The following is a 57671-nucleotide window of genomic DNA, read 5'->3' on the forward strand; positions in this document are numbered from 1 at the left end:
GCGCGCCGTACGCTGCCGACCAATGCGCGCCTGCTGGCCTATACGAAGCCGGGCGGCGACCCGGAACTCGAAGCGCAGTACTTCCAGTACGGCCGCTACCTGCTGGTTTCCAGTTCCAGAGGTTCGCTGCCGGCCAACCTGCAGGGCTTGTGGAACAATAGCTATGCGCCGCCGTGGAACTCGGACTACCACACCAACATCAACATCCAGATGAACTACTGGCCGGCCGAAGTCACGAACCTGAGCGAGCTGGCAACGCCGTTCTTCGACTTCGTGGGCGGCGTGGCGCCGGTGTGGCGGCGCGACACCGCGCTCGAATTCAAGCGCAAGGATGGCCAGCCGGTGCGCGGCTGGACCCTGCGCACCGAGTCGAATCCGTTCGGCGCCATGGGCTACCTGTGGAACAAGACCGGCAACGCCTGGTACGCCCAGCACTTCTGGGAACACTACGCCTTCACGCGCGACCAGGCCTTCCTGCGCGACGTCGCTTATCCGATGATGAAGGAGACCAGCGCGTTCTGGCAGGACTACCTGAAGCAGCTGCCCGATGGGCGCCTGGTGGCGCCGCAGGGCTGGTCGCCGGAGCACGGCCCGGTGGAAGACGGTGTCGCCTACGACCAGCAGATCGTGTGGGACCTGTTCAACAACACGGTGGAAGCGGCCGGCATCCTGAACGTCGATCCCGAACTGCGCGCCACCCTGACCGACATGCGCGACCGCCTGGCCGGCCCGCGCATCGGCAGCTGGGGCCAGCTGCTCGAGTGGCTGGAAGAGAAGAAGGATCCGGTGCTGGACACGCCGCAGGATACGCACCGTCACGTGTCGCACCTGTTCGCGCTGTTCCCGGGCCGCCAGATCGGTCCCGTGCAGACGCCGGAGCTGGCGCGCGCCGCACGGCGCACGCTGGAGGCGCGCGGCGACGCCGGCACCGGCTGGTCGATGGCCTGGAAGATGGCGTTCTGGGCACGGCTGCACGATGGCGACCGGGCGTATCGCATGCTGCGCGGCGTGCTGGCGGCGCCGGGCGCGCGCGCCTCCGAGCAGGCCGGCATCTTCTCGGAGCATAACAACGCCGGCGGCACCTACCCGAACATGCTCGATGCGCATCCGCCGTTCCAGATCGACGGCAACTTCGGCGCCACCGCGGCGATTGCGGAGATGCTGCTGCAGTCGCAGGCCGGCGAGATCCACCTTCTGCCGGCGCTGCCCACATCGTGGCCTAGCGGTTCCGTGAAGGGGCTGCGCGCACGCGGCGGCTACATCGTCGACATTGCATGGCGCGATGGGCGACTGGTGAACGCCACCGTGCGTCCATTGTCTGGCGGCGGTATCGCCAAAGTGCGCTATGGCGCCAAGGTGATCGACGCCGACCTGAAACAAGACCAGCACCGCAGCGTGACTGCCGCGCAGTTCAAATAAAAGACAACACAAGGAGACGACCCGCATGACCCTGAACCAGATCGCCCGCCGCCTCAAGTACGCCATCCCGCTGTACCTCGCCTTGAGCGCGGGCAGCGCGCTGGCCGCGCCCGAGCTGCCCAAGCTCGTCACCAAGGACGGCCGCCATGCCCTGATGGTCGACGGCGCGCCGTTCGTGATGCTGGCCGGCCAGGCCCACAACTCGAGCAACTATCCGGCGGCGCTGCCGAAAGTGTGGCAGGCGCTGAAGGACGCGCATGCCAACACGCTCGAGATGCCGATCGCGTGGGAACAGATCGAGCCGCAGGAAGGCAAGTTCGATTTCTCCTTCCTCGACACCCTGGTCAAGGAGGCGCGCGAGAACGACATCCGCCTGGTGATCGTCTGGTTCGGCACCTGGAAGAACACCGGTCCCGGGTACCTGCCGGAATGGGTCAAGTTCGACAACGGGCGCTTCCCGCGCATGAAGGACAAGGACGGCAAGAACGTCTACAGCCATTCGCCGTTCGGCGAGCAGACGCTGGCGGCCGACCGCAATGCCTTCGTCAAGATGATGGAGCACATCAAGCGCATCGACGCGAATCACCGCACCGTGATCCTGGTGCAGGTCGAGAACGAAGTCGGCACCTACGGCTTCGCACGTGACTACGGCGCGCGCGCTCAGGCTGCATTTAACGCGCCGGTGCCGGCTGCCGTGACCGCGCGCCAGAAACCGAAGAAAGCGTCGAGCGGCACCTGGACCCAGGTGTATGGCGACTACGCCGAGCAGTACTTCCATTCGTGGGCGATCGCCAGCTATATCGAATCGATCGCCAAGGCTGGCCGCGCCGTGTACGACCTGCCGATGTTCGTCAACAACGCGCTGCGCGAGCCATCGCTCGACGGCAAACCGGCCGAGCCATGGAAGGGCAACTTCGCCAGCGGCGGCCCTACCTACGACGTACTCGACATCTATAAGGCGGCAGCCCCGCACATCGACTTCGCCGCGCCGGACATTTATATGCCGGAGTCAAACAAGGTCACGGCGATCTTGAAGTCGTTCAAGCGCGCCGACAATCCGCTGATGATCCCCGAGATGGGCAATGCGCCGGGCTACGCGCGCTACGTGTACCAGGCCTTCGGCATGGGCGCGCTGGGCGTGGCGCCGTTCGGCCTCGATTACGCCGAGTACAGCAACTATCCGCTCGGCTCGAAGTTCACCGACAAGCGCATGGTGGAACCGTTCGCGAAAGTCTTCGGCGTGTTCGCGCCGATCGGGCGCCAGTGGGCGCAGTGGGCATTTGAGGGCCGTACCCACGGCGTGGCCGAGGGCGACGACCGCGCCGCGCAGACCGTCAACATGAACGGCTGGAAGGCGACCGTGACGTTCCGCGAATTCCAGTTCGGCGAGCGCCAGTACCTGAAGGACAAGAACGAGTACCAGTCCGGCACCGAGCAGCCGAGCGGCGGCGTGGCATTCGCCCAGATCGGCGCCAACGAATTCGTGATCGTCGGCCAGCAGGCACGCGTCAAACTGTCGGGCATTGGGGCCAACGACGGCAAGCCGTCGATGCTGGCACGGGTGGAAGAGGGCCGCTTCGACGCCAGCGGCAAATGGATCATGGAGCGCAACTGGAATGGCGACCAGACCGACTATGGCCTGAACCTGCCGGCGACGCCGACGGTGCTCAAGGTGAAGCTCGGGACGTACAAGGAATAAGCAGCAGGATTACAACAAGCAGGTAACGAAAAGTCCGCAGTCGCCAGCCGGCGTCGCGCGGGCATGACAACAGGAGATCGACAAATGCGAATTAAACTGGCACAGACCCAGGGAGCGAAACAGGTAGCAGCCGCCATGCTGTTCCTCGCCGCAGGCAATGCAGCTTATGCCGGCACCTTCCAACAGACCGGCACCGGCATCGAGGTCAAGCCCGACACGGGCGCGGCCAAGGTGGTGCGCCTGAACCTGATGAGCGATAACATCATCCAGGTGGTCAAGCTCAATGCCGAAGGCAAAAGCCTGACGCCGTCCCTGATGACGGTGGCCACGCCGTGCGCCGACAAGTGCACGTTCACCGTGACGCCGGGCGCCGACAGCGTGCAGCTCAAGGCCGGCAAGATCGCCGCCACCGTGTCGCTCAAGGACGGCCAGGTCGCCTTCTTCGATGCGGCCGGCAAGCGCTTCCTGCAGCAGGCATCCGAGTCGATGAAGCCGGTGACGGTCGGCGGCAAGCCGTTCTTCGCGATCAAGCAGGGCTTCAACCACGGCACCCGCGACGCTTATTACGGCCTGGGCCAGCACCAGAACAACCAGATGAACTACAACGGCGAAGACGTGCTGCTCCAGCAGCACAACATGATCGCCGCGGTGCCGTTCGTGGTCTCGGACAAGAACTACGGCGTCCTGTGGGACAACAACGCGATCTCGCGCTTCGGCGACGCCACCCCGTACGACCACATGTCGCGCGACCTCACCCTGCGCGGTGTCGACGGCAAGAGCGCCGGCCTGACCGCCAGGTACTACATCGACGGCAAGCTGGCGCTGACGCGCCAGGAAAAGGACATCGACTACCAATACCTGAAGGACGTCGACGAGAATTGGCCGAAAGAACTCAAGCCGGTCAAGGAACTCAAGGACGTGCGCGTGGTGTGGGAAGGCACCATGAGCAGCCCGCACGCCGGCGTGCACAAGATGCAGCTGTATTCGTCGGACTACGCCATGCTGACGGTGGACGGCAAGGAAGTGATGGATGTGTGGCGCATGGGCTGGAACCCGTGGTACCACAACTTCGAAGTGAAGTTCGCGGCCAACAAGCCGGTCAAGCTGCACCTGGAATGGAAGCCGTCGGGCGGCATGGTGGCGATCACCCACAACAACCCTTTGCCAAGCGCCGAGCGCCACTCGCTGACCATGTCGTCCGAGATCGCCGAAGCGATCAACTACTACGTGATCAGCGCCGACAGCATGGACAACGTCATCGGCGGCTACCGCCACCTGACCGGCGCCCAGCCGATGATGCCGAAGTGGGCCTACGGCTTCTGGCAGTCGCGCCAGCGTTACGTGGACCAGAACCAGCTGCTCGACACGGTCAAGGAATACCGCAAGCGCGGCTGGCCGCTGGATAACATCGTGCAGGACTGGTTCTACTGGCCGGAAGACGGCTGGGGTTCGCACGACTTCGACAAGACCCGCTTCCCGGATCCGAAGAGCATGGTCGACCAGGTCCACAAGATGAACGCGCGCATCATGCTGTCAGTGTGGGGCAAGTTCTACGCCAATACCGACAACTACAAGGAGTTCGAGAAGCACGGCTACATGTGGACCAAGAACGTCGAGAATGGCTCGCGCGACTGGGTCGGCAAGGGTTACCTGAACAGCCACTACGATCCGTACACCAAGGAAGCGCGCGACATCTATTATCGCCAGCTCAAGACCAAACTGGTCGACCTGGGCTTCGACGCCTGGTGGATGGACAACACCGAGCCTGACGTGCTGTCCAACAGCCGCCTGGAAGACTTCAAGGAACTGATCGGACCGACCGTCTACGGCGCCGGCGAGATCACCTTCAACCCATACAGCCTGGTGAGCACCGGCGCCATGTACGATGGCCTCAAGCGCGACCAGCCGGACACGCGCCAGTTCATCCTGTCGCGTTCGGGCTTCGCCGGCATCCAGAGGAACGCCGTGGCGGTGTGGAGCGGCGACACGGTCGGCCGCTGGAACAATCTGTACGACCAGATCGCGTCGGGCACCAATATGTCGATGTCGGGCATCCCGAACTGGACCCACGATATCGGCGGCTACGCCCAGGAAGTGCGCTTCCAGAGCGGCGACGTCGGCTCGGCCCAGGAAAACCGCAACGTCGGCAACGCCGCCGCCAAGCCGGAAGACATGGAAGAATGGCGTGAGCTGAACCACCGCTGGTGGCAGTTCGGCGCCTTCACGCCGCTGTTCCGTTCGCACGGCGAAGTCGTCAAGCGCGAGCTGTACAACATCTCGGCCGGCGACGACGCGATGCGCGACAACATGGTCTGGTACCTGAAGCTGCGCTACCGCCTGATGCCGTATATTTACACCATGGCGTCGGACACCCACTACCACAACGGCACCATGATGCGCGGCCTGGTGATGGACTTCCCGAACGACGAGAAGGCCAAGAACGTCAAGGACCAGTACATGTTCGGTCCGTCGTTCCTGGTGGCGCCGGTGCACGAGTACAAGGCCCGTTCGCGCCAGGTGTATCTGCCGGCCGGCGCCGACTGGTACGACTTCTACACCGGTGAGCGCCACAAGGGCGGCGCTACCCGCAAGATCGACGCGCCGCGCGATCGTATGCCGGTGTTCGTGAAAGCCGGTTCGGTCGTGACCACCGGCCCGGTGACGCAGTATGTGGACGAGAAGCCAGACGCGCCGATCACCGTCTTCGTCTACGCCGGCGCCAATGGCCTGGCCACGCTGTACGAGGATGACGGCGTCAGCAACGCCTACACCCGCGGCGAAGCGAGCCGCATCCCGATCGCCTACGACGACAAGAGCGGCACCGTGCAGATCGGCGCGCGCGCCGGCCAGTACAAGGGCATGGTCGAGAAGCGCCAGTTCAAGGTGCGCCTGATCAAGCCGGGCATGTCGACCGCCAACGACATGGACGCGTCGGACAAGTCGGTCACCTACGAAGGCAAGCCGGTGACGATCAAGCTGTAATCGCCGCTGTTGCCAGCTGCAAGCCGGGCGGCGTGTGCGTCCGGCTTTTTCCATTTGAGGGCTTCCATGAAAACATCATTCGCATTCGGCCTGGCGCTGGCCGGCCTGCTGCATCTGGCGCCGGCGCTGGCGGTCAACGCCATCGCGCCGGATCACAAGCACCTGCAGTACACCGGGCGCATCGACACCAGCGACACGCGCGGGCCTGTGCTGAGCTTCGCCGGCACCACGATCGACGGCCGCTTCACCGGCACCTCGCTGGCGATCGTGCTCGACGACGAGCGCGGGCAGAATTTCTACAACGTGTTCCTGGATGGCGAGACCGAGCGGCCGATCATCCTGCAGGCGGACAAGGGCAGCAAGACCTACGTGGTGGCCAATGGCCTGACGCCGGGCGAGCATACGTTCCGCATCTTCAAGCGCACCGAAGGCGCGGAAGGGCCGACCGTGTTCAAGGGCCTGGAGCTGGACGACAAGGCCGAACTGCTGCCGCCGCCGGCGCGGCCGTCCCGCCGGATCGAGTTCTTCGGCGACTCGATCACCAGCGGCATGGGCAACGAAGCGCCCGACGACGGCCGCGACGACCTGGCCAAGGACAAGAACAGCTATATGTCGTATGCGTCGATCACGGCGCGCGCCTTGAAGGCCGAGGCGCACATCACCTCGCAGAGCGGGATCGGTGTGATGATCAGCTGGTTCCCTTTCACCATGCCGGATTTTTACGACCAGTCGAACGCGGTTGGCGACAACGACAGCAAGTGGGATTTCAAGCGCTGGACACCGGACGTGGTGGTGATCAACCTGATGCAGAACGACTTCTGGCTGATCGGGCGCGATCACAAGCTGCAGCCGGAGCCGAACGAGGCGCAGCGGATCGCGGCGTACCAGGCGTTCGTGGCCAGGATCCGGGCGCTGTATCCGAAGGCGTACATCGTGTGCGCGCTGGGAAGCATGGAGGCGACGCGCGAAGGATCGGCGTGGCCGGGCTACATCCGGACGGCGGTGAACAACCTGGCGCAGAAAGGCGATAAACGGATCGACACGATCTTCTTCCCGTTCACCGGCTATGGGCAGCATCCGCGCGTCAAGCATCATCAGGCGAACGCGGAGAAGCTGACGGCCTTTATCCGCCACAAGATGGGGTGGTGATCATCAGCGTGTAGACCCGGCACGCTTGCTCCGACCACCTCCCCATGATCCGTCATTCCCGCGCAGGCGGGAACCCAAGTTGGTTGCGCAGCCGCTTGAACAAGAGTTAGTGGCTGTGCGAGCAAACTTGGGTCCCCGCCTGCGCGGGGATGACGGTCTTTAGGCCGACGTAGGTCACTGAAGCTATCTATTTCGCGGCGTTCAGCTGCAGCAGATAGACATCATTCTCCCGCATCGGCAGTGCAGTACTGAACTTGCCGTCGCTGCCGACCTGCACCGTCTTCTGCTGCGACGGCTTGCCGGTCGCCTGCGCCTTCAGCGTCGTCACCTGGGCCCGCGTCAGCTGCTTGGGCGACCCCATGCCGATATACGCCGTGAAGGCATCGTTCTGCTTGTACCCGACCTGTGACAGCGTCATCGTGTACGCCCCCGGTTTCAAGCCACGCAGCGTCACCTGGGCCGAGCCCTTGGACTTCGGCGGCAGGTCCTTGATGAAGAACTGCTGGTTGTTGGTCTTCTCCGGAAGCGTATGCGTGTAATCCCACAGCAGCACCTGGGCGCCGCCGCGATCGTCGAGCGTCGCATACGATTCCTTGTCGGCATTCTTCAGCTCCGTCGCGCCCAGCTGGTTCATGAACTGGTAAGCGAAGTAGCCCGGCTTCTTGATCCCCTGCGTGTTCATCAGGCCAAAGCCGCCATGGAAGGCTTCGAAGCGCGGACCCGGTTCCTCGAAGATGTCGGTGAACACCCAGTACGACATCGACTGTACCGCGCCGCTGCTTTGCTTGAGCTTCTTGAGGATGTAGGCGGCCTGGTGATAGCTGTCGTGGGTCGGGTCGGCCGGCGTGTACGACGAACTCCACTCGGTGTAGTGCAGCTCGAGCTTCGGCATGGCGGAGGCGCCGATCTCCTTGCGGTTCTTGAGCACGTCGCCGGCGACCGCCATGTCGTCCTTGTTCAGGACCGTGCCGTGGGTGCCGAATTCGTCCAGGAAGCCCTGGCCGACGCCGTACGAGTGGGTGCTGACGAAGTCGAGCGGCACCTTGTTCTTGTCGGCGAACGCGATCATTTCGGGGATCCAGGCCGCGCCGGCGGTGGCGGGGCCGCCGACACGGTAGGACGCATCGACGCCCTTGATGGCGCGCGCCGCGTGGGCGTACAGCTTGAAGTATTCGTCCTGGGTGCCGGCCCAGAAGCCGTCCAGATTCGGCTCGTTCCAGACTTCGAAATACCAGCTTGCGACTTCCTGCTTGCCGTAACGCTCGGTCCAGTGCCTGGTGAGCGCCGTGATCAGACGTCCCCACTGGTCATAGTCGCGCGGCGGAGTGACGTTCCCTTTCCACCAGAAGATGGTCTTGGTGCCGCTGGCCATGGCCGACGGCATGAAGCCCAGCTCCACGAAGGGCTTGATGCCGATGCTCAGCAAATAGTCGAACAGGGAATCGATGTACTGGAAGTTGTACTGTTCCTTGCCCTGGGCGTCGATCTTGAACACGCCCATGTCGTCGGTCAGGAGGCCGTGGAAGCGGATGTAGCGAAAGCCGGCGTCGCGCTTGATTTCGGCCAGCTGCTGCTGCCAGTCGGCGCGCAGGCCTTCGTTGGCGCGGCCGGCGCCGACCGACAGGTTGAACATGCGGTCAAGCTTGCCCTGGACTTGTTTAACGTCGACGTCGATGACGCGCTGCTGGGCGCTGGCAGCCATCGGCAGCGCGAGGATCGCGGCCAGTACGGCGGACTTGATCGCGGCGCCGGCGGCGCGTGGTGCTTGATTTGTCTCCTGGTTCATCTTCTTCTCTCGTGATGGAAAGCGAAGCGTCAGGATAGGATTACCACGCGCGCGCGGCTAGCAATCAAGGCTGCAACTGCTGCTCCATGCGGATAGTTGAAGTTTTCGTGACGCTGGTGCTAGCTGGTGCCACCTCGTCGGTGGCGCCGAGCGCGCCGCGAAACGCCTTCGGCGTGCACCCGTACTCCTCCTTGAACAGCTTGTTGAAGTAGGAAACGTTGTTGTAGCCGACCGAATAGGCGATCTCGGACACGGTGGCCGAACCCTTGTCGGCCAGCAGCCGCGCCGCCTCGGTCAATCGCAGCTTGTTCAGGTAACCACTGAAGGTGAAGCCCAGTTCGGCCTTGAGGATCTCGTTGACCTTGTTGCGGTTGACGCCCGTTTCGTTCACCACACTCTCGAGATCGAGTTCGGCGTCGGCATAGCGGGTGGCGATCACGCGCAGGATGGTCGCTTTCTCGCGGTCGCGGTGGGGTTGTAATGACAGCTGTTGATAGGCCACGATCGGCAAATCCTTTTGCAGGCGGTCCTGCACGTCACGTGTGAGTTCGGCCGCGTGGCGGCGGAAGAACCAGAATCCGAAGCCGGCCCAGGCCAGCAGCAGCACGCTGCCCGGGACAACAATCCAGCGCAGGTCGCGTCCGTGCAGCGCCAGGCCGCTGATGTCGACCAGCAGGTCGGTGTCGCGCGGACTCTGGAAACTGCTGCCGATCGCCAGCTTGGGCACCTGGTCCAGGCGGTATTCGCGCCATGCCAGGTCGAGCCCGAACATGGCGAACCACCACTGTGGCGTTTCCAGCCGCGTCAGGTCGAGATCGACCCGGGTGCCGTGCTCGCTGCAGGCGAAAAAGGCGGTCGGCGCGCGGTAGGTCAGCAGGTCGCCGCGGCGCGAGACCGTCGGCTCGAAGGTCGGCGCCACCAGCGACAGCGTATTGCCTGGCGCGCAGGTGGCGACGAACGACACCGAGGAATAGCGCGACAGGTCGGCATGCACCGGCTTGCCGGCGCGGTCCACGAAGAACAGGTTGGCTTCGGCGTAGGGAGTCGAGGCAGTACCGGCGACGTGCAGCTGCACGCGCAGGCGCCGCCCGTCGTCCAGCATGCGCGTCTCGGAACGCCCGCCGGGCGAGGCATCGGCGCCGGGCTGGATGCGCCACGGCGCCTGCTGATCCGGCGTCGGCACCAGCGCCGCTTCCAGGAAGCTGCGCCGGTAGCCGGCCGCGCCCAGCACCAGGCTGAGCGCAAGCAGGATCAGGAAGGCGATGAGCGCCTTGCGCTGGAACGACGCCATGACGGACTCTTAACGCGCTCCGGCGGCGAACTCGCGCGCCGGCAGGCGCACCGTCACCGTCTGCACAGGCGCATCGGCCGCCGTGGCCAGGATCACCTTGTAGTCGCCGGCGGCGATCTTCCAGCGGTTGCTGGCGCCGTCGAACACGGCCAGCGTGCGCGGGTCGATCGTCACCGTGCTGGCGCGGCGCTCGCCGCTGTTCAGGGCCAGCTTGTCCCAGCCGCCCAGGCGCTTCGGCGCTTCCCAGCCGCTGCCCACTTTCGACACGTACACCTGTGGAACGGCCTTGCCGGCGCGCTGGCCGCTGTTGGCGGTGTCGAAGGTGACGCGGATGCTGCCGTCGGCTGCTTGCGCCTTGAGGTTGGTGTAGGTAAAGCTGGTGTACGACAGGCCGTGGCCGAACGCGAACAGCGGCTTGTGGCCTTTCAGGTCGAACCACTTGTAGCCCACGGCGGCACCATCGATGTCGTAGTCGACGTCGAAGCGCGCTTCCTTCGGCAGGCCGAGGCCGTCGAGTTTCGGACGCGCCAGCTGGTTCTCGGACATCGGGAAGGTCTGCGGCAGGCGGCCCGACGCATCGACTTCGCCGCTCAAGACGCGTGCGATCGCCTCGGCGCCGTTGGTCCCCGGGTACCAGGCTTCGACCACGCCGGCGACCTCGTTCACCCATGGCATGGTGACCGGGGTGCCGGTCTGCAGCACCACCACCGTGCGCGGGTTGGCTTTGGCCACGGCCGCGATCAGCGCATCCTGGTTGTTCGGCAGCGACAGCGTCGGCACATCGGCCGCTTCCGAGGTCCACTGGGTGGCAAATACCAGCACCACGTCGGCGTCTGCCGCCACTTTCGCAGCAGCGGCAGCATCCTTGCCGTCGTGCCAGGTGAACCTGGCCTTGCTGCGCGCGGCCAGCGCCTTCATCGGCGAGCCTGGCAGGTAGACCATCGGGCCCGGCCACGCTTCCGGTCCTTCGTTCGGCACCGCCATGCCGCCGCGCGGATAGACCTGGGCCGAGCCGCCGCCCGACAGCACGCCCTTGTTGGCATGGCCGCCGATGATGGCGATGCGCTGCAAGCCCGCTGCGAGCGGCAGCACGTTGTTCTGGTTCTTCAGCAGCACGATGCCTTCCTCGGCGTCAAGCTGCGAGATCTTGCCGTGCGCCTCGTAGTCGATCTGGCTGTCCTGCACCTTGACCGGGTTATCCAGCACGCCGTGCGCGGCCATCGCCCACAGCACGCGCTTGGCCATGTCGTCCAGGCGCGCCTCGGGCACGTGGCCGTTCTGCACCGCTTCCTTCAGGGCGCCGTCGAAGTAGGGCGACTTGTCGAACGGGTAGCCGGACTGCTGGTCCAGGCCCGCCAGTGCGGCCGGGATGGTGGAGTGGGTCGCGCCCCAGTCGGACATCACATAGCCCTTGAAGCCCCAGTCGCCTTTCAGCACTTTGTTGAGCAGGTGATCGTGTTCGCAGCCATACGGGCCGTTGACGCGGTTGTACGAGCACATGACCGAGCCCGGGTTGCCGCGTTCGATCGCGATCTGGAACGCCAGCAGGTCGGACATGCGGCCGGCCGGGTCCTTGATCTTGACGTTCAGGAAGCTGCGGCCGGTCTCCTGGTCGTTGTAGGCATAGTGCTTGAGGGTCGAGATCACGTTGTTCGACTGCACGCCGCGAATCTGCTCGCCGGCCATGATCCCGGCCAGCAGCGGGTCTTCGCCGGTGTATTCGAAGTTGCGGCCGTTGCGCGGCTCGCGCGCCAGGTTGACGCTACCGCCCAGCATGACGTTGAAGCCGGACAGGCGCGCTTCCTTGCCGATCATGGCCGCGCCCTTGAAGGCCAGTTCCGGGTTCCAGGTGGCGGCGGTGGCGATACCGGCCGGCAGCGAGGTGCGCTCGCGCGTCTGCTTGCCCGGCTGCGAGGCCACGCCGATGCCGGCGTCGGTCAGCCATTGCGGCGTGATGTTCAGGCGTTCGATGCCGTTCAGGTAACCGGCCGACTGCACCAGCGCGCCTTTCGGCGGCTGCTTGCCCTGGAACTCGGTGCCGAAGTAGCCGAAGACCATGCTGATTTTCTCGTCGATCGTCATCTGGCTCACCAGCTTGGCGGCGCGTTGCTGGGCCGCGTCAAGCGGGGCAGCGGGAGTGGCGGCGTGTGCGAACTGCACCGCAAATGCGGCAGCAAGAGCAACGGTCAAACGCGTGGTCTTCAACGCTTTCTTCATACTTCGGTCTCCTTGTTGTGATTTATTGTTTACTATCGCGCGCGGTCGTTTACCACCACACCGCGTAGATCGCCACCAGTCCGATACAGATGATGGCCGCGCCGAGCGCGAAGCCCGGCTGCACCTTGAACATGCGGGCGTCGACTTCGACGCGCTTGCCTTCCTCGGCGGCTTTTTTCGGGAACAGCTTGCTGATCACGACCATGCCGATGATGACCGCGATGAACACGATCAGCATGCGGTCCAGGAACGGGATTTCGTAAATGCCGGCCGCATTCGGTACCGCGAACCCGATCGGCGCCAGGAACGACAAATCCATCATCGCCGGCAGCACCTTGAGGATGATCGAGCCGACGAAGCCGCCGATGGTGGCGAACATCGCTGCCGCGGCGGTGGTCGGTTTCCAGAAGAAGCCCATCAGGAACATGGCCAGGATGCCCGGGGACACGAAGCCGGTGTATTCCTGGATGTACTGGAAGCCGCCTTTCTTGTCGATGCCCATGTAAGGCGCGATCAAGACCGCCAGCAGCATCGCCACCACCACCGTGACGCGGCCGATCCAGACCATGCGCTGCTCGGACACGTCCTTGTTGAAGTGCTTCTTGTGGATGTCGAAGGTATAGATGGTGGCGATCGAGTTGGCCTTGCCGGCCAGCGATGCGACCACCGCCGCGGTCAGGGCGGCAAAGGCGATGCCTTTCAGGCCTGATGGCAGCAGCGTCAAAAGCACCGGATAGGCGCGGTCCGGATTGACCTCGCTGCCCAGTCCCATGGCCGCGCCCAGCGCGCCCTGCTGGTGCAGCACGAAGGCCGCGATCCCCGGCAGCACCACGATCACCGGCATCAGCATTTTCAGAAACGCGGCGAACAGGATGCCCTTGCGCGCCGTATGCAGGTCGGCGCCCAGCGCGCGCTGGATGATGTACTGGTTGCAGCCCCAGTAGTTCAGGTTCACGATCAGCATGCCGCCGATCAGGATCGACAGCCCGGGCAGGTCGAGGTAGTTCGGATTGTCGCGTGCGAACACCATGTCGAAGTGGCCCGGTGCCACGCCCAGCAGGTGGTTGAACCCGCCCGCCACGCCACCGCCGCCGTTGTGCGCGGCCACCAGGTCCAGCGCCAGCCAGGTGGTCACGAGGCCGCCCGCCACCAGGCAGAACACCTGGATCACGTCGGTGTAGCCGATCACCTTCATGCCGCCCAGCGTGATCACTGCCGCGAACACGGCCAGGAACAGCATGCAGGCCCAGACGTCGATGCCGGCGATCGACGAAATCGCCAGCGCGCCGAGGTACAGGATCGCGGTCAGGTTGACCACCACGTACAGCGACAGCCAGAAGATCGCCATGATGGTCGAGACGCTGCCGCTGTAGCGCTGCTCGAGGAACTGCGGCATGGTGTAGATGCGGTTCTTGCGGTACACCGGCATGAAGAACACCGCCACCAGGATCAGGGTGAAGGCGGCCATCAGCTCATACACGGCGATCGCCATGCCCATCTTGAAGCCGGAGCCGCTCATGCCGATGAACTGTTCGGCCGATATGTTGGACGCGATCATCGAGGCGCCGATGGCCCACCAGGTGAGCGAGCCTTCGGCCAGGAAGTAGTCGTGCGAGGCGGAGGTGGAGCGCTGCTTGCGCTTGTAGACCCAGTAGCCGTAGCCGGCCACGATGACGAAGTAGACGAAGAAAACGAAGGTGTCGAGCGACGAGAAAGCCGTGTTCTGCATGAATGACGATCCTGGAGAAACGAAAACGCGCCGGCTACTCCCCCGGGTTCAACAGCGGGAGAGTAGCCGGCGCCGGAGCCAACGCTTAGAAGGTCATGCCCAGACGGACACTGTAGCGCGGGCCGCTCACGAACCACGCTCGGCCCTTGTCGCCGATGTGGTGGGTCATGATCTGCTTGTACTTGGCATCAGTCAAGTTAATTGCCTGCAAGTCAAGCCGGAAGTTTTCGTTGAACTTGTAGCTCACGCCACCGTCGAGCTGACCGTAGTCGTCGGCCCAGATCGGCAGACCCCAGGCGATCACGTTCTGGCCGAAGGTCGGGCTGTCCGGATTGGTGTCGACGCCGTTGGTGCCGTTGGTACCGTTGTTGTTGTTACCGATCAGGCTCTTCGAACGCCAGCTGTAGGCCAGGCGCGCCGACCACGGTCCCTTGTCGTACAGCAGGGCGAAGTTGTACGAGTTACGCGACAGGTATTGCAGCGGCAGGTCGCCGAAGGTGCGGCCATCGGTATCGCAACCGTTGATGTTCAGGTTGATGTTGGCCGCGCCCGACTGGTTCGAGCAGTATGGCGAGTAGACCGGGTTGTACAGGTCGCGCTTGCTCTTCACGTGGGTGTAGTTGGCCTGCACGCCGAAGCCCGACAGCCAGCCCGGCAGCTTGTCGAAGTACTGCTGGTAAGCCACTTCCAGGCCGCGCGCGGTGCCGCGTGCGCCGTTGACCGGGGTCGCCACACTGAAATCGATTACATTACCGTTCACGTCAGTCAGCTGATACGCAGCGTTCTGGTTGATGATGATGTCTTTCAGGCGCTTGTCGAACAGGCCGACGGTCAGCGAGCCGGCTTGCGCGAAGTACCATTCGGCGGTCAGGTCGATGTTGCGCGAGGTGGTCGGGCGCAGCATCGGATTGCCGACCGATTCGCCGACGTGGCCGATCGAGGTCACGTTGGTGACCTGGTCGGCGCCGGTGCCGGTGGTGCTGCTCTGCACGCTCTGGCTGAGGGTGGTGTAAGCCTGCAGGCGGTCGAAGTCAGGACGCGCCATGCCCTTGCCGATGGCGAAGCGGAACTGCAGTTCGTCGCTGGCCTTCATGCGCAGGTTCAGGCTCGGCAGCCAGTTGTCGTAGCTGTTCTCGTAGTCCTGGCGGCCGGCGAACGGTGCGATGGTCGGCACCGGCAGACCGGTGGTGCCGCCCGGCGGGATCACGAAGTTCGGGTTGAACACGGTGTAGCCGAACGACTTCGACTTGGTCTTCACGTAGCGCACGCCGACATTGCCGTCGACCGGATACTGCAGGTCGTCGAAGGCGAAGCGCAGCTGGGTGTAGGCGGCGTGGGTCTTCTCGGCCTGCTCGTTGTCGCCCGATGGATTGGCTTCGCCGAAGGCGGCGGCTTTCCACGGGGTGCAGCTGTTGCCGGCGTCGGCGCACAGGATGTCATGGAAGCCGTGCAGCTGGGCGTAGGTGCCCGGATAGCCGGACACGATCGACTGGGCCGGGAACACGATGCCTGGCACATCGGCCTTGCCGTTGAAAAAGTTGTTGAAGTTGTTGACCGTGGTCGGTGCCTGGAAGCGTGGGTCGCTCAGGTAGGCCAGCTGGTTGATCTGCCACGGCATCATCCAGCGCTGCGAGATGCCGACCCAGTTGTAGCTCGGGTTGGAGTTGATGGTCTTGGCTTCGCGGTCGGTCAGGCGTACACCGAAGCGCACGTCGCGCAGGACGTCGTGGTCGAACGCGTACTTGACGTCGCCTTTCCAGGCTTTCTGCTCGGCGACGCTGCGGTCGCGGTGCTCTTGCGAGAAGGCCCAGAAGTAGTTGGCCGGGTCGCTCATGCGCGCCGCCTGCTGGGCGTCGAAGATGATCTGCGGCAGGCTGCCGCGCAGGTCGAGGTTCAGCGACGGCATCAGGGTGCCCAGCGCCACGGTCGAGTCGAAGCCTTCCGACTTGGCTTTCACGTACTGGACGTCCGAGGTGAAGCTCCAGGCGGAGTTCGGACGCCATTCGATGTTCCAGGCGATGTCGGTGGTCGACGAATTGCGGGTCGCGGTACGGGTGTTGTTGGCGTACTCGATCGCGCCGTCGGTCGGGTTGGTAATGGTGCCGGCCAGGAAGGCGCCGTTGGCATCGTAAACGCCATTCGTCACGCGCAGGTTGGTCGGGGTGCCTTCGGCCGAGAACAGCGCGTTCTCGTCCCACTGCATGTCGTATTTCGACTTGAAGTAGGTGACGTGGCTGCGCAGGGTGTTGTCGAGCTTCCACTGCAGCGCGCCATAGGTGCCCTGGCGTTCGCGGTCGTATTCCAGCGTGCGCCACTGCGCACCCTTCGGCAGCCACACGGTGCGGCCCGGTTCGGCATCGGCCACCGGATAGTAGGGTTCGACCTGGAAGGCGTCGGTACGGGTGTTGCTGCGCGACTTGGCGAAGTTGACCAGGGCGCCGAATTCACCGATACCGGTCTGCCAGCGGTTCGAATACAGGAACGAGCCGGCCGGGTCTTTCTTCTTGTTCAGTTCGGAATAGGTACCTTCGATGCTGCCCGAGATACGCTGGCCCTTGATGTCGAACGGCAGCGCGGTGCGCAGGTTGACCAGGCCCGAGATGCCGCCTTCGATCTGCTCGGCGGACGGGTTCTTGTAGACGTCGACGCCGGCCATCAGTTCCGGCGGCACGTCTTCGAAGTTCAGGGCGCGGCCACCGGTCGACGAGAACGAGTCGCGGCCATTGAGTTCCGAGCGTACCCAGGTCAGGCCGCGGATCGACACGCCCGAACCCTCGACCGAGAAGTGCTCGGGGTCGTTGCGCGACATGGTGCGGTCGATGGTCACGCCCGGCACGCGCTGCAGCACTTCGGTGATGGATTTATCGGGCAGCTTGCCGATGTCTTCGGCGACGATCGAATCGACGACTTCGTCGGAATTCTGTTTGAGTTTCTGGGCGCTGTTGAGTGCGGCGCGCTGGCCGGTGATGGTGACCACCTGACCTTCGGTGGCCGCAGGTGCCGCCGGCGCCTGTTGCGCGAACGCTGCCGACATCCAGCACAGGTGTGCAGCGCCCACGGCGATTGCCGTCCTATTGAATTGCCTCATTTGTTGTCTCCGTCGTTGTTGTAAAGCGCCCGGTACCCGGGGCTCTGACTTATTTACTGCGTCATGTACTTTGCTGCTGTCTACCACTGCCACCATCTGGTTGCCCGGACGCTCAGTGGCAGCAGTCGCGCAACCTGTCAAATAATATAACACCAAATGTTAGGCGCAACCATTATTTCAGGGCCATGCACGGTAATTACTTTGGCGTGCGATTTTCGCACCGGGCGTCATAGGATGAATTCGATTTCATAAGCCCTTGAAAACAGCGGGAATTACGGGTCGAGAAGCGTCGGGTACGACGCCTCATCGGACCGAATGTGAGCGCGATCATTTTCGTTTGAAACACATATTTCTGTTGCATTTACGTCACGCGCATGGGGTGCGCGAGGCTGTCGGCAGCGTGAACGCAGTGCGCGCCGGCTGGTCCAACACGGGTCGCCAGGGACACCAGGAGCGAGGTCGCGTGGATGCGGACAGACACAGTGAGCGGCATGCCGATATCCTGCTCGTCGGCGGTGGACTGGCGGCGGCCACTGCCGCCGAGACCCTGCGCCAGGAGGGCGCGGACGGCAGCATCGTCATGATTTGCGACGAAGCCGCGCCGCCATATCACCGCCCACCCTTGACGACCCGTTTTCTGCAGCCGGGGCCGGCGCCGCCGCTGCCGGCCGTGCTCGACGCCGGCTTCTACCGCGACCACGGCATCGGTCTGTATATCGGCGTGCGCGCGCTCGCGCTCGACACTGCCGCGCGCCGGGTCGACACCAATGCCGGCGCCTGGCGCTACGAACGCCTGTTGATCGCCACCGGCGTGCGCCCGCTGCCGCTCGCCGTGCCGGGCGCGCGGCTGGCCGGGGTCCACTACCTGCGCACCGTAGCCGATGCGCTGGCACTGCGCGCCGCGATCGACGCGGCAAAGCGGCAGGGCGGGCGCGCGGTGGTGATCGGCGGCGGCTTCATCGCGCTCGAGATGGCTGCCGCCTTCGTCCTGCACGGCCTGCAGGTCACCGTCGTGGCGCGGCGCAGCGCCTTGTTCGAGAAATTGGGCGACCCCGGCATCAGCGAGTACTTTCGCGAACGCTTTGTCGCGCGCGGCGTGGAGGTGGTGTTCGACCAGGTGACGGCGATCGCGGGCGGCGCGCGTGTGGAGCTGGTGCGCACCGCCGGCGGGCGCGAGCTGCCGTGCGCGCTGGTAGGGGTCGGCATCGGCGTGCGCCCCGAGCTCGGCTGGCTGGAAGGGAGCGGCATCGCGCAGGACGATGGCGTCGCGGTCGACGAATACCTGCGCAGCGCCGACCCCAACGTGTACGCCGCCGGCGACGTCGCCAGTTTCGCCGACCCGGTGTTCCGGCGCCGCCATCGCATCGAGCACTGGGACAACGCCCTCAAGCAGGGCCGGCTGGCGGCGCGCAATATGCTGGGCCAGCGCCTGCGCTACGACGAAGTGCCGTATTTCTCGTGCGAGCTGTTCGACCGGGGCTTCCAGTTCCTCGGCATGCCGGACGGGGCGCGCTGTCACCAGCGCATCGGTGTGCCCGGCTCGGAAGACTGGGCCTGCCTGTACCTGGAGCGCGACGTGCCGCGCGCGCTGTTTTCCACCGGGCGCCCGGCGGCCGAGGTGCGCGCCATCGAATCGCTGATCCGCTACCGCACCAACCTGGCTTGGGCGCGCGAGCGCCTGCGCGACCCCGGCTTCGCGCTGACCCGCATCCCGAGCCAGACCGCGCTGCTCCTGCAGGGCGGCGGCGCGCTCGGCGCCTTCGAGTGCGGCGTGGTCGAAGCGCTGGAAGCGGCGGGCATCGGTCCCGACATCGTCGCCGGGGTCTCGATCGGGGCCTTCAACGGCGCCATCGTGGCGTCCAATCCGGGGCGCGCCGGGCCGGCCCTGCGCGATTTCTGGCGCCGCCTGTCGCTGCAGCTGCCGCAGATGCTGGAAGAGCGCACCCGGCGCGTGCTCGGCTCGTGGCAAGCCTTGATGATGGGGATTCCCGCTTTTTTCAGGCCGCGCTGGAGCGGCATGGGCATCGGCGACGGCCCGCCCACCGCCTGGACCAGCCTGTACGACCCGTCGCCGGTCAAGGCCCTGATCGCCGAGTACGTCGACTTCGGCGCGCTCAGGAACAGCCCGGTGCGCCTGCTGGTCAGCGCGGTGGATGTCGAAAGCGGGCGCCTGGTGGTGTTCGACAGCTATGTCGACACGCTCACGCCCGAGCACATCCTGGCCAGCGGCAGCCTGCCGCCGGGCTTTCCCTGGACCACCATCGACGGCCGCCATTACTGGGACGGCGGCATCGTCAGCAATTCGCCGCTCGACCTCCTGACGCAGCACTGCGGCAGCGCGCGCATGCGCATCGTGGTGGTCGACCTGTACCCGGAAGCCAAGGCGCTGCCGACCAACCTGATGGAAGTGCTGGGCCGGCGCGACGAGATCGTGTTCGCCGAGCGCATCCGCCACGACAGCGCCCAGATCGCGCTGGTAGCCGACCTGCGGCGGCTGGTCGAAGGCATCCTGTCGTACGCTACCCCGGCGGACCAGGCCGAGGCGGTGCGCCAGTGGCCGAGCTATATCCAGCTGATGGGCGACCGCGACGCCGCGCCCGACATCACCCGCATCGTGCGCCAGGGCTCGGATTGCGAGACGGCCGCGCGCGACTACGATTTTTCCGGCGGCTCGATCGAGCGCCACATCCGCGAGGGGCGGGAGCAGGCCGAGGCGGCGCTGGCGGCGCGGCGCTGACCGTGGCGCCGGAACTGCGTAGGGCGCATGTGGCCTAACTACGACGGGCCCGTGGTACAGGCGTTGGCCAGACGGCAACTACGCTTGCGGGCGTGCCGAAGCCGCCATCCACGGGCCCGGCTTCAACCGATCAGCGAGGAGGCCATCATGCCCATCAAGCACATCGCCGTCGCCTGCCAGGGCGGGGGCAGCCACGCCGCGTATGCGGCCGGCGCACTGCCGGTCCTGCTGCCGCAATTCCACAATGCCGAACTGGCCGCCGGGAAGCTGCACCCGGGCCTGGACGGCGAGCTGCTGCAACTGGCCGGGATCAGCGGCACTTCGGGCGGCGCCATCAGCGCGCTGCTCGCATGGTACGGTTTCCTGCTGGGCGGCCCGGACAGCGCGCGCACCCGGCTGGAGAACTTCTGGAATGCCAACTGCGCCAACGCGCCCGGCGAAAAGCTGCTCAATGACATGGTGCAGTGGATGGGCGGCCTGGCCCAGGTCGACCTCAAGCTCAGCCCGTATCTGTTCCCATTGCGCGACATCGAAACCGCGGCCACCGCCACCTGGCCGATGCTGGCCAGCATGTGGCCGCCGCTCGGATCGTGGATGCGCGGGCATTACTTCCAGCTGCGCGAGTCGGTGGCGCCGCATGTCGACTTCGACCTGGTCGGCGCCATCGGCGACTTCTGCAGCATCCCGGTCGAGGTCAAGCGCTGGCTGGCGTGCGAGCTGGAAGCGCGTCTCGGTGCCGGCGCCGCCCAGCGCGAGCGCTTGCGCGCGCGCCAGGAAGAAATTGCCCAGGACATCCGCGCCCGGCTGGCGGCCGCGCCCTGGATCGTGGAATGGACGCACGACCACGATATCGCACCGGAAGCGCTGCTGCGCGCCGTGTTCGACGCCTGGCGCGCGCCCGAGATCGCGTTCGAGCCTGCCGCCCTCGAGCGCCTGGCCGACGCGGTGCGGCGCGCCACCGAGGCCATCCCGCAGCTCCTGATCGGGGCGGTCGACATCGACAGCGGCGCCTTTGTTGCCTTCAGCTCCGAGCGCGCGGCCGACGACGCCGGCATCACGCTCGACGCGGTGGTGGCCTCGGCCTCGCTGCCGTGGGTGTTCATGGCCCAGACGATCCAGGGCACCGATCCCGAAACCCACGAGAAGCGCCGCATGTCGTGCTGGGACGGATTGTTCTCGCAAAACCCGCCGATCAAGAATTTTATTTCCGGCAGTGCCGGCCGCACCCGCAAGCCGGACGGGATCTGGATCCTGCAGATCAACCAGGACAGCTACGACTTCAGCAAGCGCGTCAGCCAGGCCGGCGCCCAGTCCGGCGACGAGCTGTGGCACCGGCGCGATACGCTGTCGGGCAACCTGTCGCTGAACCAGGAAGTCACCTTCATCGAAGCGGTCAACGCGCGCCTGGACGACCCGGGCCAGCGTGCCCGCGCGCGCGACAAGCCGATCGAGGTGGTGCGCATCGTGATGGACGGCGATGCGGTGGGCGCCAGCGCGCGGCGCGACATGGGCCTGTTTTCGAAATTCGATCGCGATCCCGGCCTGGCCCAGGCGCTGCTGGCGCATGGCCGCGAGCAGGCGCGGCGCTACCTGGCGCTGCGTGCCCAGTCCGGCCAGCTGTGGGAAGCGCTGGCGCGCGACTTCGGCGCCATCGGCGCCCAGCCCAGCGCCCGCATGGAACAGGCGCGGCCCTACATGGCGGGGCGCGAGCGGCTGGTTGGCGGCCTGGTGGCGCCGGACGTGATCACGGTGGAGGGCGGCGGGCAGGCGACCCTGCGCTGGCACGCCAGCGAGGCGGTGCTGGACGGGCGCACGCTCAGGATCAAGGGCAGCACGCTCTTGAGGATGGACGACGGCGGCAGGCGCCTGGATGCCACGCGCCTGCTGGATGTGGAACAGCGCGGCGAGCAGGCCGGCGCACGGCATCCGGCGCCGCCACAGCAGGGGCCGGAGACGCCATGGTCCGTTGCTGGACAGCAACGTCCAGACGGCGGCAGTGGCGAGACCCTGCACTGACGCGGAAATAATTGGTGAGAATTACGGGGGTGGTCAGCAAATATTCGCGCACGGTCGTACAATAACGCACGGGAATGGCGCTCATGAAGCGAACGCACCAAACATTGTTTGTCAGATATGACTATGTCCACTGCGTAAAATACTTATTTTTACCGTTCATGAATTCCTATATATTTCCGATATATCTCAAAAGCATAAACTCATAACCGTGTCAGGAACCGCAAAGTGAACATGCAAACCGTAATCAAGGGTCTGGGCGTCGCGGCCGTACTGGTGGCGCTGGCGGCATGCAGCCGTGAAGAAGCAAAGGTGCCGGACACGGCCGCTGCGAACACCGCGCCGAACGGCGCCGCAGTCGATCCGCACGCAGCGATCGTGCCGGAGACGGTGGAATCGGACAAGACCGTCTCGGGCGCGAGCCCGGGCGAGGGCAGCACCGCCATCGGTGGCGTGGTTGCAGGGCAAGATCAGGACAAGCCGCGTGACACGGGCGCGTCCGAACCGACCGGTGGCGACGGCGCCACCACCCAACCAGCGGCGGCGCCTGCCAAGTAAAGCAGGCGATGTCGTACGGCGTGCACGCCACATAGTAGGTACAAGGGCTGGCCGGGGAGATCCTCCGGCTGGCCGCTTTGCGGTGGGCACAATCCATTACTAGTAGGAGAACCTAGATGGGCATGAATCGTAGGCAGTTCCTCCGCGTAAGCGGTGCGGGACTGGCCGCTTCCACCATCGTCGCGCTCGGCTTCTCGCCGCTGCCGGCGATGGCGGAGACGCGGCACTTTAAATTGGCGCGCGCCAAAGAAACGCGCAACACCTGTCCGTACTGCTCGGTCGGCTGCGGCCTGCTGATGTACAGCATCGGCGATGGCGCGAAGAACGTCACGTCGGACATCATCCATATCGAAGGCGACCCGGACCATCCGGTGAACCGCGGTACGCTGTGCCCGAAAGGCGCCGGACTGCTGGACTTCGTCCACAGCCCGAACCGCCTGAAGTATCCGGAAGTGCGCGAGCCAGGCAGCAACGAATGGAAGCGCGTTTCCTGGGATGACGCGATGTCGCGCATCGCCAAGCTGATGAAGGAAGATCGCGATGCGAACTTCGTCGTCAACAATGCCGAAGGCAAACTGGTCAACCGATGGACGAGCACCGGCATGCTGTGTGCGTCCGCGGCGAGCAACGAAACGGGCTACATCACGCACAAAGCGATGCGTTCGATGGGCATGCTCGTCTTCGATAACCAGGCTCGCGTTTGACACGGACCTACGGTGGCCGGTCTGGCCCCGACGTTCGGACGTGGCGCGATGACCAACCATTGGGTTGACATCAAGAATGCCGATGTAGTACTGATTATGGGCGGCAATGCCGCCGAAGCTCACCCGTGCGGTTTCAAGTGGGTGATCGAAGCCAAGCATCACAACAAAGCGAAGCTGGTCGTGGTCGACCCGCGCTTCACGCGTTCGGCCGCCATGAGCGACTATTACGCGCCGATCCGCGCCGGTTCCGACATCGCCTTCCTGGGCGGCGTCATCAACTACCTGCTGAGCAACGACAAGATCCAGACCGAATACGTCCGGAACTACACCAACGCGACCTTTATCGTCGGTCCTGACTTCTCGTTCGAAGACGGCCTGTTCTCGGGCTACGACGAGACCAAGCGCCGCTACGACAACAAGTCGTGGGGCTACGCATTGGACGAGCAGGGTTACGCCAAGGTCGATCCGACCATGCAAGACCCGAATTGCGTCCTGCAGGTGATGAAGCGCCATTACTCGCGCTACACCCCTGAGCAAGTCAGCAAGATCACCGGTACCCCGGTCAAGCAGTTCATGAAGGTGTGCGAGTACATCTCGTCGACGGCCGTGCCTGGCCGCGCCATGACCATCATGTACGCACTGGGCTGGACCCAGCACAGCCAGGGCTCGCAGATCATCCGCACCGGCGCCATCATGCAGCTGCTGCTGGGTAACGTCGGCGTCGCCGGCGGTGGCCTGAACGCGCTGCGCGGCCACTCCAACATCCATTGTCTGACCGACCTCGGCCTGCTGTCGAACTCGCTGCCCGGCTACCTGTCGCTGGCGACCGACAACGAGCAGGATCTGGAGACCTACTACAAGCCGCGTGCGATGAAGCCGCTGCGTCCGAACCAGATGAGCTACTGGCAGAACTATCCAAAGTTCTTCGTCAGCCTGCAAAAAGCCTGGTGGGGCGATGCCGCGACCAAGGAAAACAACTGGGCCTTCGACTACTTGCCGAAAATCGACAAGCTGTACGACGTGCTGCAGGCGTTCGAGCTGATGGGCCAGGGCAAGATGAACGGCTACATCTGCCAGGGCTTCAACCCGGTGGGCTCCTTCCCGAACAAGAAGAAGATCATCACCGGCCTGTCGAAGCTGAAATTCCTGGTGACGATGGATCCGCTCAACACCGAGACGTCGGAGTTCTGGAAGAACCATGGCGAGTCGAACGACGTCGATACCGCGTCGATCCAGACCACCGTGTTCCGCCTGCCGACCACGCTGTTCGCCGAAGAAGACGGTTCGCTGTCGAACTCGTCGCGCTGGCTGCAGTGGCACTGGAAGGGCGCCGACGCGCCGTACGAGTGCAAGCCGGACATCGAGATCATCGCCGACCTGTTCACCCGCATGAAGAATGCGTACATCAAGGATGGCGGCGCCTTCCCTGATGCGATGGTGAACCTGTCGTGGCCGTACAAGATTCCACACAGCCCTTCGGCCGAAGAGCTGGCCATGGAATTCAACGGCAAGGCACTGGCCGACCTGTACGATGCCAAAGATCCGACCAAGCTGATCCTCAAGAAGGGCCAGCAGGTGCCGGGCTTCGGCGTGCTGCGCGACGACGGCTCGACCGCCAGCGGTTGCTGGGTGTATGCAGGTGCATGGACCGAAGCGGGCAACCAGATGGCGCGCCGCGACAATTCGGACCCGTATGGCATCGGCCAGACGCTGAACTGGGCCTGGGCCTGGCCGGCGAACCGCCGCATCCTGTACAACGGCGCCTCGACCGATCCGAAGGGCAAGCCGTGGAATCCGGAGCGCACCCTGATCAAGTGGAGCGGCACCAGCTGGGTCGGTTCCGACATTCCTGACATCCGTCCCGATGCGGACCCGAACGAAGAGAACCGCGTGCAGCCGTTCATCATGACCTCGGAAGGCGTGGCGCGTCTGTTCGCTCCGACCGGCATGGCCGAAGGTCCGCTGCCTGAGCACTACGAGCCGTTCGAGTCGCCGTTCCCGGTGAACCCGATGCACCCGAAGAACCTGAAGGCACGCTCCAACCCTGCGGCGCGCGTGTTCAAGGGCGACATGGAAGCATTCGGTACCGCCAAGGACTTCCCGTACGTGGCAACCAGCTATCGTCTGACCGAGCACTTCCACTACTGGACCAAGAACGTGCAGAGCAACGCGATCATCCAGCCTCAGCAGTTCGTCGAAATCGGCGAAGAGCTGGCGGCCGCCAAAGGCATCAAGAATGGCGACATGGTGAAAGTGTCTTCGATGCGCGGCTTCATCAAGACCAAGGTGGTCGTGACCAAGCGTATCCCGCAACTCGATTGCGACGGCATGAAAGTCGATACGGTGGGTCTGCCGAACCACTGGGGCTTCGTGGGCCTGACCAAGCCAGGCTTCCTGGTCAACACGCTGACCCCGTTCGTGGGCGATGCGAATACCCAGACGCCTGAGTTCAAGTCGTTCCTGGTGAATATCGAAAGGATCTGATAAATGTCTTCACTTCAATCTCTCGATATCGCCGCCCGTTCGGCGACGACGGCCACCACCCCGGTGGCCCGCATCCACAAGCCGGAAGTGGCGAAGCTGATCGACGTCACCAGCTGCATCGGCTGCAAGGCATGCCAGGTTGCATGTATGCAGTGGAACGATCTGCGTGACGAGATCGGCGACAACCATGGCGTGTACGACAACCCGCTCGACCTGACGCCGCAGTCGTGGACGGTGATGCGCTACTCCGAGGTCACCACCAAGACCGAGGACGAGGGCGACCGTCTCGAGTGGCTGATCCGCAAGGACGGCTGCATGCACTGCGACGAACCGGGCTGCCTGAAGGCATGCCCGGCGCCGGGCGCGATCGTCAAGTATACCAACGGTATCGTCGACTTCATCAGCGAGAACTGCATCGGCTGCGGCTACTGCGTCGCCGGTTGCCCGTTCGACGTGCCACGCATCAGCAAGGTGGACTCGAAGGCCTACAAGTGCTCGCTGTGCGCCGACCGCGTTGCAGTGAACCTGGAACCGGCCTGCGTCAAGATCTGTCCTACCGGCGCCATCCGTTTCGGCACCAAGGAAGACATGATCGACTACGCAGCCGACCGCGTGGTGGACCTGAAGGAGCGCGGCTACCAGAACGCCGGCCTGTACAACCCGGCCGGCGTCGGCGGCACGCACGTGATGTACGTGCTGCAGCACGCGGACAAGCCGAACCTGTACCACGGCCTGCCGGAAAACCCATCCATCAGCCCGACCGTGGCGCTGTGGAAGGGCGCTGCCAAGCCGCTGGGCGTGGCGGCGATGATCGGTGCGGCAGTGGCCGGCTTCTTCCACTACATGAAGGTCGGCCCGATCGAAACCCATGTGGACGAACCAAGCGTGCAGCCAACGCCGCCGAGCTCGGCGCGTGAAGACGAACGGGTATAAGGAGAAGAACATGTTTATCACTCGCTATCGCGACATGACGCGCATGAACCACTGGGCCGTGGCCCTGCTGTTCATCTGCGCGGGGTTGACCGGCCTGGCGCTGTTCCACCCGTCCATGTACTTCTTCTCGGCCTTCTTCGGTGGCGGCCAGTGGACCCGTATCCTGCACCCGTTCTTCGGGCTGCTGATGGTGCTGGGCTTCGTTGGCCTGTTCTTCGCCGTGGTGCGCGACAACTTCTGGTCCAAGGCCGATACGGAATGGGTCAAGAAGGCGCCGCAACTGCTGAAAGGCGACGAAAGCGGCATGCCGCCGGTGCACAAGTACAACGCTGGTCAGAAGGGCGTGTTCTGGATCTTCGCCATCAGCCTGGTGCTGCTGTTGATCACCGGTTTCATGTTCTGGCAGCCATGGTTCGCGCACTTCTTCCCGATCCCGCTGCGCCGCATCGCGATGCTGGTGCATGCGGTGGCCGCGTTCGCGCTGGTGATGAGTGTCATCATCCACGTGTATGCTGCGATCTGGGTCAAGGGCTCGTTCCGCGCCATGACCCGTGGCACGGTACACGAGGACTGGGCCAAGTCGCACCACCCACTGTGGTATAAGGAAGTGGCCGGCAAAAACAGCCAAGAAGTCACCCGCAAGAAACATTAAGGAAGCTTCATTCCAATGAGTCTGTCCAAAGCAACACCGTTGATGAGTCCGGAAGAAATTGCGGTCCGGGCCGGTCAACAGATGCCTTACCTGCACCTCCCGGTGCGGGCCGAGGTGTTCGCCAACCGGGAAACCCGCCTGCGCGAGCTGGCGGCCGGTCATGCGATGCGCGACTTCCTGCTGTTCGCCGCCGAACTGGCGCACGTGCAGCATGAAGTCCTGCAGGACTATCCGCAGGCAGCACTGCCGAGCGAGGACGACCTGGCAGCCGCCGGTCGTGCCGCCCGTCCGCCGCTGCCGGCAGCCCTGTGGCCACGCGACCCGGCCTGGCGTGTGGCAACCCGCCGCATGCTGGAACTGCTGGTGCCGCGTTTGGCCGGCAGCCCGGCGCAAGCCGTGGTGCAGGGCCTGCTCGACGGCGACGACAGCCATCTTGAAGGCCAGGCCGAATTGCTGCTGAATGGCGCAGCCGGTCTGGACATGAGTGCTGCGCCGCTGGTGGCGGCCGGCCTGCAGGTCTACTGGACCCATCTGGTGCTGGAAGTGGATCGCCTGCACGGCAAGGCGCGCCAGGCGCCGTTCGGGCGTACGCTCGACACGACCCTGTGCCCTTGCTGCGGCAGCCTGCCGGTGGCCTCGATCACCAAGGTCGATGCCCAGGGCGGCAACTACCGCTACCTGCATTGCTCGCTGTGCTCGACGCAGTGGCATATGGTGCGGGTCAAGTGCAGCCACTGCGAAAGCACCAAGGGTATCCACTACCACTCGCTCGAAGCGGTGGCGACCGATGGCGCCAAGCAGGATGCGAACATGGCCTCGGTGCAGGCGGAAACCTGCGACGAGTGCGGCCACTACCTGAAGATGGTGCGCATGGAGCGCGAGCTGCATGTCGAACCGGTGGCGGACGACCTGGCGTCGCTGACGCTGGACATCCTGGTGTCGGAAGCGGGCTTCCAGCCGCATGGCATCAACCTGCTGCTGCTCACCGGCGAAGGCGATCCTTCGGCGGAGGACAGCGTTCCTGCAACTGATAGGAGTACTTGATCATGTCGACCGACGAGTCCGTGGTCCACGGCTCGAAGGCGACAGTCAAGGATCTGCCTTCGATCGATAAACTCTTGCGCCTGCCGTCCGTGCAGGCCTTGATCCCCCTGCATGGCCACACCATGGTCGCGGCGCAAGCCCGTGGCCTGGTGGACGGATTGCGCGCCCAGGCCCTGGCCGGCGCGCTGTCCGTCGCCGCGCTTGCTCCAGAGGCTCTGGGGCAGGCCGTGGCGGCACGCGTCGCCGGGCGTCTGGCGCCGCGCATGCGGCGGGTGATCAATCTCACCGGTACCGTTATCCACACCAACCTCGGCCGCTCCGTGCTGCCGGAAGCGGCGATCCGTCACCTGACGGCGATGATGAGCGGTCCGAACAACCTCGAATACGATATCGCCAGCGGTTCGCGCGGCGATCGCGACAGCATCGTCGAAGGACTGCTGTGCGACATCACGGGCGCCGAAGCCGCGACCGTGGTCAACAACAATGCGGCGGCGGTGCTGCTGTCGCTGGCGGCCCTGAGCGCCGGGCGCGAGGCGATCGTCTCGCGCGGCGAGCAGGTCGAAATCGGTGGCGCCTTCCGCATGCCGGACGTGATGGCCAGCGCCGGCGCCCACATGGTCGAAGTGGGCACCACGAATCGTACCCATCTCGCGGACTACGAACGCGCCATCACCGAGCGCACCGCGCTCCTGATGAAGATCCACACCAGTAACTATGCGATCCAGGGCTTCACCAGTTCGGTGTCGGAAGCCGAACTGGCGCCGCTGGCGAAGCGCCGCGGCGTCGCGCTGGTGACGGACCTGGGCAGCGGCTCGCTGATCGACATGGGCAAGTACGGCCTGCCGCAGGAACCGACGCCGCAGCAGATGCTGGCGGATGGCTGTGACGTCGTCACTTTCTCGGGCGACAAGCTGCTGGGCGGGCCGCAGGCCGGCCTGATCGTCGGCTCGAAGGAGCTGGTGACGCGCATCCGCAAGCATCCGATGAAGCGCGCGCTGCGCCTGTCGAAACTGCCGCTGGCGGCGCTGGAGGCGACGCTGCAGCTGTACCTGCAACCGGAACTGCTCGTTGACCAGCTGCCGACGCTGCGCTGGCTGACCCGCAGCGAGGAGACTGTCGCCGCGACTGCGGGCGCATTGCTTCCGGCATTTGCGCAGGCCTTGTCGCCGCGCTTTAGCGTCACCCTGGAATCGATGCAGAGCCAGATCGGTTCCGGCTCGCTGCCGGTCGACCGTCTGCCGTCGAGCGGGCTGGCGATCGCGCCGGTGTTGGCAGGCAAGCGCGGCGTCGGCAGTGCGCTCGATGCGTTGGCCGAAGCGCTGCGCGGCTTGCCGCTGCCGGTGATCGGTCGCATCGCGGAAGACCGCCTGCTGCTCGATTGCCGCTGCATTGACGACCCAGGCGAGCTGCTGGGCCAGATGACGCTGCTGCAGCGCGCGGTCAACGGCAATTAATCAAGAAAGAACTGAGCAAGAAAGAACTGAGCATGATCGTAGGCACCGCAGGCCACATCGACCACGGCAAGACCGCGCTGGTGCGCGCCCTGACCGGGATCGACGCCGACCGCCTGCCCGAAGAAAAGAAGCGCGGCATCACCATCGAACTGGGTTATGCCTGGATGCCGCAACCGGGTTCCAGCGACGGCCGCATCGGCTTCGTCGACGTCCCGGGCCACGAAAAGCTGGTGCGCACCATGGTGGCCGGCGCCAGCGGGATCGATTACGGCCTGCTGCTGGTTGCGGCCGACGACGGCCCAATGCCGCAGACGGTCGAGCATGCGACCATCCTGTCGCTGCTCGGCGTGCGCCGTGGCGCGGCGGTGATCACCAAGATCGACCGGGTCGATGCCGAACGGCTGGCGGCCTGCGAGGCGCAGGTGCATGCGCTGTTGAGTAGCGCGGGACTGGAAGACTATCCGGTATTGCAGGTGTCGAGCGTGCGTGGCGATGGCGTCGACGAATTGCGTGCCCGCCTGGCGTCCGAGGCGCAGGCCTCGCGCGCCGACGATATGACCGGCGCCGGATTCCGCATGGGCCTGGACCGCGCGTTCACGCTCGACGGTGTCGGCACCGTGGTCGCGGGCAGCATCGGCGCCGGCAACGTCGCCGTCGCCGACGCCCTGTGCCTGGCCGGCACGCCCGATCGTACCTACCGCGTGCGCAGCCTGCAGGTGCACAGCCGCGGCGCCGAGTCGGCCCATGCCGGCCAGCGCTGCGCGGTTGGCCTGGCGGGCCTGGAACGCACCGACGATCTGCGCGGCCAGGTGCTGTGCGACCCGGCCATTGCGCTGACTACCCAGCGCATCGACGTCTGGCTCGAAGTCGCCTCCACCGAAGAACGCGCGCTGCGTTCCGGCACCGCGGTCCACCTGCACGCCGCGACCCAGGATTGCCTGGCGACGGTGGCGGTGCTGGGCCAGCCGTCGATCGCGCCCGGCTCCGGCGCGCTGGCCCAGCTGGTGCTGCACAAGCCGGCCAATGTCTGGCACGGCGACCGCTTCATCCTGCGCGACGCGTCGGCGGTGCGCACGGTGGCCGGCGGCAGCGTGCTCGATCCGTTGGGTCCGACGCGTTATCGCCAGACCCCGGAGCGGCTGGCCTATCTGGACAGCCAGCGCGCGGATGAGCCGCTGGCACGCCTGCAGGGCGCGCTGGCCCAGGCCCAGTACGGCGTGAATGGCGCGGCCTGGCTGCGCAGTGCCGGCCTGGCGTCCTGGCCGTTCGCCCTGGACGAGGTGCCGGATGCCGTGGTCGGCGCCGGCGGCGAATGGATCATCGCGCGCGCGCGCCTGGAACAGAACGAGACCGGCCTGTTGACCGCGCTGCGCGACTTCCACGCCAAATACCCGGACGAGATCGGCCCCGACCTGCTGCGCGCCCGCCGCCTGGCCGCGCCGCGCATGCCCGAGGCGCTGTGGCTGCAACTGGTCGAGCACCTGATTCAAGCCGGCAAGATCAACCGACGCAACGGTTTCCTGCACTTGCCGGAACACGGCATCGCCTTGAAAGCGGCGGAACAGATCGTCGCCGAACGCGCGCTGCCGATGCTGCTCGACGGCCGTTTCGATCCGCCCTGGGTGCGCGACATCGCCGATACCGCGCGCCTGCCCGAACAGCAGGTGCGCCAGGTGCTGGGCCGCATGGCGCGCGGCGGTGACGTGTACCAGGTGGTCAAGGACCTGTTCTACCACCCGGCCGTGATGCAGGAAGCGGCGTCGCTGGCGCGCCGGTTGGCGGCCGAGGGTGAGGGCGGGGCGATTACCGCCGCGCGCTTCCGCGACCATACCGGCCTGGGACGCAAGCGCGCGATCCAGATCCTCGAGTTCTTCGACCGCATCGGCTTTTTGCGCCGGGTGGGCGACCTGCACCTGCTGCGGCCGGGGACCATGCTGTTCCCGGAGCAGGATTCAAAGCAGGACTCGAAAGCGTCTTGAGTCTGTCGCGTTTTGGCCGTACGCGGTAAAATACGGTCTCTTCGGAAGGAAATCGTCCCTGGTGGGGCGGCTGGGCTTCAAACCCAGTTGGTGGCGCCATGCGTCGCCGGGTGGGTTCGACTCCCGCATCCTTCCGCCATTCTCTTCTTCCTCTTTCCTTCGCGCGACGCCATGCAGATCCTCGGCTACGACTATCCCGACGATTGTTATTTCGATCTCGAACACGACATGTGGTGCCGCGATATCGGCGACGGCCGCATGCAGGTGGGCGTCAGCGCTTTCGGCGTCAAGATCAGCGGTAACTACTTCTACATGTGCCGTCCGAAATCGGTCGGGACCGAGGTCGAGCAGGGCAAGACCATGGGCGTCGTCGAACTGAGCAAGACGGTCGTGACCATCAAGACGCCGGTCAGCGGCACCGTGGTCGAGATCAACGAGGCGCTCGAAGAGAAGCCGGAACTGATCAACCAGGACCCGTACGGCGCCGGCTGGATCTGCGTGATCCAGCCATCCAATCGCGAGGAAGACCTGGCGCGGCTGGCGCACGGCGAGGCACTGGTCGAGCAGGCCGAGCGCCGCATGCGGTTGGAGCCGGTCGATGACTGGATCAAGCCGAGCTTGCCGTGATGGGCGGTGCCGACACCAAACCGGCCGAGCGCGGCCTGGCGATCATGGTCTGGTCGTGCGACCTGAGCCGGCCCGAGCTGCTGGCCACGCCCTTCATGGCCGCGCAGGCCGCGGCGGCGCTCGACATGCGCGTCAAGATGCTGTTTTCTTCGCAATCGGTGCAGTGGTTGCTGGCCGCGGAAAGCGAGCGGCTGACGGGCTTCGGCGCAGAGCGCTGGGCCATTGGGCGGCACCTGGCGATGACGGCCGAACTGGGTGTCGAGATCCGGGCCTGTACCCAGGCGCTGCATGCCTGCGCCGCCACGCGCGCGGATCTGAACCAACATTGCGCCGGCGTCGAAGGGATGGTCTCCTTCATTGAGCAAGGCCGCGCGGACGGCTGGCAGATACTGGTGTTCTGACATAGGGTTGGCGGCAAAGCCGCCAACCCTACGATTACAGCGAGCGCAGGAACGCCATCAAGGCCTCGCGGTCGCTCGCCGACAGCTTCTCGAAACGTTTGCGCGCCGCCGCCGCTTCACCGTCGTGCCACAGGATCGCTTCAAGCAGGGTACGCGCACGACCGTCATGCAGGTAACCGACCTTGCCTTCTTTGCCCATCACCTTCTCGGTATAACCAATGCCCCACAACGGCGCGGTACGCCACATGCTGCCCGTGGCCTGGCCTTCGCTGTAGTTGTCGGCCAAACCCGGACCCATATCGTGCAGCAGCAGGTCGGTGAACGGACGGATGGTTTGGTCGCGCAGTTCGGCGAACAGGTGATTGGAGCCGGTCTTCATCGACGCCGTGTGGCAGGCCACGCAGCGCATTGCCTCGAACAGCTTCGAACCCGACGCCACCTGGCGCGTATCGACGCGGTGCTCGTCCAGTGGTGCCACGCCTTTCGGGAAGCCGCTCGACAGACTGCGCTGGGCCGGCACCGCCAGCAGTGCCAGGTAGTTCGAGATCGACTGCAGATCCGCCTCCGAGATGCCGCGCTGGGCGGTGGCGTTGCGGCAGCCGGCCGGGTTGATGTCGCACGAGCGGCTCGGGTAGACGGTGGACGTCACCGCCATGTCCTGCAGCAGCGCCGCCGCGCTCTGGTGGCGCAACGTAGCCTTCGACGCCTTCCAGCCGAAGCGGCCCAGGCGCACCGCTCCCGACTCCGGATCGAACACGAAGTTGGCCACGCCCTTGACGCCGTCCTGATCGGCGCTCTGGCGCACGCGTGCCAGGATATCGGCTTCCGGCACCGCTTCCAGCAGGCCGGTGCCGATCATCGGCTGCGCCGCACGCAGGGACGCGACCTGCGGCGCCGGGCCGTCGTAGGCCAGCTTGGGTTTGCGCAGTTCGACGTTGGTGCCGTCCGCCAGCGTCACGCTGCGGGTGTCGAAGCCGGCCACGCGCACGCCGGTGCCCCAGTCCTGGGCCGAGCCGCTCGGCGACAGGCCGTTCATCTGCACCGTGCTGCCGTAGGTAGGGTGCGGCAGCTGGGTGCCGTCCGCCTTGAGGCTGGCCACGCGCACCGCCATGCCGTCCAGGCGCTGGTCGATCGCGGCGGGCGCCGGGCTGCGGCCGTTGTTGACATGGCAGCCGATACAGGTGGACTGGTTGAAGCGCTGGCCCTGCAGGTTCATCGCATCGGTATAGCGGTCGTTGCCCGGCTCGTTATGTTCGCCCGTGGTGAAGTTGGTGTGCACCAGGCGCCGGCCTTCGACGAAGCGCTGCATGTTCTGCATGCCCGCATGGTTGTGCGGCTGCTGGAACATGAACAGGCCGTTGTCACTGTAGTTGTACGATACCGAGCCCAGGCCGCCGGACAGCGTCTCGGCCGGCAGCGGCACCGAATTCAGGCGCGGCTGGATGCCGTACCATGGCCGCAGGCCCTGGCCGACCACGTAGCTCCACTCCGCCGAGTAATAACGGATGCCGCCGTTGTCGCCCTTGGCCAGCATCGCTTCGGTGGTCGAGAACATCGACGGCGACACTTCGATGATGTCGCCCGCTACCAGCGGACGCGCCGGTATGTTACGCCCGGTCGGGAAGCCGTCCGCATTCAGCTCGCCGTGTCCGGGATAATCCTTCACCAGCAGCGTGCAGGCGCCGTTGATGCCGTTCGGGGTGAGCAGCTTGTTGGCCTGTGGATGGGCTACCGGCTTGCAGATCGTGACACTGCGGTCGACCAGTTCGCCCGGCGCCATCCAGCCATAGCCCGTCACGCCCACGCGGTCGAAGCCGCGGAAGAATGCCACTTCGCCCTGGCGGAAGTCGACCTGGGTGTACTGGTTGACGATCAGCTGCGGCTTGGTCACGCCCGCAACGCGGCTGTTGTCGATGATCTCGACGCCCCAGGTGCGGTTCTTGAAGTACTGCGGCACGAAGGTCAGGTAGTTGCCCGGACCCTTATCCAGCGGCAGGCCGGTGGCGGCGTCGACCGTCTCGTTGGGGCCGTAGCCGATCTCGTTCCACTCTTCGCCGCGCTCGCGGCCATGGCGCGCCAGGCCGCGCGCACCGAAGCGCGTGACCAGGGTGCCGTCGGCCAGCGTGAACTGCAGCGTCTCGATCGGCTCGCTCGCACCAGGTAAAGGCTGCCAGCCGGCGCCGCTCGCAGGGAAGCGCACGGCCGAAGTCTCGGCCTCCGGCAGCGTGTTGTCGCTGCCCGGGGTTTTGAATTCGACCTCGAACAGCGAGTAGCCGTACTGGGTGGCGCGAGCCACCCCCTGCAGGCGCAGGTAGCGCGCGCTGGTGTTCAGGTTGAAGAATTCCTCGGTACCTCCCTTGCCGTTGCCGACATGGCGCAGCTGGGTCCACGACTGGCCGTCGTTCGAGGTCAGCAGCGTGTACCGCTTGCCGTACGAATTCTCCCAGACCAGCTTCATGTAGCCGATCGGGGTGCGGCTGCCGAAGTCGAACTGGATCCAGGCGCCGTCTTCGGGCCGGCTCGACCAGCGGGTGCCTGGCTTGCCGTCGATCGCCATCTCCGCCTTGAGGCCGCCGTTTTCCGGCGTCGACGAGGTCGCGGCCAGTGGCTTGACCGGCACGCCGGGCTTGGTGAGATCGACCGGCAGCGGTTCCGGTTCGGGCGCCGGTTCCGGTGCGGCCGGGCTGCCGGTGAAGGCCTGGATCTCGAGGATCGAGTAGCCGTACTGGCCGGCGCGCTTGATGCCTTTCATGCGCAGGTAGCGGCCTTCTCCGGCCAGGCCGGTGAAGTCCTCGGTGCCGCCCATGCTCTCGGCCACGGTCTTGATCGTGGTCCAGGTGCTGCCGTCGCTCGAGACTTGCAGCAGGTACTGGCTGGCGTGGGCGTTTTCCCAGTCGATCCGCACGCGGGTGATGGTCTCGACCTTGCCGAAGTCGAGCACCAGCCATTCGTCATCGGTGAAGCGGCTGCCCCAGCGCGTGCCGGTGTCGCGGTCGATGGCGGCGCGCGCATCGAGGTCGCCGCGCTCGGACGAGCTGGCGCTGGCATTGACCGGGGTGAGTGCGGTCTCGGTGTCGCCGAACATGGCGGCGACCGAGCGCATCACGCCGCTGGTGGCATTCTGGAGCGAGGCCATGGTACCGGCGGAATCACCATCGCCGCCGCCGCAACCGGCCAGCAGGAGCGTGATAGCAAGAGGGACGGCGAGGGGAAGGGTATGGGGCAAACGGTGCAGCGAACGTCGGCCGGCGTGCGGACGGCGGGGCATGTGGGACATGTGAATCTCCATGAGTTGAATATTGCGCTGCAGCAATATTAACGATAACGTAACCTGACTCGTCAATACGTGTCAAGCGGATGTTCAGGATTTCACATGGCGGGGCCTGGCCAACGCGGCGCACCGGCACGCATTCCCCATCGGGAACATGGTCGGATCGACTATACTCACCGGCTTCGCATACCCAGTAACACCTTCACAGGAGACCCCATGCACGTAGAGCGGCGCCTATCCAGGACCTTCCAGGACTTTCTTCACTCGGGCCAGGCCGGCGGCGTGCTGCTGATCCTGTGCACCCTGGTGTCGCTGGCGCTGGCCAATTCCGCGCTGGGTGACGGCTACCTGGGCTTCTGGCGCACGGTGGTGGGTGGCCTGAGCGTCGAGCTGTGGGTCAACGACGCGCTGATGGCGGTGTTCTTCCTGCTGGTGGGACTGGAACTCAAGCGCGAGCTGGTCAGTGGCGAACTGTCGTCGCTGCGCAATGCGCTGCTGCCGGTGATTGCGGCATTCGGCGGGGTCGCGGTGCCGGCGCTGATTCACTTCGGCTTCAATGGCGGCACGCCGACCCAAGCCGGCATCGGCATCCCGATGGCGACCGACATCGCGTTCGCGCTTGGCGTGCTGACGCTGCTCGGCAAAGGCGTGCCGGCGTCGCTCAAGGTGTTCGTGGCTGCGCTGGCGGTGATCGACGACCTGATCGCCATCGTGGTGATCGCGCTGTTCTATACCTCGCAGCTGTCAGTGGTTTTCCTAGCCGCGGCGCTGGCGCTGTTCGCCGTGCTGCTGGTGCTCAACCGCGTGGCCGGCGTCAAGCTGCTGTCGCTGTACCTGATCGGCGGGGCGCTGATGTGGTTCTGCATGCTCAAGTCGGGCGTGCACGCCACCATCGCCGGGGTCCTGCTGGCGTTCGCGATTCCGCACTCGACCCGCGAAGACGATGCCGCGTCGCCGTCCGAGCGGCTGGAGCATACCCTGCATACGCCTGTCGCCTTCCTGATCCTGCCGATCTTTGCGCTGGCCAATACCGGCGTCGTGATCGGCGCCGACTGGGCGAATCAGCTGGCGTCGTCGAACAGCCTGGGCATCATCTTCGGGCTGGTGGCGGGCAAGCCGGTCGGCATCGTGCTGGCCTGCTTCGCGGCGGTCGCTGTCGGTGTCTGCCGCCTGCCGCTGGATCTGGCGTGGCGCCATATCCTGGGAGCGGGCATGCTCGGCGGGATCGGCTTCACGATGTCGATCTTCATCACCAATCTCGCCTTCGAAGGGCGGCATGAACTGGTGGATGCATCCAAGCTGGCGATCCTGACCGCCTCGCTGACGGCGGGCGTGCTTGGCTTCGTGTGGCTGAAGCTGCGCGGCGGCCCGACGGCGGCCGATACCGATCCGCAGACCATGGACTTCGAGGTCCAAGCCGGCGCGAAGTGATAGCCGAGGTGTCGATACTGTCATCCCAGGAGTTGCGTTTAGCATTAAACCGATATTCCTGGAATTGCGGTTTGACTGAGCCATTCCGAAACTCTTCGAGTTGCGGTATGCTCGGCTACAAGGAGGAAGGGACAGGATGAGAGCGGATTTTCGTTTGGCGCGTATGTTGCATGTACTGGTGCATCTGCACGGTCGCAAGGGAGTGGCCAGCTCAGAAGAGATCGCCGGCATGCTCGATACCAACCCGGTGCTGGTGCGGCGCATGATGGCCGGCCTGCGCACCGCAGGTTACGTCAGCTCGACGGCGGGACGCAGTGGCGGCTGGATGCTGACCGCCGATCCGGAGCAGATCACCGTGCTCGACGTGTACCAGGCGCTGGAAGAACCGGTAATCTTCGCCATCGGTTCGAGCGTCGACCATCCGGGCTGCGCGGCCGAGCGCGCCATTACCGGTGCGCTCGACGTGGCGCTGGCGCAGGCGGCCGGTACGCTGCTGCGTGAATTTGGGGCGATGCGGCTGTCGTCCTTCCTGCCGGCGCCCGAGGAGTAAGCGACGGTTTGCCCGGTAGCGCGACAGTCTTTTACAACATTCCCGTCAATACCAATCGTGCGCGGCGTCGCGCTGCGTACAATCTTCGGATTCCCGACAAACCGCCGAGCCTGGCGACGTCGGTCACCGATCTACCCGGAGCCACCATGCAGCGAATGACGTCATCGATCCTGGCCAGGCCGAGCGAATGGCTGTTGCTGGTGGCGCTGCTGGCCGCCTATCCGCTCAGCGCCTTTCTCGATGCTGGCTGGGGACGCGAAAATGGCATCCTGGAAAACGCGCAGGTAATGGTGCTCGGCGCCGGTTTCGTTGCCGCGATGCTCGCCTTCCAGCGCACCCGTCCGGGCAAGACCGCGCTGCTGGCGCTGTGGGCCGCCCCGATCTGGCTGATCCTGGCCGGCCGCGAGCTGAGCTGGGGCAGGGTGCTGCTGCCGGCGCCGGGCATGGAATCCAGCCACAATCTGGCCGCGACCGGGATGCTGTGGCTGCAGCCTTTCGTGAAGCCGAGCGTGGTGTTGCTGGTGCTGGCGCTGCTGTTCTACGCCTGGCGCCACCGGGTCGACCGCATCGTCTGCGCCGCGTTCGCGCGCCGCACGCCGTGGCTGTGCTTTGCGGTGGCGCTGGGCGGTGCGCTCGGGTCGACCTGCGCCGAAGGGCATATGGGTTGTTCGCTCGACCTTGGCGCGGGACGCTCGGGCGTGTTCGAAGAATTGGCGGAACTGCTAGCCTATATTTCTCTCGTCATGATCCAGGACTCGGTTCTGCGGGTGGCGCCGGCCCGTACGGCGGTCGAAGCGTCGTCGGTTTCCAGTATCTGATAACGCACTGCGCTACCGCATTAATCTGAAACTGCACGAGTTTCGATTTAGCTGCACGCCGCGCATGCGTGGGCCGCGACACGGCGCGCGCATTCAACTCTCCGGATCGGGCTTCACCTGAGTGAAGTTGTAATCGGCAGCCGAGCGCTCCAGCGCCAGTCCCAATACGTCCTTGAGCTCGTCCGCGCTGGCGCCATTGTCGAGCTGGCGCTTGGCGAAAGTGTTGCGCAGCGTGCGTCCGCCCGAGCGCGACAGGTCCATGCCGGCGCGCTCGAACGTGGCGCGCATCTGCATGTACACGGTTTTCCGGGTCATTCTGGCACCGGTGAGGTTGGCCGGGAAGACGAATTCTCCCGGGATCGCCATCGCTTCACGTTCCTGCAGCCAGGCGCGCAGTTCCTCGGCGCCTTCGCGCGGCAGGGTGACCTCGTGCTCGTGGCTGGTGTCGTGCTTCTCGTCCGGGGTGATGGCGAGAACGATCGAGCCGTCGATCGCGGCCTGGCGCCCGACTTCCGAAGCCAAAAGGCCGATCGCCTCCGACACGCGCAATCCCGCCAGCGCGATCACCACTTGCATGGCGCGGTCGCGGCGCCGTTTCCAGCCGTCGAACGGGGTATTGCGGCGGCGCCGTGGCGCCTCGGCAGGCAGGGCCGCGAAAAAGCGTTCCAGCTGTTCGTCGGACAGGGTACGGCCGGCGTCATCCCTGGTCATGTGGGCGCGGTCGATGCTCAGGATCGCCAGCTGCGCCGGGTTGGGGGAGACGTCGAGGTGCTCGTAGCAGCGCTCGATCAGGCGCAGGTAGCGGTAGGCGATCTTGCTGTTGAGGACGCGCTTGCCTTTCTCGGTGCGGTTGATGAAGCGCACCAGGTCGGCCTGGGTGACGGTGGAGAAGGTGAGCCGCTGTTCCTGGATCCAGCTGGCCAAGTTATTGAACATGAAGACATAGATCTTCGCCGATTCTGCGGACAGCTCGCGCAGTGTGCCATCGGCGCGCAGGCGGCGCCCGGTCTTGGCGAACGCGGTGGTGGAGACGAATTCCTTGAATGCGCCGACCGGGTCGGCATCCCATGAAGCCAGAGTGTGCATGTCGAATCTGATCGAATAAAGAACTTCTACCTTATCACATAAACGTAACTAACCAACATAAAATTACCACCAACACGATCATTCAAACGTCACGGACTACGAACACACCAACAAACCACCAACCAGCCAACAAGAAGAGGGGGCACCAGCCGGCGCCGACTGCCGCACAGGTATAATCGCCACCATGAATGACGCCCTGAAACCAGCCCTGGCTCCGACCTTGTCCGACGTCGCCACCCTGGCAGGCGTCTCACGCGCGATCGCATCGCGGGCCTTGTCCACGGAGCCGCGGCCCGTGTCGGCCGACAAGCGCGAGCGCGTGCTGCGCGCCGCCGAAACGCTGGGCTTCCGGCCCAATTCGCTGGCACGCGGGCTGGCCAGCAAGACCGTCAACCTGGTCGCGATCCTGGTCAACCACATTCACGACCTGTCCGACCTCGACCTGTTCGACCTGCTGCTGGCCGAGATCCAGGCGATCGGCAAGCAGGTGATCTTTATCCGTGTCGGCGCCGGCCAGGACGCAGAAACCTTCCTGCGCGACGGCGTCGCCTACCACGTCGATGCCGCGCTGGTGTTTTCCGATTTCGCCGATGCCGCCACGGTGCGCCGCATGTTCCGCAACAACGCCGTGCTGATGCTGAACGGCCACCACGCGCCGGGCGCGGCATCGGTGACGATGGACGAGGACCACGGCATCGGCGAAGCCGTGGCCGATGCGGCGGGCAAGGGCGTGCGCAGCGCGCTGCTGGTGACCGGGCGGCCCAACTCGCTGGTGGAGCAGGCGCGCATCGCTTCCTACCGCGCGGCCTTGACCCGGCACGGCATCACCTTGCTGGGCGAACTGGCGGGCGACTATTCGTATGCCAGCGGGCGCGCGCTGGCCGAGCGTATCGACGTGGAGGCCACCGGCGCGGTGTTCTGTACTTCGGATGCGATGGCGATGGGCGTGCTGGATGCGCACCGCGCCCATTTCCCACAGCACCGGCCGCAGCGCTTCCGGCTGTACGGCTTCGATAACATTTCGCTGACCCAGTTCGACGCCTATCCGATCTCGTCGATCGGCGCGGACCGGCGCGACTACGTGGCGCAGATCGTGCGCCTGCTGAAAGAGCCGGCGGACCTGGCGCACAGCAGCGGCCAGGTGCTGGTCGCGACGCGCTTCGTGCCCCGGCTTACGGGTTAAGCGGGTCGCCGGGCATCACTGGCAGCTTGGCGTCAGCGCCGGCGGGGCGGTCTTGGAGCCCCACCATTTGCGGTAGTTCGCCGCGTAGGCGCCCGACCGGATGTAATCCGCGACGAAGCCGTTCACGAAGGCGAGCAGCGCCGGATCGCCCTTGGCCATCGCGATGCCGATCGGCGTGTTGCCGTACATCTCGGGCAGGGTCTCGAACTGGTCGTACTTGCTGGCCATGTAGTCGAGCAGCGAAGAATCTTCGATGCCGGCATCGGCGCGCCGTTGCAGCAGCAGCAGGACGCCGTCCGGCGAGAAGCTGTCGGCATAGATGAATTGCGCCTGCGGCGCGGCTTTCTTGAGGAAGGCGCTGGCCGTGGTGCCGCGCCCGACCACGACGCGCTTGCCGTTCAGGTCCGCCAGCGTCCTGATGCGGGCCTTCTTTTGCGAGAGCACGCGCAGGCCGGCCGCGTTGTACGGGATGGAGAAGTCGACGATGCGCGCGCGTTGCGGCGTGATCGAGACGTTGGCCACCACCAGGTCGAGCTGGTTCGCGCGCAGCATCGAGATGCGCGCATCGCCCGAGACGTCCGAAAAGCGCACCGGCACCCCGAGCCGCGCCGCCAGCTGGCGTGCCACGTCGACGTCGTAGCCGACCGGCTGGTTGCGATCGTCGCGAAAACCGATCGGCTCTCCGCCCAGCGAGACGCCGATGCGCACATAGCCGCGCGTCTTGATGTCCTCGATGCGTCCGGCCTGGGCCGGCATGGCCGCCGTCATCAGCAGCGTTACGGCGGCGGCGGTGCAGCAGGCGAGTCTCGATCGCAGGCGAAGCATGTGCGTTCCTCTCACACCTTGACGTTGGTGGCGACCCGCTTTTCGGGCGCCGCCATGCGCTCGTCCCAATACCAGTAGCGGATCTCTTCGTCGCAGCGATAGTTGACCACCTGGTGGTTGCCCTTGGCGTCCATCGCATGGATCACCACGCCGGCCAGGAAGCCGGTGCTCAGCTCCGACAGTTCTTCCACTGCCAGCTTGACCGCATCCTCGAGCGAATGGCCCAGGCGCAGTGCCAGCACGATGCTGCGCGAGGTCCCGCAGCGCATCGTCATCTCGCCGGTATGGGTGCAGGCTGCGGCGCCGTAGCGGCTGTCCGCGTAGAAGCCGGCGCCGGGAATCGGCGAGTCGCCAAGCCGGCCCGGGTACTTCCAGGCCCAGCCCGAGGTCGAGGTCACCGCGCCGATGCCGTTGCTCGCGTCGCGCCCCAGGAACACGGTGGTGTCGCGCACCCGCTCCGGGTCGGTGATGGTATTGCTCAGCGGCGCCAGCGCGATATCCGGGAAGGCAGCCAGCTGCTCGGGCGACATCTCCTTCTGCAGCCGCTCCCACCAAACCCGCTTGCTGTCCGGATGCAGCACCTCGTCGTGCGCGAATCCGCGCTCGGTGGCGAAGCGGCGCGCACCGGCGCCGGTCAGCATCACGTGCGGCAGGTTCCGCATGACTTCCAGCGCCAGCCGCGATACGGGCAGGGTGCCCGGCACCGCGCCGACCGCGCCGACGTCGCGCGTGGTGCCGTCCATGACACCGGCGTCGAACTCCATCTCGCCCAGCATGTTCGGCCAGCCGCCGTAACCGACGCTGCGCACCTTGGCCTCGCGTTCGACTTTGGCAATGCCGGCCACCATGGCGTCGACGCCGGCCTGGCCCTGTTTCAGGAGGTCGACGGTGGTTTCAAAGCCGGGCCAGGCTTCGGCGTTCGCAAGCAGCATTTTCATAACGGGTCTTTCATGACTTCGACATTTTGGAGAGGAATTGGGCGATGCGCGGCTGCGCCAGGCCGCCTTCAAGCGCGAAGAACTGCGCCGTCGGCAGGTCGGCCAGCAGCCGGCCCTGTTCCAGGAACACGATGCGGCTCGAGATCTGGCGCGCGAATTCGATCTCGTGGGTGACGAACAGCATCGTGGTGCCACCCGTCGCCAGCTTGGCCAGGATATCGAGCACCTCGGCCGTCATTTCCGGATCGAGCGCGCTGGTGACTTCGTCCAGCAGCAGGTAGCGCGGTTTCATCGCCAGCGCGCGGCAGATGCCGACGCGTTGCCGCTGCTCGCCCGAGAGCTGGGCCGGATAGGCATCCGCACGTGCGCCGAGGCCGACGGAAGCCAGCAGGGCACGCGCCTCTTCCTCGGCCTGGCGGCGCGGCACGTTCAAGACTTCGATCGGCGCCAGCGTGACGTTCTGCAGCGCCGTCATGTGCGGGTACAGGTTAAACAGCTGGAACACGGTGGCGCACGAGCGGCGCGCCGCCTGCAGTCCTTTTGGTTCGTCGATGCGCTGGCCGTCGACCGCGATCGATCCGGCATCGAGACGTTCCAGTCCGTTGATGCAGCGGATCAGCGTCGATTTGCCCGAGCCGCTGGCCCCCAGGATGGACACCACTTCGCCCGGCGCGATGCGCAGGTCGATGCCGTCCAGGACCGTGTTGCTGCCGAAGCGCTTGGCGACGCCGTCGATCTCGATCATCCTACAACCCTTTCCATTGACTATGCGCGCGCAGCCGCGTCTCGAAGCGGGCGCAGACCCGCGCGATCAGCCGGGCCATCAGGTAATACAGCACGCCGATCACGGTCCAGACGATGAAGGGCTGGAGCGTGCGCACGTTCAGGATCGCGCCTACCTTGGTCAGGTCGATCACGCCGATCACCGAGATCAGCGACGTCACCTGCAGCTGGTTGATCAAGAGACCGGTGAGCGGCCCGAATCCGAAGGCCGCCGCCTGTGGCGCCACCACGCGGCGCAGCGTCTGCCAGCGGGACAGGCCGAACACGCGCGCCGTCTCGATCTGGTCGCGTCCAACCGATTCGATACTCGACGCCGCGATCACGTAGACGAAGGCCGCGGTATTGCCGGACAGCGTGATCAGGGCCGCCTCGACCGGCGTCAGGTCGGCCCCGAGCAGCACCGGCAGGCCGAAGAACACCAGGAACAGCTGCACCAGTACCGGAGAATTCTTGAGCAGCTCGGCCACTGCGGCGGCGAGCGGCGCCAGCACCGGCGTGCGGTAGTAGCGCAGCATGGCCCAGGCCAGGCCGACCCCTAAGCCGATGACGGTGGTCGCGAGGAACAGCGCCACCGAGACGCCGAGGCCCTGCAGCAGCACGAGCAGGTCGTAATAGGTGAATTCGGCGTAGCGCATCAGGCCGGGTCTCCCTGCATGTGCCGGTTCAGGCGCCGGTGCAGCGCGCTCGCCGCCAGCGACACCAGCGAGGTCAGTGCGAAATACGCCAGCAGCAGCAGGGCATATACCTCGAACGGCTGGAAGGTATCGGAAGCCACGATCTTGGCCACGCCGGTGAGTTCGTTGATCGTGATCGCCGACAGGATCGAGGAGGTGAGGATCAGATTGACGAACACCGATCCCAGCGGGCGGATCGAGGTGCGCAGCGCGATGGGGAGCACGATGCGGCGGTAGATGGTCAGGCGCGACAGGCCGCTGACCTGAGCTGCTTCGAGCACGCCCGGTTCCAGCGCCAGGATGCCCGAGCGGATCACGTCAGAGGTGAAGGCGCCGCCGGCCAGCGCCAGGGCCAGCACGCCGGTGTTGAAGGGACTCAGTTCCGGGCCGACCGCGGGCAGGCCATAAAACAGGAAGAACAGCTGGACGATGAACGGCACGTTGCGGAACACGTCGACGTAGACATTCGCCACCCGCCGCGCCAATGGCACGGCCGAGGTGCGCATCAGCGCCACGACGATACCGAGCGCCAGGCCGCCGGCCAGCGCCAACAGGCACGCCAGGGCGGTCAGCCGGGCGCCGGCGGCGAGGTCGCCGAGGTAGGGCGTGATGGAAGTCAGGTCGAACGGCAAGCAGGTACTCCAGGCGGTCGAAGACAAAGTGAAACCGGTTTCACTTTGAGCCGGTCGAGTCTCCCATAAAGCGGTGAAAAATTCAAGGGAATTGCCGAGCCAGGCCGGGCGTCAGGACTGCAGTGCAGCCTTCAGTGCCGCGACCTTGCGGCAGTCGGTCCGGCGCCGCCCGCCCGCATCGAAGCCGAATGCAGCGACCTGGGGCAAAGGTGCCGGCAGCGGCTCCGAACAGGACGCGTGCACGTCGGTCAGCGGCAGCCGCGCGCGCAACAGGTTGACGTTGCCGGCATTGATGCCGGCGCCGGGCATGATCGTGATGCGGCCGGCGGCGGCATCGAAGCATCGCGCCAGGCCGGCCAGTCCTTCCGGTGCGCTCCGCGCGCCGCCGGATGTCAGGATCCGCTCGAAACCCAGGTCGATGGCGAGCCTCGTCGCTTGCGCCAGGTCCGGGCACAGATCGATGGCCCGGTGCAGCGTGCAGCGCAGATCTTGGTCGGACGCCCGGCGTACCAGCAGCTCCAGGGTCTGGACATCGAGACGGCCGTCGGGCAGCGAGGCGCCGAGCACCACGCCTTGCAGTCCGGCGCCGGCAACGGCGTCGATCTCATGCAGCATCAGCTGCGTCTGCGCTTCGTCGAAACAGAAGTCGCCACCGCGTGGACGGATCATGGCCACCACTGGCACCCGGCTCGACGCAGCCGTGCGCAGCAGACCGAAGGAGGGCGTCAGGCCGCCGATCTCCAGCGCGCTGCACAGCTCGATGCGGTCGGCGCCGCCGTCGATCGCCGCGGCCAGGCCCTGGGCGCTATCGACACAGACTTCCAGCGTGATCGCATCAAGCATGTGCGCTTCCGATTTTCTCCAGACCCAGCCAGGCGGCGCCGATCAACCCCGGCTCCGCGCCGGACTGGCCCGGTACGATGATCGGTGCCTCGGTCTTGCGCAGGATCGACGCGCGCACTGCCGCATCAAGCCGCGCGATCAGCGGCGCGCTGTTCGACAAACCGCCGCCGACCGGCAGGATCGAGGCGCCGACTGTATTGACCAGCATCGCCAGCGGCCCGCTCAGCAGATCGATGAAGCACGAGATGGTCTGTTCGGCTGCGGCATCGCCGGCCTGCCAGGCGTCGACGATCGCGCGGCTGTCCAGCGTCTGTCCGTGCAATGCCAGGTGCAGCCGCTCCATGCCGCGCGCGCCGCCGACCGTGTCCAGGCAGCCGCTCTGGCCGCAGCCGCATGGCAGGCGCGGGATCGCGACCGGGGGCGAACCGGCAAATTGCGCGGCGGCCGGACCGTGGCCCCATTCGCCTGCGAAGCCACCGGGGCCGCTGACCAGGTGGCCGCCGATCACCAGCCCGCCGCCGACGCCGGTACCCAGAATCAGGCCGAACACGTTGGCGTGGCCACGTCCGGCGCCAGCCTGGGCCTCTGCCAGCGCGAAGCTGTCGGCGTCGTTGATGATCCAGACCGGCAGGCCAAGGGCGGCGGACAGGTCATCGGCCAGGAGACGGCCATCGATGCAGGGAATATTGGCGCACTTGATGCGGCCGTTTTCCGGGTCGACCACGCCGGCGATCGAGATCGCCACGCCGCGCGACGCGCCGCCGGCGTCGATCAGCGCCGCTATGGCGGCAACGAAGGCGGCGAAGTCGCCGATGGGCGTCGGCACGCGCTGCAGGGGGCCGACCTGGCCATCGGCCGTCGCCACGGCGCACTTGATGGCGCTGCCGCCAATATCGAAACAGGTAATCATGGCGCGATCATAAAGCCAACCTTGCCCCGATGGCTAGCCGGGAGCAGAAAGCCCGGCGTGTTTCGTCATGACGGGCGCAACATCGACGCAGGCGGGCGCCGAAGCGTGATGCGGGTCAGCTCGGCGGGTACACCAAGACGGAGTGCGAAGCCCGGCCACAGCGCCGTGCCGTTGTTCAGGTAGAGCGTCATGCCGTCGACCTCGTAGCGGCCCGACACAAAGCCATTGTTTGCCCGCGCCACCACGCGATCGAGCCCGACGATCATGCCGCCATGCGTATGGCCGGACAGTTGCAGGGCAACGCCACGGCTGGCCGAAAAGCGCGCATTGCGCGGCTGGTGATCGAGCAGGACGACCGGCACGCCGGCCGGCGCGCCGCGTAGCGCCGCGTCGAGGTCGGGGCCGGGAGCGCCGCTTTGCGCGGCGCTGACGTCGTTCACGCCGGCCAGCACCAGTTGCCCGGCGCCGCGCCTGATGATCGCATGGCTGTTGTCCAGCGGCGTCATGTTGAGGCCTGCAAAATACGCCATCCATTCGCTGTGGCCGAAAAAGTACTCGTGATTGCCCGGAATGACCCAGACGCCGTCCGCGGCGCGCAAGTCGCGTAGTGCGGCCACGTCGGCTTCGCGCTGCGCGACGGCGCCATCGATGAGGTCACCGGTGATGACGATCAGATCGGCACCGAGCGCATTGGCATCGTCGACGACCTTGCGCGTCCAGGGTGCGTCGAACAGGCGGCTGACGTGCAGGTCGGTCAGGTGCACGACGCGGTAGCCGTCGAAGTCGTGCGGCAGGTTATGCACTTCGATTTGCACGTCCTTCAGCGGCGGCGACTTGATCGCCTGCATTACGCCGAGCGCGGCGAGGACCATGGCGGCGATACCGACCGCAACCCGCAAGCGCGTCGCGATCCGCACCCGCCTGCGCCGCGCCAGGGCAACGATCGCGGTGCCGAGATCGAGCAGCAGCTGGAACACGGCCAGCAGCAATATGGCGCCAAACGCCCAGTTGAACAGGATGACCAGGGCTTTGGGGAATTCCGGCGAAAACACGCTGCCCGAGGAAAGGCGCGACCACAGGTGATATTGCGAGGCCAGCACCAGCACGACGGCGGCAGCGATCTTCGCACGCCTGGACAAGGGCAAGGGCCATAGCCAGCGTACCAGCACGACCAGGCAAGGCAGACTGAACATCAGGTGAAACATCAGGCGCGCTCCATTCGGTGATGGTTGCCGCCTGCATGTGCGGAGTTGCGTCGCAGGCCAGTAGCGGCGCCCGCGGATGGGATGAAGAGAATACGCATCGTGCCTTGTGTCCAAACTGTCGAACCGACGAGCATAGCGTAAATTCAGACGCTGCATATTTTCGTGTGGAAAACATGGAGACCGCCTCGAAGCCTTGCAGAGGTATATGTTTTCGTCAAGAATCAGGTTAACGAATAAAAACCTGAATTGACGGAAACCCGAAATGCCCCTGTTTCGCACTCGCCTTGCGCGTTGCTGCTGTCTCGCCATGCCTGCACCTGGACTGGTCGTGTTACTGGTATTGGGACTGATCCTGTGCACACGGGCCGCGGCGTCCAGCCAGCCTGGCTGGCGACCCGACGTGCACCACAGCGCGTGGACACGCGAGGATGGCGCCCCGTCCGCCGCTTATTCGATCGCCCAGGACGATAATGGCCTGCTCTGGTTCGCCGCCAGCGACGGCCTGTACAGCTTCGACGGCGACCGCTTCGACCGCCACGACAGCGTATCCGGTCACAAGTTGCGCTCGCCGGTGACGATGGCGGTCGCGGCCCACGGCGGCGCGCTCTGGGTCAGCTATCAGTTCGGCGACATCAGCCGCTTCGAGCGCAATGGCGCACGCCACTATCTGGGCGCCGATTCGCCGCCGACGACCGTATTCGAATTCGAGCACACGCCTGACGGCACGCTGTGGGCGCGCAGCGGCACCGGGATGTACTACCTGGACGGCGAACGCTGGCAGCCTGCCGGACCCGCGGCCGGACTGCCGGAAGGCAGGCCGACCGCCCTCAACAAGCTCTCCGACGGCAGCATGCTGGTCTACTTCGCCGACGGCATCTATCGCAGCGTGGCCGGCGGCGAAGCAGGTGTCCATCGCTTCCGCAAGGTGCTTGACGGGCAGGGCTGGCGTGGCGGACAAGTCCAGCCCGACGGCAGGGTGCTGATCGGGAAAGGCGGGCGTGACATAGCGATGTTCGACCCCGTGCGCGGTCAACTGCGGCCATTCCGGCTACGTAACGGCGGTGCACCGATGAACGGCTACTACACCGACCGCAGCGGCGGCCTGTGGGTCGCCACCGGCACCGCGCTGCAGCTGCTCGACGGCGACGCGAAGGTGATGCGCGAGTTCACCACCGCGGGCGGCTTGAGCGGCCTGATCCTGCATGCCACCTTCACCGACCGCGAAGGCAATGTCTGGTTCGTCACCGAAAATGGCGTCGACCGCATGCGCCAGGCACGCCTGTCGACGATCACGTTGCCACCCGGCTTTGGCCCTGCGCTGAGCCTGGCCCCGGGCGACGGCGGCGCGGTCTGGATCGGCAATACCGACCGGCAGAAAGGGCGCGCCTTCGCCAGCTTCGTCCTCGAGCCGGATGGTGTGCGGCGTACCAGCAGCATCACCAGCGTCAGCAGCAGTTACCGGGCGCCCGACGGCTCGCTCTGGTTCGGCAACAGCACCAGCCTGTGGCGGGTACGGGACGGCGCAACCCGGCACTGGCCGCTGCCGCCCGGGCTGGCCGGGCAAAACGTGCAGGCGATGGCAGTCGATGCCGACGGTACGCTGTGGGTATCGGTGATCGCGCGCGGTGTGCACACCTTCCGCGACGGGCAATGGCGCGCCGGCGGCGGCCATGCCGAACTGGCCGGCCCGACCGCGGTGTCGCTCGCCGCCGACACCCGGGGCCGGATCTGGATCGGCTACACCGGCAACAAGATCGCCGTGCTGGAACGCGGCGTGGTGCGCCACTACGGCCCGCAGCAAGGTCTGGCGGTGGGCAACACGCTGGCCATCGTGCCCGGCCGCGACCGGGTCTGGATCGGTGGCGACCTGGGTCTGGCATGGTTCGACGGCGCGCGCTTCACGGCACTCGACGAGCGCGGCGGACGCGGCTTGCGCGGGGTCTCCGGCATCGTCGAGCGTGACAATGGCGAGCTGTGGCTGCACGACACGGGCGGCCTGGTGAGGATCGACGCCGCCGAGCTGGCCCCGGCGCTGGCCATGCGCCGGCCAAGCGTCATCGCCGAGCGTTTCGACCACCTGGACGGGCACCGCGGCATGCCGGCCCAGATGCAGCCGTTACCATCGCTGGTGCGGGCCGGCGACGGCCGCCTGTGGTACGCCACCACCAGCAGCGTGGGCTACATCGATCCCGACCGGATCGCGCGCAATCCCCGTCCCCCGACGGTGCTGGTGAGCGCCATCCGCACCGACCGCGGCAGCTACGCGCCCGGCGGCGCGCTGGTCCTGCCGGCGCGCACCACCCGGCTCGAGATCGCGTTTACCGCCACCGCGCTGTCGATTCCCGAGCGGGTGCGGTTTCGCTATCGCCTGAGCGGCCAGGAGCGCGACTGGCGCGAGTCGACCGGGCTGCGCCAGGCGGTCTACACCAACCTGGCGCCGGGCGCCTACACCTTCGAAGTCAGCGCCGCCAACGAGGACGGCGTGTGGAGCAAGGAGCCGGCGAGGGCGGCCTTGCGGATCGAACCGGCGTGGAACCAGACCTGGTGGTTCAGGCTGGCCTGTCTGCTGGCCCTGCTGGGCGCGGCCTGGGCGCTGCACTGCTGGCGTCTGGCGCGGCTGGCGGCCGGACTGGCGCAGCAGATGCGCGTGCGCACCCACGAGCGCGAACGGATCGCCCGCACGCTGCACGACACGTTCCTGCAAAGCGTGCAGGCGCTGGTGCTGCGCCTGCACGTCCTGATGGGCAGGCTGCCGCCTGGCGACGGTATGCGCGCCGAGATGGAAGACGTGCTCTCGCGGGCCGAAGGGGTGATCGACGAGGGACGCGCGCGCGTGCAGCAACTGCGCGCGCCGTCGGTCTGCCGGGGGGCGCTGGCCGAAAGCCTTGCAGACGCCGGCCGCGCTCTGGCCGCGGGCAGCGCCGTCTGCTTCGAGGCGCGCTGCCTGGGGCAGCCACGCCAGCTCAAGCCCGAGGTCGAAGACGAACTGTTCGCGATCGGCCGCGAGGCGCTGTCGAATGCATTTCGCCACGCCAAAGCCGGCACCGTGCGGCTTGAACTCGATTTTGGCGACACGCACGTGCGCCTGACTGTCACGGACGACGGGTGCGGCGTTCCGGACGAGGTGCTGGAGCGCGGTGCACGGCATGGACACTGGGGCCTGACCGGGATGCGCGAGAGCGCCCGCCTGGCCGGCGGTGAGTTGCGGATCGACAGTTCTGTAGCCGGAACCAGCATCGCGGTGTGCGTACCGGCGGCAGTGGCATCCTCGTTCGCATAGTGGCGACAAGTACCGGCATGCCGGCTGGCCTGGGCCGGATCAGCCGACAGCCGCGCGCCGGGCAGGCCATGGCTTCATGCAGCGGCGTCGAGGCAGAGCCGGATGGCGTTGAGGGCGGTGGCCGTGCCGAATATCCGGCGGCAGTCGTCGTGCACGGTCCGCAGCGCACGGTCATGCTGGGCAGGCACGCACAAGACCCGGGACGGCGGCCAGCTTCCCTGCGGCTCCTGCATGTCGAGCAGCGCCGCGAGTAACGCTGTGGCGCGCCCGGAATGGACATGCCGTGCAATGGCAAGGGATTCGGCGCATTCGAAAGCCGAACCCGGCGCGGCTTGCCGTGACAAGCGGCCGGTTTCCTGATCGGCGATGTGCGCCGATATGCCGCCAGGCTGCGCGAGAAACGCGAGGTTGCGGGCGATTGCATACGCCGGCGTCGTCCACCAGAACGCCGGCCAGCCGCAATCGGCCGAATGCGCGTCGAGCACGGCGCGCCGGACACGCGCAATGCTCGGCCGTCCGGCCGCAGCCGCCAGCAGCGCAAGGCCGACCGCCGGCGTGACTTCGGCGTGCTGCGCGGCCCAGCTGCCGAAACGGTCGCTTGAAATAAACGTGCGGGCTGCACCGGAGTCGGTCAGGAAGGGCGCGAGCACACCCTCGGCGTCCAGGTCGCCGCGGCTTGTGCTTGCGGCGAGCATGCGGATGCACCATGCGCTGGAATCCGCGTCCACCGCGGTGCGCGCGTTATAGCCCCATCCGCCGGGCTGGCGTAGCCGCCAGATTGCTGCGGCCGCGCGCCGGATGGCGTGGTCGGCTTGCCGGCTGCTGGCGCGGTCGCGCAGCAAGGACAGGCCGGCGTAGGCGGTGATCCATGCGTCGGACGAACCCGGTTCGAGCTCGTAATCGTGCCAGCTACCGCCGGCGTCCTGGCGCGACAGCAGGAATGCGCACCCGCGCGCGGCGGCGTGGCGGGCCCCGGCGCCGAGGTCAGAAGGCCGGCTTGGCATAGACCGTCACTTCGGGCATGCCATCCTTGACGGCCAGCCCGACGAATTCGATATCGGCGTGGTGCCAATGGGCGCGCAGCCGATCCACGAAACGGCGCAGCGGCCGGGCGTCGATGCGCAGCGCCGCCAGCTGCTCCTCCACCCAGTGCTGTACGCCGGATCGCCGCTCGGCCGCGATCAGCTGGCAGCACAGGTCGACCTTGATGCGCGCAACCGACGCTTCCAGGCCCCGTCCGGACAGCGCAAAGTCGGTGCCGACCGTCATGCGCTCGATCGCCCCGAAACGCTGCGCGAAGCCGGTGCAGAACCGCTGCAGCAGCGCCCGGTGCCGATCGGGTGTCCGGGCGGCGAGCGCAAGCCGGCCGAGTGCATCGAAGTGAATCACCGTATAGACCCGCAGGCCACGAACACAGCCGTCCGACACGACCATCGCCAGTCCCACCGGGGTGGCCGCCGGCATCATGGCGTCGATCCAGGCGCAGGCACGCCCCGATCCGTCACCGCATTCAAGACGACGAAACAGCGCCGCGAGCCGCTGCCAGCGATCGCAGGCCGGACCGTTGCGCAGGTTCAGGTAAAGACGCAGCTCGGGCCGGTCGCCGCCATCCGATGGAATGCTCGCTCCCAGCCAGACGCCGCCCCACCAGCGCTCGACCACGGCCTCCTGTCCGGCGAACACGCAGCCGGCAACGGTATTGATGACCGGTACGGCGGCCTGCCAGCCGAGTTGCTCCAGGACGCGGTCGGCGATCGACAGCGACCGCGCCACCTGCCGGCCGACGCCATGCCCCAGGCTGCCGGGTTCGACCAGCAGGCGGTAAGCGTCGCGCACGCTGGCGCCCAGCTTGACCGAGTACACCACAGGCGTGCCGTCATGGCACATCGAGGGGCGGCGGATCGCCTGGTCGTGCGGGCAGCAAGCGATGGACCGCGTCAAGGCATGGTGCAGCACGCGCGCGGCATGGGCGGGCGCGCCGAGCTGATCGCTGAAGAACCCCTCGAGTTCGGCGAAGGGAGGTGCCGTCATGGCAGCCGCCCCTGTGGGCCAGGCATGCCAGGTCAGGGCAGGGGCACGTACTGGAGGTTGCCCGGCACGCCGGCCGTACCCTGCTGGCCATCGACGCCGTTGCCGCCAAGCGCACCCTGGGTACCGCCGTTGCCGCCCGGGAGCCCCTGGCCACCGCCGCCTCCCGCGCCACCACCGCCTCCGGTTCCACCCAGGCCCTTGGCGCCGCCCTTGCCGCCGGACAGCGCGTTGGCTTCCGCCAGATCGAAATCGGGAAACGGGCCGGTCGGCGCGTAGAACAGGATGATGTGGCTCCCGTTGCCACCGTTGCCGCCGTCGCCGCCATTCCCACCGGTGCCGCCGTTGCCGCCATTGCCGCCATGGTTGCCCGGCCCCTGTACGCCGTGATCTTCGCAGCCGCCACCATCGCCGCCTGGACCGCCGTCGCCGCCATCCTGGCCGGTTTGCCCGAGGCCACCGACACCGCCGTTGCCGCCGCGTCCGCCATGGCCGCCACGCCCATTGATGGTGAACTTGCCGAGAATCGCTTCGCCATGGATCAGCAAATCCGGCGCGTGCCCGCCATGGTCGCCGTTCTTGCCGGGGACGCCGGGATTGCCGGCGGCACCCTGGCCGCCTGCACCGCCTTGTCCGCCATTCGATGGCGGATCATCACCCCAGGTGTCGCAATGGGCAGCCCCGTCAGCGCCGGTCGAGCCGTCCTCGCCGCGACTGTTGAAATTTGCCATGACAAATCCTTTCGTGCTTGCAGCGAGTGGTTGGGAAGGGGGGCTAGACGTCGACGTAGCGGATCTGCATGGCGTCGATCCGCGTGTTGCCGCGGGTCGAGATACGACCTTCGCCATAGATCAGGATGTTGTCGGCCACGACCAGCGGCACGCTCTCGAAGATGACGTGATCGTCCGGGCAGACGACGAGATCGGACAAGACCAGTGCCAGCGGCTTGAGCTGGCGGGCCAGCTCGAGCATGTAGCGGATCACGCCTGCCACCGCAGGCTGCTCGGCATCGTCAGGCGCGACATAACCGTAAAGAAGCCGCTTCGACATCTGCAGCACGGCGGCGCGCTGCTCGGAGGCGAGGCAGCTGAAGTCGAATCCCGGCTGGGCAGGCAGCTTGCCAACATGAACTTGCGTGAGCCCGCCCCACAGGGGCGCGCCGTCGTTCAACGCGACAGTCCTGTGTCTGAGCAGGCGGGCGGCCTCGTTGGGAACGCCGAACCAGTTCTTGAGATCGTCGAGACTGATCGGATCGAGCGGATGCATGAACCTGCGCCACTTGGCCGATTTGCGATTGATGAGGTCGGACATGCAGATGAACGGCACGAACTGCATGGTGTCCGCCTTCAGCCGATACTTATCGAGGCGGCGCGCACGCATTTCCTCGGACACGTTAGCGAGATATCTGCGGTGCGGCTCGATGTCACCATGGATGATGTCCATAAGCGTCCTGTGCGTTGGTGAGCGGCTGGCCTGGCACCTACGTGCCGGTATTGCTTGCTCGTCGGTTTGACTTGGAGCTTCACGATAGGTTCGAGCTCTCGGAAGTAACGTTGTTGGATGCATAGGCGTGGGGCTCATAGGAGAGGCAACAGCGAGGCGCGTTCCATCTAACAGTTTTACTTCCGGGATTCGGAAGCAAAACTGTTAGATCGAGGTCAGTGGAACCAAATTTCTTACTCCGCTGATGTTCGCCGTTCTGAGGCGAGCGCAGGAAATAACAGAGTTGCGGAGAGAAAAATCGCTTCACTCTACCCAGACCATCGCGTCGTTCATCGATTGCCAGACCTCGCCAAAGCGATGCGAGCCAATAATGTTTTCTGATTAAGACAGGGCCCGCGCGTGCTGCTGGCTTCAACCAGACGCAGCGCAGTGCAGACGGCGCCTATTTTCTAGCCAGCAGAACCCGGTCCAAGTACTATGTTTTGGCACGCCTACATAGCACCCCGACCACATAAGGGACGGACGTCGAAAATTTTCGCTATCAGTTCGTGCGCCAGTACGTAGTGCTTTGCTGCCAGCCGGTGGGCTGCACGACGACGTCACAGCAGGCACAAGCCAATGGCGGTCTCAGGTGGCGGGCGTCGTACCGAACCTCGCGTCACAGACCCCATTCTTCCGCCACGCCTTCACCCTGGCGCCTACCGCTTCTGGCTGCCTGTCATCGGCGCTCGTCAGGAGTAAAGGCGACTCCGATCGGTCTCGTGCGTACTAGCATGCTCAGAAATGTGAACTATGTTCACAGGCAAGCTCTGCTTTCATGCGCAAAAACGTGAATAAAAATTTGCGAAGTGCTTGACAGAAGTGTGAAGAAGGAGAATGATTGGGCGAACTTGCGCTGGAGGACACTATGAACGATACGCTGCTCGGTCTTTATGAAATCGCAACTTTAGCTGAAGTTGGGACGCCCGCTGTTGCAAACTGGAGAAAGCGCTTCCCCGATTTCCCTGCGCCGATCGCTGAACTTCGGGCTGGTCCAGTGTTTCTTGATAGTCAAGTAAGAGCATGGCTGGCCAAACGAAATGGCGCTGATTTGTCGAACCTTTCTAGCTTCTACGAGCGCCTTGCCTTGAAATGTGGGCACGATACGGAATTGACCGAGAAGATTGAAGAGACGATTGCGAAGCTAACTGACGAAAATACCACTGTCCGGAGCCCGGGAGTCTTACTGGGGAAGATTCAAAGTGGGAAAACGCGTGCGTTTCTTGGAGTTATCGCAGCAGGGTTTGATCGCGGATATGACGTCGCTGTAGTGCTCACAAAAGGAACCAAGTCGCTTGCTCGCCAGACTTTGGCCCGCGTACGACAAGACTTTCGCGACTTTATCGCTGCCGATGAGATTCAGGTTCACGATATTATGGCGCTGCCTAACATGACACCGTATGAGTTGAGCCAGAAATTAATCTTGGTTGTGAAGAAAGAGGACGACAATTTGACTCGTCTCTTAAATGCGTTCGAAACCGACTATCCGGTGCTGCGATCTAAGTGCGTTTTAATTATTGACGACGAAGCAGACCTTGCCTCGGTCAGTTTCCGGAAAAAGGACGGTGTCGCTGGGGCCGGCACGATCTCGAAGCAAATTGATCAGTTGCGAAGCCTTGTATCAGATTCGGATTTTCTGCAGGTTACTGCGACGCCATATTCCCTCTATCTTCAGCCAGAAGAGGATGTGATGTCCCCCGCTGGACCGCTCTTCACCCCACGCCGGCCCAAATTTACCGTTGTCCTCCCGACGCACACCCAGTATGTTGGCGGTGACTATTATTTCGAGCGAAGCACAGATTCAGATTCGCCAGCATTTTATTTCTATCGTGAGGTGCCACTTGAGGAGCGCGAAGCCCTAAAAGCAGAAGATCGACGGCGTCTGAAGATTGAAAATGTACTGTCAGAAAAGCGCGCTGCCATAGTGCGCGAGGCAATCTTGACGTTCATTGTCGGAGGCGTAATTCGGAGGCTTCAGGCAAAGGCCGAAGGAGCGCCAATCCAAAAGTACAGCTTTCTGTTCCATACAGAACAGGCCAGAAAGTCGCATGCGTGGCAAGAGACGGTGGTAGCCGCCATCCGCGATGCCTTGGTTGTAGAGGCAAAAGGAAGGACTGCCAAATTTGAGGAATTACTTGATAGCGCCTATACAGATCTTGCACGCTCTGTGCAGCTTAGCGGCACAGCGCTCCCTAGCCTAGACGAAGTGCGCACCGAAGTGCTGGCAGCCCTTAGTGGAGGCCAGCTGATGATCACGAAGGTCAACTCCGAAGGTGATATCGACGCGCTGTTGGATGACGACGGCCAACTACGCTTGCGCACTCCGTTCAATATCTTCATTGGTGGACAGATTCTTGATCGCGGCATCACGATTAATAACTTGATCGCGTTCTACTACGGTCGGAATCCTAAGAAGTTTCAACAAGATACGGTCCTTCAGCATTCACGCATGTACGGCGCCAGATCTTTGGGGGACTTGGCTGTGACACGCTTCTATGCGCCTCAGGTTGTTTACCAGGTCATGCGCAATATCCATCAGTTCGACGCTGCGCTTAGAGAGGCCTTTGAGTCTGGTTCAAATAACAAAGGCGTTTATTTCATTCAAAAAGACGCTTCAAATCGGGTTATCCCTTGTTCACCGAATAAGATAATGTTCTCTAGCGTTTTCAGCATTCGCCCCGGCCGACGAATGCTCCCTGTCGGGTTTCAAACCGTTGCCCGGACCAATGGTGCAAAGAATCTAGCAGCGCTGGACAAACGCATCGCAGCTCTTTCTGCACATGAGC

Annotated in this window: 40 protein-coding genes and 1 tRNA gene (1 of these 41 running past the window's edge); 22 read left to right on the top strand and 19 right to left on the bottom strand. The window is 65.3% G+C overall.

Annotation, left to right across the window (positions count from 1 at the left end; all coding sequences use genetic code 11):
- The 4 genes from RTQ83_RS18850 to RTQ83_RS18865 form a co-directional block, all read left to right on the top strand.
- Positions 1-1419, top strand: a 1419-nt coding sequence (locus RTQ83_RS18850; RefSeq protein WP_409456129.1) for a glycosyl hydrolase family 95 catalytic domain-containing protein, incomplete at its 5' end; no start/stop codon positions are given.
- A gap of 25 nt (positions 1420-1444) precedes the next feature.
- Complete coding sequence (locus RTQ83_RS18855; protein ID WP_312517826.1) at positions 1445-3118, top strand: DUF5597 domain-containing protein; 1674 nt, start codon at positions 1445-1447, stop codon at positions 3116-3118.
- An 84-nt stretch (positions 3119-3202) separates the two neighbouring features.
- A complete protein-coding gene (locus RTQ83_RS18860; protein WP_312517828.1) occupies positions 3203-6100 on the top strand; it encodes a TIM-barrel domain-containing protein in 2898 nt (965 codons plus the stop codon).
- Between the two features lie 66 nt (positions 6101-6166).
- Positions 6167-7249, top strand: coding sequence for an SGNH/GDSL hydrolase family protein (locus RTQ83_RS18865; protein ID WP_312517831.1), 1083 nt, complete (start codon positions 6167-6169; stop codon positions 7247-7249).
- Positions 7250-7436: 187 nt separating this feature from the next.
- Here RTQ83_RS18865 and RTQ83_RS18870 read toward each other — a convergent pair whose 3' ends face one another.
- The 5 genes from RTQ83_RS18870 to RTQ83_RS18890 all read right to left on the bottom strand — a co-directional run bounded on the left by RTQ83_RS18870 (position 7437) and on the right by RTQ83_RS18890 (position 17360).
- Positions 7437-9035: a GH39 family glycosyl hydrolase gene (locus RTQ83_RS18870; RefSeq protein WP_312517834.1), complete on the bottom strand. Its 1599-nt coding sequence runs from the start codon at positions 9033-9035 to the stop codon at positions 7437-7439.
- Positions 9036-9099: 64 nt separating this feature from the next.
- The gene (locus tag RTQ83_RS18875) at positions 9100-10326 is read right to left on the bottom strand and encodes a helix-turn-helix transcriptional regulator (RefSeq protein WP_312517837.1); all 1227 of its coding nucleotides are present in this window, start codon (positions 10324-10326) and stop codon (positions 9100-9102) included.
- 9 nt (positions 10327-10335) lie between these two features.
- Positions 10336-12543, bottom strand: coding sequence for a beta-glucosidase (locus RTQ83_RS18880; protein WP_312517840.1), 2208 nt, complete (start codon positions 12541-12543; stop codon positions 10336-10338).
- Positions 12544-12592: 49 nt separating this feature from the next.
- Positions 12593-14272, bottom strand: coding sequence for a sodium:solute symporter family transporter (locus RTQ83_RS18885; RefSeq protein ID WP_312517844.1), 1680 nt, complete (start codon positions 14270-14272; stop codon positions 12593-12595).
- An 85-nt stretch (positions 14273-14357) separates the two neighbouring features.
- Complete coding sequence (locus RTQ83_RS18890) at positions 14358-17360, bottom strand: TonB-dependent receptor (protein WP_312517847.1); 3003 nt, start codon at positions 17358-17360, stop codon at positions 14358-14360.
- Between the two features lie 463 nt (positions 17361-17823).
- On the opposite strand from RTQ83_RS18890, the gene RTQ83_RS18895 reads away from it, so the two are divergent.
- The 12 genes from RTQ83_RS18895 to RTQ83_RS18950 all read left to right on the top strand — a co-directional run bounded on the left by RTQ83_RS18895 (position 17824) and on the right by RTQ83_RS18950 (position 32946).
- On the top strand, positions 17824-20097 hold the full coding sequence (locus RTQ83_RS18895) for an FAD-dependent oxidoreductase (RefSeq protein ID WP_312517850.1): 2274 nt from the start codon (positions 17824-17826) through the stop codon (positions 20095-20097).
- Between the two features lie 147 nt (positions 20098-20244).
- Positions 20245-22113 (top strand): patatin-like phospholipase family protein, encoded by a 1869-nt coding sequence (locus RTQ83_RS18900; protein ID WP_312517852.1) that lies wholly within the window; start codon positions 20245-20247, stop codon positions 22111-22113.
- Positions 22114-22344: 231 nt separating this feature from the next.
- The gene (locus tag RTQ83_RS18905; RefSeq protein WP_312517854.1) at positions 22345-22668 is read left to right on the top strand and encodes a hypothetical protein; all 324 of its coding nucleotides are present in this window, start codon (positions 22345-22347) and stop codon (positions 22666-22668) included.
- Positions 22669-22784: 116 nt separating this feature from the next.
- Positions 22785-25856 (top strand): formate dehydrogenase-N subunit alpha, encoded by a 3072-nt coding sequence (fdnG, locus tag RTQ83_RS18910; RefSeq protein WP_312517856.1) that lies wholly within the window; start codon positions 22785-22787, stop codon positions 25854-25856.
- A 3-nt stretch (positions 25857-25859) separates the two neighbouring features.
- A complete protein-coding gene (gene fdxH / locus RTQ83_RS18915) occupies positions 25860-26789 on the top strand; it encodes a formate dehydrogenase subunit beta (protein ID WP_312517859.1) in 930 nt (309 codons plus the stop codon).
- A 10-nt stretch (positions 26790-26799) separates the two neighbouring features.
- On the top strand, positions 26800-27441 hold the full coding sequence (locus RTQ83_RS18920) for a formate dehydrogenase subunit gamma (protein ID WP_312517862.1): 642 nt from the start codon (positions 26800-26802) through the stop codon (positions 27439-27441).
- Positions 27442-27483: 42 nt separating this feature from the next.
- Positions 27484-28485 carry a formate dehydrogenase accessory protein FdhE gene (fdhE, locus tag RTQ83_RS18925; protein WP_312517865.1) on the top strand — a complete coding sequence of 334 codons (1002 nt, stop codon included), beginning with the start codon at positions 27484-27486 and terminating at the stop codon, positions 28483-28485.
- A gap of 2 nt (positions 28486-28487) precedes the next feature.
- Positions 28488-29939, top strand: a complete 1452-nt coding sequence (gene selA, locus RTQ83_RS18930) for an L-seryl-tRNA(Sec) selenium transferase (protein ID WP_312517868.1) — start codon at positions 28488-28490, stop codon at positions 29937-29939.
- A 32-nt stretch (positions 29940-29971) separates the two neighbouring features.
- The gene (gene selB, locus RTQ83_RS18935) at positions 29972-31918 is read left to right on the top strand and encodes a selenocysteine-specific translation elongation factor (protein ID WP_312517870.1); all 1947 of its coding nucleotides are present in this window, start codon (positions 29972-29974) and stop codon (positions 31916-31918) included.
- A 43-nt stretch (positions 31919-31961) separates the two neighbouring features.
- A tRNA-Sec gene (locus RTQ83_RS18940) sits at positions 31962-32057 on the top strand.
- A gap of 32 nt (positions 32058-32089) precedes the next feature.
- Positions 32090-32545 (top strand): glycine cleavage system protein H, encoded by a 456-nt coding sequence (locus RTQ83_RS18945; RefSeq protein WP_312517872.1) that lies wholly within the window; start codon positions 32090-32092, stop codon positions 32543-32545.
- Complete coding sequence (locus RTQ83_RS18950) at positions 32545-32946, top strand: hypothetical protein (protein ID WP_312517874.1); 402 nt, start codon at positions 32545-32547, stop codon at positions 32944-32946. Before RTQ83_RS18945 ends, RTQ83_RS18950 begins: the two co-directional genes overlap by 1 nt.
- A gap of 34 nt (positions 32947-32980) precedes the next feature.
- On the opposite strand, the gene RTQ83_RS18955 is transcribed toward RTQ83_RS18950, so the two are convergent.
- Complete coding sequence (locus RTQ83_RS18955) at positions 32981-36223, bottom strand: di-heme oxidoredictase family protein (protein WP_312517877.1); 3243 nt, start codon at positions 36221-36223, stop codon at positions 32981-32983.
- 210 nt (positions 36224-36433) lie between these two features.
- On the opposite strand from RTQ83_RS18955, the gene nhaA reads away from it, so the two are divergent.
- From nhaA to RTQ83_RS18970, 3 genes are all read left to right on the top strand, one after another.
- The gene (nhaA, locus tag RTQ83_RS18960; protein WP_312517880.1) at positions 36434-37648 is read left to right on the top strand and encodes a Na+/H+ antiporter NhaA; all 1215 of its coding nucleotides are present in this window, start codon (positions 36434-36436) and stop codon (positions 37646-37648) included.
- A gap of 163 nt (positions 37649-37811) precedes the next feature.
- A complete protein-coding gene (locus RTQ83_RS18965) occupies positions 37812-38198 on the top strand; it encodes an Rrf2 family transcriptional regulator (protein ID WP_312517938.1) in 387 nt (128 codons plus the stop codon).
- Between the two features lie 146 nt (positions 38199-38344).
- Complete coding sequence (locus tag RTQ83_RS18970; RefSeq protein ID WP_312517883.1) at positions 38345-39016, top strand: hypothetical protein; 672 nt, start codon at positions 38345-38347, stop codon at positions 39014-39016.
- 93 nt (positions 39017-39109) lie between these two features.
- Here RTQ83_RS18970 and RTQ83_RS18975 read toward each other — a convergent pair whose 3' ends face one another.
- Positions 39110-40102, bottom strand: a complete 993-nt coding sequence (locus RTQ83_RS18975) for a site-specific integrase (protein WP_312517886.1) — start codon at positions 40100-40102, stop codon at positions 39110-39112.
- 184 nt (positions 40103-40286) lie between these two features.
- Between RTQ83_RS18975 and RTQ83_RS18980 the strand changes: the two genes are divergently transcribed.
- A complete protein-coding gene (locus RTQ83_RS18980) occupies positions 40287-41285 on the top strand; it encodes a LacI family DNA-binding transcriptional regulator (protein ID WP_312517888.1) in 999 nt (332 codons plus the stop codon).
- A gap of 15 nt (positions 41286-41300) precedes the next feature.
- Here the strand turns inward: RTQ83_RS18980 and RTQ83_RS18985 are convergent, their stop codons facing one another.
- The 8 genes from RTQ83_RS18985 to RTQ83_RS19020 all read right to left on the bottom strand — a co-directional run bounded on the left by RTQ83_RS18985 (position 41301) and on the right by RTQ83_RS19020 (position 48095).
- Positions 41301-42110 carry a transporter substrate-binding domain-containing protein gene (locus RTQ83_RS18985; protein WP_312517891.1) on the bottom strand — a complete coding sequence of 270 codons (810 nt, stop codon included), beginning with the start codon at positions 42108-42110 and terminating at the stop codon, positions 41301-41303.
- A gap of 11 nt (positions 42111-42121) precedes the next feature.
- On the bottom strand, positions 42122-43048 hold the full coding sequence (locus tag RTQ83_RS18990; protein WP_312517894.1) for an isoaspartyl peptidase/L-asparaginase: 927 nt from the start codon (positions 43046-43048) through the stop codon (positions 42122-42124).
- A 10-nt stretch (positions 43049-43058) separates the two neighbouring features.
- Positions 43059-43793: an amino acid ABC transporter ATP-binding protein gene (locus tag RTQ83_RS18995; protein WP_312517897.1), complete on the bottom strand. Its 735-nt coding sequence runs from the start codon at positions 43791-43793 to the stop codon at positions 43059-43061.
- A gap of 1 nt (position 43794) precedes the next feature.
- Positions 43795-44466: an ABC transporter permease subunit gene (locus RTQ83_RS19000; protein WP_312517899.1), complete on the bottom strand. Its 672-nt coding sequence runs from the start codon at positions 44464-44466 to the stop codon at positions 43795-43797.
- Positions 44466-45137: an amino acid ABC transporter permease gene (locus tag RTQ83_RS19005; protein WP_312517902.1), complete on the bottom strand. Its 672-nt coding sequence runs from the start codon at positions 45135-45137 to the stop codon at positions 44466-44468. Before RTQ83_RS19005 ends, RTQ83_RS19000 begins: the two co-directional genes overlap by 1 nt.
- A gap of 111 nt (positions 45138-45248) precedes the next feature.
- Positions 45249-45980 carry a copper homeostasis protein CutC gene (locus RTQ83_RS19010; RefSeq protein ID WP_312517905.1) on the bottom strand — a complete coding sequence of 244 codons (732 nt, stop codon included), beginning with the start codon at positions 45978-45980 and terminating at the stop codon, positions 45249-45251.
- Complete coding sequence (locus RTQ83_RS19015; protein WP_312517908.1) at positions 45973-46890, bottom strand: ROK family protein; 918 nt, start codon at positions 46888-46890, stop codon at positions 45973-45975. The genes RTQ83_RS19010 and RTQ83_RS19015 overlap by 8 nt, the downstream gene beginning before the upstream one ends.
- Positions 46891-46955: 65 nt before the next feature.
- Entirely contained in the window at positions 46956-48095 is a 1140-nt protein-coding gene (locus RTQ83_RS19020) for a metallophosphoesterase (RefSeq protein ID WP_312517912.1), read from the bottom strand.
- Between the two features lie 307 nt (positions 48096-48402).
- On the opposite strand from RTQ83_RS19020, the gene RTQ83_RS19025 reads away from it, so the two are divergent.
- Complete coding sequence (locus tag RTQ83_RS19025) at positions 48403-51375, top strand: ATP-binding protein (RefSeq protein WP_312517914.1); 2973 nt, start codon at positions 48403-48405, stop codon at positions 51373-51375.
- A 74-nt stretch (positions 51376-51449) separates the two neighbouring features.
- Here the strand turns inward: RTQ83_RS19025 and RTQ83_RS19030 are convergent, their stop codons facing one another.
- The 4 genes from RTQ83_RS19030 to RTQ83_RS19045 are packed head-to-tail and all read right to left on the bottom strand — an operon-like array spanning position 51450 to position 54846.
- Positions 51450-52379, bottom strand: a complete 930-nt coding sequence (locus RTQ83_RS19030) for a prenyltransferase/squalene oxidase repeat-containing protein (protein ID WP_312517917.1) — start codon at positions 52377-52379, stop codon at positions 51450-51452.
- Positions 52360-53406 (bottom strand): hypothetical protein, encoded by a 1047-nt coding sequence (locus tag RTQ83_RS19035; protein WP_312517920.1) that lies wholly within the window; start codon positions 53404-53406, stop codon positions 52360-52362. Before RTQ83_RS19035 ends, RTQ83_RS19030 begins: the two co-directional genes overlap by 20 nt.
- Before the next feature lie 32 nt (positions 53407-53438).
- Positions 53439-54134, bottom strand: a complete 696-nt coding sequence (locus tag RTQ83_RS19040; protein WP_312517923.1) for a hypothetical protein — start codon at positions 54132-54134, stop codon at positions 53439-53441.
- 43 nt (positions 54135-54177) lie between these two features.
- On the bottom strand, positions 54178-54846 hold the full coding sequence (locus RTQ83_RS19045) for a hypothetical protein (protein ID WP_312517926.1): 669 nt from the start codon (positions 54844-54846) through the stop codon (positions 54178-54180).
- 907 nt (positions 54847-55753) lie between these two features.
- Here RTQ83_RS19045 and RTQ83_RS19050 point away from each other — a divergent pair.
- On the top strand, positions 55754-57671 hold the 5' portion of the coding sequence (locus RTQ83_RS19050; RefSeq protein WP_312517929.1) for a Z1 domain-containing protein. The gene runs 422 nt beyond the window's last position; the window shows 1918 of its 2340 coding nt (coding positions 1-1918); the start codon lies at positions 55754-55756; the stop codon falls past the right edge of the window.

The sequence above is a fragment of the Massilia sp. genome (assembly GCF_031995545.1).
Taxonomy (GTDB): Bacteria; Pseudomonadota; Gammaproteobacteria; order Burkholderiales; family Burkholderiaceae_D; genus Telluria.

Excerpts from the sequence above, each read along its gene's own strand:
- RTQ83_RS18855 (WP_312517826.1), top strand. The coding sequence starts at position 1,445 with ATGACCCTGAACCAGATCGCCCGCCGCCTCAAGTACGCCATCCCGCTG.
- RTQ83_RS18860 (WP_312517828.1), top strand. The coding sequence starts at position 3,203 with ATGCGAATTAAACTGGCACAGACCCAGGGAGCGAAACAGGTAGCAGCC.
- RTQ83_RS18865 (WP_312517831.1), top strand. The coding sequence starts at position 6,167 with ATGAAAACATCATTCGCATTCGGCCTGGCGCTGGCCGGCCTGCTGCAT.
- RTQ83_RS18870 (WP_312517834.1), bottom strand. The coding sequence starts at position 9,035 with ATGAACCAGGAGACAAATCAAGCACCACGCGCCGCCGGCGCCGCGATC.
- RTQ83_RS18875 (WP_312517837.1), bottom strand. The coding sequence starts at position 10,326 with ATGGCGTCGTTCCAGCGCAAGGCGCTCATCGCCTTCCTGATCCTGCTT.
- RTQ83_RS18880 (WP_312517840.1), bottom strand. The coding sequence starts at position 12,543 with ATGAAGAAAGCGTTGAAGACCACGCGTTTGACCGTTGCTCTTGCTGCC.
- RTQ83_RS18885 (WP_312517844.1), bottom strand. The coding sequence starts at position 14,272 with ATGCAGAACACGGCTTTCTCGTCGCTCGACACCTTCGTTTTCTTCGTC.
- RTQ83_RS18890 (WP_312517847.1), bottom strand. The coding sequence starts at position 17,360 with ATGAGGCAATTCAATAGGACGGCAATCGCCGTGGGCGCTGCACACCTG.
- RTQ83_RS18900 (WP_312517852.1), top strand. The coding sequence starts at position 20,245 with ATGCCCATCAAGCACATCGCCGTCGCCTGCCAGGGCGGGGGCAGCCAC.
- RTQ83_RS18905 (WP_312517854.1), top strand. The coding sequence starts at position 22,345 with ATGCAAACCGTAATCAAGGGTCTGGGCGTCGCGGCCGTACTGGTGGCG.
- fdxH (WP_312517859.1), top strand. The coding sequence starts at position 25,860 with ATGTCTTCACTTCAATCTCTCGATATCGCCGCCCGTTCGGCGACGACG.
- RTQ83_RS18920 (WP_312517862.1), top strand. The coding sequence starts at position 26,800 with ATGTTTATCACTCGCTATCGCGACATGACGCGCATGAACCACTGGGCC.
- fdhE (WP_312517865.1), top strand. The coding sequence starts at position 27,484 with ATGAGTCCGGAAGAAATTGCGGTCCGGGCCGGTCAACAGATGCCTTAC.
- selA (WP_312517868.1), top strand. The coding sequence starts at position 28,488 with ATGTCGACCGACGAGTCCGTGGTCCACGGCTCGAAGGCGACAGTCAAG.
- selB (WP_312517870.1), top strand. The coding sequence starts at position 29,972 with ATGATCGTAGGCACCGCAGGCCACATCGACCACGGCAAGACCGCGCTG.
- RTQ83_RS18945 (WP_312517872.1), top strand. The coding sequence starts at position 32,090 with ATGCAGATCCTCGGCTACGACTATCCCGACGATTGTTATTTCGATCTC.
- RTQ83_RS18950 (WP_312517874.1), top strand. The coding sequence starts at position 32,545 with ATGGGCGGTGCCGACACCAAACCGGCCGAGCGCGGCCTGGCGATCATG.
- RTQ83_RS18955 (WP_312517877.1), bottom strand. The coding sequence starts at position 36,223 with ATGTCCCACATGCCCCGCCGTCCGCACGCCGGCCGACGTTCGCTGCAC.
- nhaA (WP_312517880.1), top strand. The coding sequence starts at position 36,434 with ATGCACGTAGAGCGGCGCCTATCCAGGACCTTCCAGGACTTTCTTCAC.
- RTQ83_RS18965 (WP_312517938.1), top strand. The coding sequence starts at position 37,812 with ATGTTGCATGTACTGGTGCATCTGCACGGTCGCAAGGGAGTGGCCAGC.
- RTQ83_RS18970 (WP_312517883.1), top strand. The coding sequence starts at position 38,345 with ATGCAGCGAATGACGTCATCGATCCTGGCCAGGCCGAGCGAATGGCTG.
- RTQ83_RS18975 (WP_312517886.1), bottom strand. The coding sequence starts at position 40,102 with ATGCACACTCTGGCTTCATGGGATGCCGACCCGGTCGGCGCATTCAAG.
- RTQ83_RS18980 (WP_312517888.1), top strand. The coding sequence starts at position 40,287 with ATGAATGACGCCCTGAAACCAGCCCTGGCTCCGACCTTGTCCGACGTC.
- RTQ83_RS18985 (WP_312517891.1), bottom strand. The coding sequence starts at position 42,110 with ATGCTTCGCCTGCGATCGAGACTCGCCTGCTGCACCGCCGCCGCCGTA.
- RTQ83_RS18990 (WP_312517894.1), bottom strand. The coding sequence starts at position 43,048 with ATGAAAATGCTGCTTGCGAACGCCGAAGCCTGGCCCGGCTTTGAAACC.
- RTQ83_RS18995 (WP_312517897.1), bottom strand. The coding sequence starts at position 43,793 with ATGATCGAGATCGACGGCGTCGCCAAGCGCTTCGGCAGCAACACGGTC.
- RTQ83_RS19000 (WP_312517899.1), bottom strand. The coding sequence starts at position 44,466 with ATGCGCTACGCCGAATTCACCTATTACGACCTGCTCGTGCTGCTGCAG.
- RTQ83_RS19010 (WP_312517905.1), bottom strand. The coding sequence starts at position 45,980 with ATGCTTGATGCGATCACGCTGGAAGTCTGTGTCGATAGCGCCCAGGGC.
- RTQ83_RS19015 (WP_312517908.1), bottom strand. The coding sequence starts at position 46,890 with ATGATTACCTGTTTCGATATTGGCGGCAGCGCCATCAAGTGCGCCGTG.
- RTQ83_RS19020 (WP_312517912.1), bottom strand. The coding sequence starts at position 48,095 with ATGTTTCACCTGATGTTCAGTCTGCCTTGCCTGGTCGTGCTGGTACGC.
- RTQ83_RS19025 (WP_312517914.1), top strand. The coding sequence starts at position 48,403 with ATGCCTGCACCTGGACTGGTCGTGTTACTGGTATTGGGACTGATCCTG.
- RTQ83_RS19030 (WP_312517917.1), bottom strand. The coding sequence starts at position 52,379 with ATGCCAAGCCGGCCTTCTGACCTCGGCGCCGGGGCCCGCCACGCCGCC.
- RTQ83_RS19035 (WP_312517920.1), bottom strand. The coding sequence starts at position 53,406 with ATGACGGCACCTCCCTTCGCCGAACTCGAGGGGTTCTTCAGCGATCAG.
- RTQ83_RS19040 (WP_312517923.1), bottom strand. The coding sequence starts at position 54,134 with ATGGCAAATTTCAACAGTCGCGGCGAGGACGGCTCGACCGGCGCTGAC.
- RTQ83_RS19045 (WP_312517926.1), bottom strand. The coding sequence starts at position 54,846 with ATGGACATCATCCATGGTGACATCGAGCCGCACCGCAGATATCTCGCT.